At 40.3% G+C, this 57,264-nt stretch carries 62 protein-coding genes and 1 tRNA gene (2 of these 63 only partly in view); 32 read left to right on the plus strand and 31 right to left on the minus strand.

All coding sequences use genetic code 11. From position 1 onward, the window contains the following. Together LDM98_RS02320 and LDM98_RS02325 are read right to left on the minus strand one after the other, a co-directional pair. Positions 1-847 carry the 5' portion of a SulP family inorganic anion transporter gene (locus LDM98_RS02320; RefSeq protein WP_223897727.1) on the minus strand. 737 nt of this gene lie to the left of the window's left edge, so 847 of the gene's 1,584 nt are visible here — the first part of the coding sequence; it begins with the start codon at positions 845-847; its stop codon lies off the left edge, out of view. Between the two features lie 87 nt (positions 848-934). Continuing rightward, the gene (locus tag LDM98_RS02325) at positions 935-2,170 is read right to left on the minus strand and encodes an NAD(P)/FAD-dependent oxidoreductase (protein WP_223897728.1); all 1,236 of its coding nucleotides are present in this window, start codon (positions 2,168-2,170) and stop codon (positions 935-937) included. 126 nt (positions 2,171-2,296) lie between these two features. Between LDM98_RS02325 and LDM98_RS02330 the strand changes: the two genes are divergently transcribed. From LDM98_RS02330 to LDM98_RS02350, 5 genes are all read left to right on the plus strand, one after another. After that, the gene (locus LDM98_RS02330) at positions 2,297-2,947 is read left to right on the plus strand and encodes an EF-hand domain-containing protein (protein ID WP_223897729.1); all 651 of its coding nucleotides are present in this window, start codon (positions 2,297-2,299) and stop codon (positions 2,945-2,947) included. 226 nt (positions 2,948-3,173) lie between these two features. Next, the gene (locus LDM98_RS02335) at positions 3,174-3,467 is read left to right on the plus strand and encodes an EF-hand domain-containing protein (RefSeq protein ID WP_223897730.1); all 294 of its coding nucleotides are present in this window, start codon (positions 3,174-3,176) and stop codon (positions 3,465-3,467) included. Between the two features lie 200 nt (positions 3,468-3,667). Further along, entirely contained in the window at positions 3,668-4,606 is a 939-nt protein-coding gene (locus LDM98_RS02340; RefSeq protein ID WP_223897731.1) for a class I SAM-dependent methyltransferase, read from the plus strand. 38 nt (positions 4,607-4,644) lie between these two features. After that, on the plus strand, positions 4,645-5,217 hold the full coding sequence (locus LDM98_RS02345; RefSeq protein ID WP_223897732.1) for a DUF3365 domain-containing protein: 573 nt from the start codon (positions 4,645-4,647) through the stop codon (positions 5,215-5,217). 558 nt (positions 5,218-5,775) lie between these two features. After that, on the plus strand, positions 5,776-7,290 hold the full coding sequence (locus LDM98_RS02350) for a cache domain-containing protein (protein ID WP_223897733.1): 1,515 nt from the start codon (positions 5,776-5,778) through the stop codon (positions 7,288-7,290). A gap of 166 nt (positions 7,291-7,456) precedes the next feature. On the opposite strand, the gene LDM98_RS02355 is transcribed toward LDM98_RS02350, so the two are convergent. The 3 genes from LDM98_RS02355 to LDM98_RS02365 all read right to left on the minus strand — a co-directional run bounded on the left by LDM98_RS02355 (position 7,457) and on the right by LDM98_RS02365 (position 9,958). Continuing rightward, positions 7,457-8,065: a class I SAM-dependent methyltransferase gene (locus LDM98_RS02355; protein ID WP_223897734.1), complete on the minus strand. Its 609-nt coding sequence runs from the start codon at positions 8,063-8,065 to the stop codon at positions 7,457-7,459. Positions 8,066-8,094: 29 nt separating this feature from the next. Continuing rightward, complete coding sequence (locus LDM98_RS02360; protein WP_223897735.1) at positions 8,095-8,748, minus strand: TetR/AcrR family transcriptional regulator; 654 nt, start codon at positions 8,746-8,748, stop codon at positions 8,095-8,097. Between the two features lie 769 nt (positions 8,749-9,517). Next, positions 9,518-9,958, minus strand: coding sequence for a hypothetical protein (locus LDM98_RS02365; RefSeq protein ID WP_223897736.1), 441 nt, complete (start codon positions 9,956-9,958; stop codon positions 9,518-9,520). 118 nt (positions 9,959-10,076) lie between these two features. On the opposite strand from LDM98_RS02365, the gene LDM98_RS02370 reads away from it, so the two are divergent. Beyond that, positions 10,077-11,216, plus strand: coding sequence for a GGDEF domain-containing protein (locus LDM98_RS02370; protein WP_223897737.1), 1,140 nt, complete (start codon positions 10,077-10,079; stop codon positions 11,214-11,216). A gap of 105 nt (positions 11,217-11,321) precedes the next feature. After that, a complete protein-coding gene (locus LDM98_RS02375; protein WP_223897738.1) occupies positions 11,322-12,347 on the plus strand; it encodes an aldo/keto reductase in 1,026 nt (341 codons plus the stop codon). A 24-nt stretch (positions 12,348-12,371) separates the two neighbouring features. Here the strand turns inward: LDM98_RS02375 and LDM98_RS02380 are convergent, their stop codons facing one another. Next, positions 12,372-12,794, minus strand: coding sequence for a hypothetical protein (locus LDM98_RS02380; RefSeq protein WP_223897739.1), 423 nt, complete (start codon positions 12,792-12,794; stop codon positions 12,372-12,374). Positions 12,795-12,930: 136 nt separating this feature from the next. On the opposite strand from LDM98_RS02380, the gene LDM98_RS02385 reads away from it, so the two are divergent. Both LDM98_RS02385 and LDM98_RS02390 read left to right on the plus strand, forming a co-directional pair. After that, the gene (locus LDM98_RS02385; RefSeq protein WP_223897740.1) at positions 12,931-14,073 is read left to right on the plus strand and encodes a type IV pilus twitching motility protein PilT; all 1,143 of its coding nucleotides are present in this window, start codon (positions 12,931-12,933) and stop codon (positions 14,071-14,073) included. 263 nt (positions 14,074-14,336) lie between these two features. After that, entirely contained in the window at positions 14,337-16,034 is a 1,698-nt protein-coding gene (locus LDM98_RS02390) for a multiheme c-type cytochrome (protein ID WP_223897741.1), read from the plus strand. A gap of 54 nt (positions 16,035-16,088) precedes the next feature. On the opposite strand, the gene LDM98_RS02395 is transcribed toward LDM98_RS02390, so the two are convergent. From LDM98_RS02395 to LDM98_RS02405, 3 genes are read right to left on the minus strand one after another with little or no spacing between them, the layout of a single operon-like run. After that, positions 16,089-16,232: an entericidin EcnAB gene (locus LDM98_RS02395; RefSeq protein ID WP_223897742.1), complete on the minus strand. Its 144-nt coding sequence runs from the start codon at positions 16,230-16,232 to the stop codon at positions 16,089-16,091. A gap of 49 nt (positions 16,233-16,281) precedes the next feature. Then, positions 16,282-16,599 carry a DUF6172 family protein gene (locus tag LDM98_RS02400; protein ID WP_223897743.1) on the minus strand — a complete coding sequence of 106 codons (318 nt, stop codon included), beginning with the start codon at positions 16,597-16,599 and terminating at the stop codon, positions 16,282-16,284. 3 nt (positions 16,600-16,602) lie between these two features. After that, entirely contained in the window at positions 16,603-17,922 is a 1,320-nt protein-coding gene (locus LDM98_RS02405) for a DEAD/DEAH box helicase (protein WP_223897744.1), read from the minus strand. Positions 17,923-18,203: 281 nt separating this feature from the next. On the opposite strand from LDM98_RS02405, the gene LDM98_RS02410 reads away from it, so the two are divergent. From LDM98_RS02410 to LDM98_RS02450, 9 genes are all read left to right on the plus strand, one after another. Next, entirely contained in the window at positions 18,204-18,578 is a 375-nt protein-coding gene (locus tag LDM98_RS02410) for an ankyrin repeat domain-containing protein (protein WP_223897745.1), read from the plus strand. 9 nt (positions 18,579-18,587) lie between these two features. After that, a complete protein-coding gene (locus LDM98_RS02415; RefSeq protein WP_223897746.1) occupies positions 18,588-19,502 on the plus strand; it encodes a cation diffusion facilitator family transporter in 915 nt (304 codons plus the stop codon). Between the two features lie 120 nt (positions 19,503-19,622). Then, a tRNA-Arg gene (locus tag LDM98_RS02420) sits at positions 19,623-19,698 on the plus strand. Between the two features lie 130 nt (positions 19,699-19,828). Continuing rightward, on the plus strand, positions 19,829-20,158 hold the full coding sequence (locus LDM98_RS02425) for a hypothetical protein (protein ID WP_223897747.1): 330 nt from the start codon (positions 19,829-19,831) through the stop codon (positions 20,156-20,158). Between the two features lie 57 nt (positions 20,159-20,215). Continuing rightward, entirely contained in the window at positions 20,216-23,032 is a 2,817-nt protein-coding gene (locus LDM98_RS02430; RefSeq protein ID WP_223897748.1) for a helicase-related protein, read from the plus strand. A 33-nt stretch (positions 23,033-23,065) separates the two neighbouring features. Next, positions 23,066-23,554: a GNAT family N-acetyltransferase gene (locus LDM98_RS02435; protein WP_223897749.1), complete on the plus strand. Its 489-nt coding sequence runs from the start codon at positions 23,066-23,068 to the stop codon at positions 23,552-23,554. Between the two features lie 178 nt (positions 23,555-23,732). Then, complete coding sequence (locus LDM98_RS02440) at positions 23,733-24,584, plus strand: RluA family pseudouridine synthase (protein WP_223897750.1); 852 nt, start codon at positions 23,733-23,735, stop codon at positions 24,582-24,584. A 211-nt stretch (positions 24,585-24,795) separates the two neighbouring features. Continuing rightward, positions 24,796-24,990: a LapA family protein gene (locus tag LDM98_RS02445; RefSeq protein WP_223897751.1), complete on the plus strand. Its 195-nt coding sequence runs from the start codon at positions 24,796-24,798 to the stop codon at positions 24,988-24,990. 97 nt (positions 24,991-25,087) lie between these two features. Continuing rightward, complete coding sequence (locus LDM98_RS02450) at positions 25,088-26,386, plus strand: DEAD/DEAH box helicase (protein ID WP_223897752.1); 1,299 nt, start codon at positions 25,088-25,090, stop codon at positions 26,384-26,386. A 36-nt stretch (positions 26,387-26,422) separates the two neighbouring features. Here LDM98_RS02450 and cls read toward each other — a convergent pair whose 3' ends face one another. Beyond that, entirely contained in the window at positions 26,423-27,829 is a 1,407-nt protein-coding gene (gene cls, locus LDM98_RS02455; RefSeq protein WP_308443045.1) for a cardiolipin synthase, read from the minus strand. Positions 27,830-27,984: 155 nt separating this feature from the next. On the opposite strand from cls, the gene LDM98_RS02460 reads away from it, so the two are divergent. Then, entirely contained in the window at positions 27,985-28,764 is a 780-nt protein-coding gene (locus LDM98_RS02460) for a patatin-like phospholipase family protein (protein WP_223897753.1), read from the plus strand. 4 nt (positions 28,765-28,768) lie between these two features. Here LDM98_RS02460 and LDM98_RS02465 read toward each other — a convergent pair whose 3' ends face one another. After that, positions 28,769-29,419, minus strand: coding sequence for an Hsp20/alpha crystallin family protein (locus tag LDM98_RS02465; RefSeq protein ID WP_223897754.1), 651 nt, complete (start codon positions 29,417-29,419; stop codon positions 28,769-28,771). Positions 29,420-29,584: 165 nt separating this feature from the next. Between LDM98_RS02465 and LDM98_RS02470 the strand changes: the two genes are divergently transcribed. Continuing rightward, positions 29,585-30,748 (plus strand): DUF819 domain-containing protein, encoded by a 1,164-nt coding sequence (locus tag LDM98_RS02470; RefSeq protein WP_223897755.1) that lies wholly within the window; start codon positions 29,585-29,587, stop codon positions 30,746-30,748. 7 nt (positions 30,749-30,755) lie between these two features. Next, complete coding sequence (locus LDM98_RS02475) at positions 30,756-31,847, plus strand: dipeptide epimerase (RefSeq protein WP_223897756.1); 1,092 nt, start codon at positions 30,756-30,758, stop codon at positions 31,845-31,847. 95 nt (positions 31,848-31,942) lie between these two features. Here LDM98_RS02475 and LDM98_RS02480 read toward each other — a convergent pair whose 3' ends face one another. Then, the gene (locus LDM98_RS02480) at positions 31,943-32,434 is read right to left on the minus strand and encodes a hypothetical protein (protein ID WP_223897757.1); all 492 of its coding nucleotides are present in this window, start codon (positions 32,432-32,434) and stop codon (positions 31,943-31,945) included. A gap of 118 nt (positions 32,435-32,552) precedes the next feature. Here LDM98_RS02480 and LDM98_RS02485 point away from each other — a divergent pair, with 118 nt between their 5' ends. From LDM98_RS02485 to LDM98_RS02500, 4 genes are read left to right on the plus strand one after another with little or no spacing between them, the layout of a single operon-like run. After that, a complete protein-coding gene (locus tag LDM98_RS02485) occupies positions 32,553-33,428 on the plus strand; it encodes a metal ABC transporter solute-binding protein, Zn/Mn family (RefSeq protein ID WP_223897758.1) in 876 nt (291 codons plus the stop codon). Between the two features lies 1 nt (position 33,429). After that, positions 33,430-34,218, plus strand: coding sequence for a metal ABC transporter ATP-binding protein (locus LDM98_RS02490; protein ID WP_223897759.1), 789 nt, complete (start codon positions 33,430-33,432; stop codon positions 34,216-34,218). Further along, entirely contained in the window at positions 34,215-35,015 is an 801-nt protein-coding gene (locus tag LDM98_RS02495; RefSeq protein WP_223897760.1) for a metal ABC transporter permease, read from the plus strand. Before LDM98_RS02490 ends, LDM98_RS02495 begins: the two co-directional genes overlap by 4 nt. A 1-nt stretch (position 35,016) precedes the next feature. Then, positions 35,017-35,202, plus strand: a complete 186-nt coding sequence (locus LDM98_RS02500) for a hypothetical protein (RefSeq protein ID WP_223897761.1) — start codon at positions 35,017-35,019, stop codon at positions 35,200-35,202. A gap of 24 nt (positions 35,203-35,226) precedes the next feature. Here the strand turns inward: LDM98_RS02500 and LDM98_RS02505 are convergent, their stop codons facing one another. From LDM98_RS02505 to LDM98_RS02515, 3 genes are all read right to left on the minus strand, one after another. Then, on the minus strand, positions 35,227-37,071 hold the full coding sequence (locus LDM98_RS02505; protein WP_223897762.1) for a bifunctional diguanylate cyclase/phosphodiesterase: 1,845 nt from the start codon (positions 37,069-37,071) through the stop codon (positions 35,227-35,229). A 130-nt stretch (positions 37,072-37,201) separates the two neighbouring features. Beyond that, a complete protein-coding gene (locus LDM98_RS02510; protein WP_223897763.1) occupies positions 37,202-38,092 on the minus strand; it encodes a hypothetical protein in 891 nt (296 codons plus the stop codon). A gap of 84 nt (positions 38,093-38,176) precedes the next feature. Continuing rightward, positions 38,177-39,256, minus strand: coding sequence for an SO_0444 family Cu/Zn efflux transporter (locus LDM98_RS02515; RefSeq protein ID WP_223897764.1), 1,080 nt, complete (start codon positions 39,254-39,256; stop codon positions 38,177-38,179). A 149-nt stretch (positions 39,257-39,405) separates the two neighbouring features. On the opposite strand from LDM98_RS02515, the gene LDM98_RS02520 reads away from it, so the two are divergent. Next, positions 39,406-40,257: a DUF808 domain-containing protein gene (locus tag LDM98_RS02520; RefSeq protein ID WP_223897765.1), complete on the plus strand. Its 852-nt coding sequence runs from the start codon at positions 39,406-39,408 to the stop codon at positions 40,255-40,257. A gap of 224 nt (positions 40,258-40,481) precedes the next feature. Here LDM98_RS02520 and LDM98_RS02525 read toward each other — a convergent pair whose 3' ends face one another. From LDM98_RS02525 to LDM98_RS02565, 9 genes are read right to left on the minus strand one after another with little or no spacing between them, the layout of a single operon-like run. After that, positions 40,482-40,853 carry a thioredoxin family protein gene (locus LDM98_RS02525; protein ID WP_223897766.1) on the minus strand — a complete coding sequence of 124 codons (372 nt, stop codon included), beginning with the start codon at positions 40,851-40,853 and terminating at the stop codon, positions 40,482-40,484. A 9-nt stretch (positions 40,854-40,862) separates the two neighbouring features. Beyond that, positions 40,863-41,570: a cytochrome c biogenesis CcdA family protein gene (locus LDM98_RS02530; protein ID WP_223897767.1), complete on the minus strand. Its 708-nt coding sequence runs from the start codon at positions 41,568-41,570 to the stop codon at positions 40,863-40,865. After that, positions 41,570-42,328 carry a DUF4395 domain-containing protein gene (locus tag LDM98_RS02535; protein ID WP_223897768.1) on the minus strand — a complete coding sequence of 253 codons (759 nt, stop codon included), beginning with the start codon at positions 42,326-42,328 and terminating at the stop codon, positions 41,570-41,572. The genes LDM98_RS02530 and LDM98_RS02535 overlap by 1 nt, the downstream gene beginning before the upstream one ends. After that, positions 42,322-42,570: a thioredoxin family protein gene (locus LDM98_RS02540; protein WP_223897769.1), complete on the minus strand. Its 249-nt coding sequence runs from the start codon at positions 42,568-42,570 to the stop codon at positions 42,322-42,324. The genes LDM98_RS02535 and LDM98_RS02540 overlap by 7 nt, the downstream gene beginning before the upstream one ends. Next, positions 42,567-43,010 carry a rhodanese-like domain-containing protein gene (locus tag LDM98_RS02545; protein WP_223897770.1) on the minus strand — a complete coding sequence of 148 codons (444 nt, stop codon included), beginning with the start codon at positions 43,008-43,010 and terminating at the stop codon, positions 42,567-42,569. Before LDM98_RS02545 ends, LDM98_RS02540 begins: the two co-directional genes overlap by 4 nt. 58 nt (positions 43,011-43,068) lie before the next feature. Next, complete coding sequence (locus tag LDM98_RS02550; RefSeq protein WP_223897771.1) at positions 43,069-44,013, minus strand: permease; 945 nt, start codon at positions 44,011-44,013, stop codon at positions 43,069-43,071. Continuing rightward, a complete protein-coding gene (locus LDM98_RS02555; RefSeq protein WP_223897772.1) occupies positions 44,014-44,418 on the minus strand; it encodes an arsenate reductase ArsC in 405 nt (134 codons plus the stop codon). Next, entirely contained in the window at positions 44,415-44,738 is a 324-nt protein-coding gene (locus LDM98_RS02560) for a metalloregulator ArsR/SmtB family transcription factor (protein WP_223897773.1), read from the minus strand. Before LDM98_RS02560 ends, LDM98_RS02555 begins: the two co-directional genes overlap by 4 nt. Before the next feature lie 3 nt (positions 44,739-44,741). Beyond that, the gene (locus tag LDM98_RS02565; protein ID WP_223897774.1) at positions 44,742-45,197 is read right to left on the minus strand and encodes an ArsI/CadI family heavy metal resistance metalloenzyme; all 456 of its coding nucleotides are present in this window, start codon (positions 45,195-45,197) and stop codon (positions 44,742-44,744) included. Positions 45,198-45,319: 122 nt separating this feature from the next. Between LDM98_RS02565 and LDM98_RS02570 the strand changes: the two genes are divergently transcribed. Beyond that, positions 45,320-46,582 (plus strand): arsenic transporter, encoded by a 1,263-nt coding sequence (locus tag LDM98_RS02570; protein ID WP_223897775.1) that lies wholly within the window; start codon positions 45,320-45,322, stop codon positions 46,580-46,582. Between the two features lie 302 nt (positions 46,583-46,884). Then, positions 46,885-47,799 (plus strand): sensor domain-containing diguanylate cyclase, encoded by a 915-nt coding sequence (locus tag LDM98_RS02575; protein ID WP_223897776.1) that lies wholly within the window; start codon positions 46,885-46,887, stop codon positions 47,797-47,799. Positions 47,800-47,878: 79 nt separating this feature from the next. Here the strand turns inward: LDM98_RS02575 and LDM98_RS02580 are convergent, their stop codons facing one another. Both LDM98_RS02580 and LDM98_RS02585 read right to left on the minus strand, forming a co-directional pair. Then, positions 47,879-48,631 carry a diguanylate cyclase domain-containing protein gene (locus tag LDM98_RS02580; protein WP_223897777.1) on the minus strand — a complete coding sequence of 251 codons (753 nt, stop codon included), beginning with the start codon at positions 48,629-48,631 and terminating at the stop codon, positions 47,879-47,881. Beyond that, complete coding sequence (locus LDM98_RS02585) at positions 48,624-50,183, minus strand: EAL domain-containing protein (protein WP_223897778.1); 1,560 nt, start codon at positions 50,181-50,183, stop codon at positions 48,624-48,626. The genes LDM98_RS02580 and LDM98_RS02585 overlap by 8 nt, the downstream gene beginning before the upstream one ends. Positions 50,184-50,617: 434 nt before the next feature. Between LDM98_RS02585 and LDM98_RS02590 the strand changes: the two genes are divergently transcribed. Next, positions 50,618-50,995, plus strand: a complete 378-nt coding sequence (locus LDM98_RS02590) for a hypothetical protein (protein ID WP_223897779.1) — start codon at positions 50,618-50,620, stop codon at positions 50,993-50,995. 25 nt (positions 50,996-51,020) lie between these two features. Here LDM98_RS02590 and LDM98_RS02595 read toward each other — a convergent pair whose 3' ends face one another. Further along, positions 51,021-51,728 carry an ABC transporter permease gene (locus tag LDM98_RS02595; RefSeq protein ID WP_223897780.1) on the minus strand — a complete coding sequence of 236 codons (708 nt, stop codon included), beginning with the start codon at positions 51,726-51,728 and terminating at the stop codon, positions 51,021-51,023. Between the two features lie 393 nt (positions 51,729-52,121). On the opposite strand from LDM98_RS02595, the gene ntrB reads away from it, so the two are divergent. Both ntrB and LDM98_RS02605 read left to right on the plus strand, forming a co-directional pair. Then, entirely contained in the window at positions 52,122-52,940 is an 819-nt protein-coding gene (gene ntrB, locus LDM98_RS02600; protein ID WP_223897781.1) for a nitrate ABC transporter permease, read from the plus strand. Beyond that, entirely contained in the window at positions 52,937-53,728 is a 792-nt protein-coding gene (locus tag LDM98_RS02605) for an ABC transporter ATP-binding protein (RefSeq protein WP_223897782.1), read from the plus strand. Before ntrB ends, LDM98_RS02605 begins: the two co-directional genes overlap by 4 nt. 13 nt (positions 53,729-53,741) lie before the next feature. Here the strand turns inward: LDM98_RS02605 and LDM98_RS02610 are convergent, their stop codons facing one another. Together LDM98_RS02610 and LDM98_RS02615 are read right to left on the minus strand one after the other, a co-directional pair. Then, on the minus strand, positions 53,742-54,575 hold the full coding sequence (locus LDM98_RS02610; RefSeq protein WP_223897783.1) for a mechanosensitive ion channel family protein: 834 nt from the start codon (positions 54,573-54,575) through the stop codon (positions 53,742-53,744). Between the two features lie 109 nt (positions 54,576-54,684). Further along, a complete protein-coding gene (locus LDM98_RS02615) occupies positions 54,685-55,965 on the minus strand; it encodes an MFS transporter (protein WP_223897784.1) in 1,281 nt (426 codons plus the stop codon). Between the two features lie 160 nt (positions 55,966-56,125). Here LDM98_RS02615 and LDM98_RS02620 point away from each other — a divergent pair, with 160 nt between their 5' ends. Next, a complete protein-coding gene (locus tag LDM98_RS02620; RefSeq protein ID WP_223897785.1) occupies positions 56,126-56,554 on the plus strand; it encodes a rhodanese-like domain-containing protein in 429 nt (142 codons plus the stop codon). A 75-nt stretch (positions 56,555-56,629) separates the two neighbouring features. Here LDM98_RS02620 and LDM98_RS02625 read toward each other — a convergent pair whose 3' ends face one another. Together LDM98_RS02625 and katG are read right to left on the minus strand one after the other, a co-directional pair. Continuing rightward, positions 56,630-56,818 carry a hypothetical protein gene (locus tag LDM98_RS02625; protein ID WP_223897786.1) on the minus strand — a complete coding sequence of 63 codons (189 nt, stop codon included), beginning with the start codon at positions 56,816-56,818 and terminating at the stop codon, positions 56,630-56,632. Positions 56,819-56,925: 107 nt separating this feature from the next. After that, on the minus strand, positions 56,926-57,264 hold the final stretch of the coding sequence (katG, locus tag LDM98_RS02630) for a catalase/peroxidase HPI (protein WP_223897787.1). Its footprint extends 1,839 nt past the window's final position; 339 of the gene's 2,178 nt are visible here — the last part of the coding sequence; the start codon falls outside the window, past its right edge; the stop codon is at positions 56,926-56,928.

A 57,264-nucleotide genomic window follows, 5' to 3' on the forward strand; every position in this document is an offset into this window, starting at 1 on the left:
CGCGCTCTCCTCCCATCTCATCCAGTACTGAGAGGGTCAGTAGTGACTCTATCAGCCCGACCAGTGCAACGATAAGTGCGGTTGGCAGGATCACGGCCATGGATGTCCACGTAAAGAGTTCAGACAAAGGCATCACGAACGAAGGCATAGAAACATTTGAAAGGTCTGCAAGGTCACCGACCACTTTCGTATCGATGTGCATAAAATATGTGATCAGTGTCAGCACTACGATCGCTACAAGTCCTGCAGGAACGGCTTTACTGAACTTTGGTAAAAAATGCATCGTTACCATTGTAATAGCTACAATGAGATACATGATATAGTTTTCAGTTAAACTCGCAGAGATGATCTCCATCCAGCCACTGTATTGGTCCATATTTTTAGGTGCAAGGAAAGGAAGCTGTGCCATGGCTATGACAATAGCCAAACCATTCACAAAACCAAAGAGGGCAGGCTGTGGTACAAGACGAATGAACTTACCCATCTTCAGCACGCCGATCGTTATCTGTATGAGTCCCGCTATAATGGAGGTCAGAAGGATATAGTGCAGTACCATTATGCTCAACGCTTCAGTATCGAGATCCGGATACATGGATTTGACAGAAAGACCAAGCCCTACAAATACCACTGCCACTGAACCTGTAGCACCGGAGATCATTCCGGGTTTACCTCCAAGAAGTGCAGTAATAAGACCGATGATAAAGGCCCCGTAAAGCCCGACCACCGGGGAAACACCGGCAATAAATGAAAATGCTATCGCTTCGGGTACAAGAGCAACAGCGACCAATGCACCGGAGAGAATGTCATTTTTAATGTTTTGTTTCGAATAGTTTTGAATGTTGAACACATCAATTCCTTGCTTTATTTATGGTCGGAATTCTACCATAATAGTTTTACAGACGACTTCTTTCACGACAACGATAAATAGGATGTGTTAATGATGCAATTGTCCTGCCAAATATCCGCTGGCAAATGACCATTGAAGGTTATATCCGCCGCAGGGACCGTCAAGGTTCATGATCTCCCCGCAGAAATAGAGTCCTTTTATTTTCCTGCTTTGCATGGTGTAGGGGTCTATCTCTTTGAGATGAATGCCTCCGCGTGTGATCATAGCCATTTTAAAACCGTCGTGCCCAATGATAGTAAGCGGTGTCCATGCCAGAAGTTTAATGAGCTTGTCTCTTGCAGTTCCTGCCTGTTTGTTCAAAGCCAGTGAAGGGTCAACCTCTGCAAGTTTACAGAGTTCCAAACCTACAGACTCAGGAAGCAGGGTTTGAAGCAGTTGCAGCGTGTTACGGTGGGGATCTTTGGCCAGTTCTAGTTTGAAATGGTCACGGATCTGCTCTTCGTTCATCCCTTTGGTAAAGTTGGCAAGTATCGGCACTTCGTCAAATTTACCCAACAGCGGGGTGATCTCCCTGGAAAAATCCAGGACCACAGGACCGCGTATGCCGTCTTTGGTAAAGATAAGATCTCCTTTGGCAGAGAGTTTTTTATATTTTTTCATATCAACACGCATAGCGACTTTTGCTATGGTATCTGCCCTGCAGTTTTTCACCCAGCTCTCTTTGGTCTTGAGCGGCATCATGGCAGGGTAGAGGTCGGTCACCTTATGTCCTACAGACTCAGCCATAGGATAGCCGTCACCCTCAGCACCCAATACGGGGTAACCCATCCCGCCAGTGGCGATCACAACGTTGTCACCTCTAAATGTATCTGTGGCCGTCTTGACTCCCGTCACTTTCTTGCCATCATGCTCCAATGTCTCAGCTTTTTGTGAGCACAACACTTTGACACCAAGGTGCTGCATCTCCTGTTCCATCGCATGAATGATGGTTGAAGAACTATGCGTGACAGGGAAGACCCTGTAGCCATCGGGAGCATGGCTCTCCACACCGAGCTCTTTGAAAAATGCCATCAGTGCTTTATGATCCAAAGTCTCAAGAGCAGGTGTCATAAAACGTCCGTCACGGCCAAATCGTGCCATAAACTCTTCATTGGAAAGTGTGTTGGTCAGGTTACAGCGTCCTCCGCCTGTCGCTTTGAGTTTTGCGCCTATCTTGGAGAGTTTTTCGAGAAGAAGTACAGATTTGCCTGCACGTGCAGCAGTAATGGCAGCCATCATACCCGCTGCCCCGGAACCCACTACGATAAGATCATACTTTGACACTAAGATTCCTTATAAAAATAATCAACATCATAACAAAAAATTGCATAAACCCCTCATCCATTTCACATAGAATACACATAGAAAAGAGTAGAATAATGACACATTCAACTACAAAGGAACAAATATATGAAAAATGTAATAATGATAGGACTGTTGGCTTCAGCAGCGTGGGCTGCAGATTTTTCTCAAATGAGTACAGAAGAGATGATGAACATGCGTGGAAGTGTACCTGTGGATGACCGTCCTGATTTTCGAGAAGAGATGCAAAAACGTATGCAAAGCATGACTCCCGAAGAACGACAAAAATATATGCAGACAACAGGCATGGGAATGGGTATGGGCAAAAGCGGAAAGGGTAACTATTGTGCCCGTATGCAGCCCACGTTTGAAGAATATGATCTCAACAATGACGGTAAGATTACCCAAAGTGAATTGGAAGAGGCACGGGCAAAACGTATGAGCCAGAAAGCCGAAGAGGGTAAAATGTTGAGAAATGCAGGAAAGGCTCCGGCATTTGCCGATATGGATAAAAACAACGATGGTGCATTGAACAAAGAGGAATTTCAACTACATCAGAAAGAATGGAAGAAGCAAAAATGTGTAGGGAATGGTCCAGCTGCAGGTATGGGACAAGGTCAGGGGATGATGAGAAATGCATCCAGTTTTGCAGAGATCGATACCAATAATGATGGTGTCATAAGCCAAGAGGAATTCAGTGTACACCAAACGCAGAGAATGCAAAATAAAGGAAATTGTCCGTCAGGGAATTGTCCCTAGGTTCTAAACACCGATACCTCTATGAAGTCATACAGCCGGTATTCCTGCACTATAGTAGAATACCGCACAAAAAGTATGACATATAACCAATTAGCACATTGAATTTTTCATTACTCTCCTTTAGCACTTTAGCTTCTGAAATACACATACTTTACACACTTAATTGATAGAGTAGAGTAATTTTCTGATACAGAGAAAATAAATCCAATTTCATAGGAAAAAAACCATGAAAAAGCTAATAATCATAGCACTGTTCGCTTCGGGTGCATGGGCTATAGATCAACCTACGTTTTCCGAATTTGATCTTAACAATGATGGCAAGATCACCCAAAGTGAATTGGATCAAGCTCGTACTATTCGTATGGAGCAGAGGGCCGTTGAAGGCCGAAAGCTAAAAAATGCAGGAGAAGCTCATTCATTTGAAGAGATAGATGCCGATAACGATGGATTTATCAGTGAAAAAGAGTTTCTTTTACATAAAACGATACATCATACTCAAGCCTGTATCACCTTTGGCTAAATAGACGCTAAGGATAATGAACAGTCTAGAGTAGATAACGACAAGATATATACATAAACCTTGTCCAACCCATTCCACTTTTGTGGAAATGGGTCATAAACTACAAACCCACCTTTTAAACATCTATGATAAAATACTTCACAATAAAAAGATCACGGTATAATACTAAATAATATCATATAGAAACAGGGAGTCCTTTTTTGACATTTACTATCCAATCCATGCAGGAGATCATCACAACACTTAGTATGAAGGCAAAAGTGTGTGAAGCAGGCAAAATCTTCTGTTTTGAAATAGTTGATCCTGATCTTGGAGAAGGCTATGCAGGTGAAGTATTGGAGATAAAAGGAGAAAGCTATATTTACCGGGGCTACAAAGCATGGACAGACCTGGCAGAACTTTTAATGTGCAAAATGATGACTCCACAAAAAAGTACCTATCCTCGGATTAGACTTACTTTTAAAAAGCTGGAGAGACAAAGCTCTTTTCATACAGCAGGACCCTCAAGTTCGAAAGAAGAAAAATACGGTGTGGACTCCCATTTTTCGCAAATTCACAAAATGGAAGAACCTGCATTTCTTTACTATTACACACAAGCCCTGCAAAATGCCAAGTTAAACCAAAGAAGATCGATCTTGAACCTCGGCATCAATACAGGAGATGAGTTCAGTGTCATCAAAAACAGTTTAGACATACACACCTATGAAAAAATGAAGCTAGTAGGAGTGGACCACTCAAAATCTGCCATCAACTATGCTGAAAGCTGTTTTCCCGAAGAGAATGTGACACTGTATGCACATGACATCAATGATCTAGAGCGTTTAGACCTGGGACGGTTCGATCTACTTGTAAGCATAGGCACACTGCAAAGTCCAAGTATCAACTTCAAGCCTTTTTTTATGTCATTGGTGCAAAACCATCTTGAAAAAGATGCTGCTGTCATCTTGGGTTTTCCGAACAGTCGATGGATAGGGGGAGAGATGATCTATGGGGCCAAAGCACCCAATTATGCCATGAGTGAAATGTCACTGCTCTTTAATGATGTCATTTTTTGTAAAAAATATTTGCAGCAGAAGAAGTTCAGGGTCACACTTACAGGAAAGCAGTACATTTTTTTAACTGCCACAAAGATAATTTGAGTAGAATTTAAAAATATCCCAAAACAAAAGGTATCTCTATGAAATTACAACTATTTATGGCATCTTTGCTCTGTACGGCTGGTATTCATGCGTCACAGTCCCATGGTACGAAAACGCTCAGTGAATCACAAGAGGGAATCAAATATATCAAAATGCTTGGCGGTACACTGAAAAGTCAATTGAAAGCACAACTCCAAGCAGATCCAAGTGGTTTGGGTGCTATTGGTTTCTGTACTGCGCAAGCACAGCCTATTACAGACGAGGTCAATGCACAGCTTCCGGACTATGCCAATGTAAGAAGAACTTCTCTTAGAACAAGAAACAGTATGAACAAGCCTGATGAAAAAGATATTGAGGTGATGAAAGAGATCGAGGATTCGATCAAGCATAAAAGAGCTGCAGCCATGATGATAAGAAAAGTGAACACCAAAGAGGCCACACGTTACTACAAACCATTGGTAATAGAAGCAGCATGTCTAAAGTGTCACGGTGAGAACATCTCTCCTGAGATACAAGCAGTGATCCAGGAATCATATCCTGATGAGAATGCCAGTCATTACACTTTAGGTGCATTTAGAGGAGTCATTGTCTCTGAGATCAAAAAACGTTAAATGATCTCTGACTGAGGATTTTTTCTCTCCCCGGGTTTTCTTCTTGATGTGACATAAAGGTTACATCAAAATGTTATATTTTTGATGAAGAGCCGGGGAAGGGCAAACAATGAAAAAAGCACTATTAAGCATAATGAATATCAGGCATTGGAAAAAACAGGAAAGATCGTTTGTATATCTATGATGTTAATGGGTATCTTCAATTTTCTTTTGTGAGTTTTATGATATATGACCACTAATTGATAAGAGTATTACTTGATGTAGCAAATTAATCTGCATTATCTTTTTTCAGCCATAGTGATCAGCTGTCTCTCCTGTAATCAGAAAGAAAGTAAGATCATTCATTCTTTCAAATAACGCATATCCCACTTCGCCTTATATAACAAAAAAGGCTTCTGTATTTTCTTCTAGATCATATATTGTTTCACACCAGACATCCAAAAATATGATAGAATAAATAGGTATATAATTAAATTGTTCATGACTGTTTCTATCGAATAAGGCGAACGCCGAAAAAGTTGTGTAATTGGAAAATTAAATGTGAATGAAGGGGAAAAAATGAAAAAGATCATTTCAGCACTGTTTATTTTCATCCTGGCAAGCTCAGCGTGGACAGAAGAAGCTGTCCGAAACCAGCAGACGGCAGTTCCCAAGACCACACTCAATGCAGCATCGAACTATCTTGATTCTGTGTTGATGAATACGCTTAGGTCTCTTGAACTGATTGCCTCTACTCCGGAGGCCAAAAACGGTGACTGGAAAGGGATCAAGCACTACCTGAAACAGCTGAAAGAGGTTACGCCAGGGGTCTATTTCTATGTTATGCCCGATGGAAACTACTACTCCGTGACACTCGATTACACCAATCTAAATCTTAGCAACCGGGATTATTTCAAGTCGCTCTTTGCCGGAAATCCAGTGATGGGTTTTCCTATCTACAGCAGATCCTCCGGGAAGAAGTCAGCTCTGATGGCTGCACCCATCATAACAACGGATGGCAAAGCGACCGGTGCACTCGGTGCCTCGGTCTTCCTGGATGAGCTGCATGATAAACTCAACCGCGAATTTTCCCTGCCAGATGCGTACACGTGGTTTGTACTGAACTCCGAGGGGATGATGATGCTTGACAACGACAGTGATTTCATTTTCATGAATGCTCTCAAACAGGGGAGTGAATCACTGCATGATGCCGTTTCAGAAGCCCTAAAAATGCAAAGCGGTCCCGTACAGTATCAGCTCGACAGCCTCCGTCATGGATATTACCAGAAACTGCCAAATATGGATTGGTGGATGTTCCTTGCTAAGATTGAGGGATCAAAGGCGGCGCCCCCGCCACAGCTGAAACTTTCGCTTGATCGCTTTGTACCCGATCTGCAAAGCCGCTTGAACACTATTGACGCATCACTGGCAGCATTGATCGAAAAAAGCAGGGTGGATGTCAAAAAAGAGAGTGAGATCAGGAGACTTCTCAATACACTCCTTGATGAGACCGCCGATATTGTAGAAGCCTCTTTTGTCGATGCGAAGGGGGTCATGCGTTACGTAGAACCACGCGAATACAAGAACTTCGAGAATACGGATATTAACTCCCAGGAGCATGTAAAGGCCATGCTGCAACAACCTGCACCTATGCTCAGCAGGGGATTTACGGCAGTCGAACATTTTACGGCAGTGGTCATATCCCGTCCGCTTTATGACAGTACAAAAACATTCTCAGGTTCCATCAACCTGCTGATCCGACCCGAACTTCTGGTCGACTCCCTGCTTAAAAACATGACCATTCCCGATGACTATGAACTCTGGATCATGCAGCCTGACGGCATGATCATCTACGACCAGGATAAAGGAGAGATCGGCAGGATGCTCTTCAGCGATCCTATCTATAGTGGCTACGGAAATCTGCTAAAACTGAGCAAGAAGATCGTCTCTGCTCCCACCGGTGAAGGAAGCTACATCTATCTTTCACCCGAGTCCAACGAAAAGGCCATAAAAAACGCTATCTGGCAGAGTGTCAGACTCCATAACCGAGAATGGCGGGTCGTTCTGGCCTATCGTCCTTATGAAGAGAAATAGCCACTACAAGAGTTCCGATGGTATGGGTAGTATGCCCATGACTCAAGAATTCGGGCTCTCTTCCAATAAGTTTAGCTGTTTATCATGGATCTTTGAAAGCATCATCAGTGCCGCAACAGGAGTAAAGATGCATAAACAAAGATATTTCATTTGATATTCTCTAATATTATTTTTTCGCTGTCATTAAAAAAACGGTAAATTCTGCATGTGGTTTAGCTATTTTGTTGGCTAAACTGAAGGTCACATCTTTGAATCCTGCTTCCTGGGCATACTCGGCAAGTAAATGTCGATCAAAACCATAATGGAAGACACCTTCATTGTCACTGTGGAAAGTACCATCTTCACTGTCCAGATCAGCAATTGCAATAAATCCATGCTCATCAAGCATGCTATAGAACTTTGCAAAGAGGGCAGGAATATCTTCTAAATGGTGGATCGTCATAGATGAAATGATGCCATCGAACTTTCGTTCAAGTGTATCAGTACTCAGATCTTTCTCTATCACTTCAGTATTACATGAAAATTGACCACACTTATTTTGAAATTCCCGTAGCATAGAAGGTGAGTTGTCTACCGCTACTATTTTCTCTACATACGGTGCAACAAAGTAGCTTAAAAGCCCTGTACCTGCACCGAAATCCATAAGTTCCATGGATTTATCCAACTTTATATTATTTACTATTAATTCCGCTATACCTTGTGCATTCTGTACACGTTTACTGTTCATGTCCCATGTTTTTGATTTATCTGCAAAATGATCAACTTTTGTTTCCATCATAATCCTTAATATTATTTAGTATGTCCCTAAAACAGTGTCTCTTGTTTTTCCAGTTTTATATTATCCCAGAAGAAATCTACATGTTTTTCAAACATAGAAACGACTGCAGAGGTCGATTTTTTATCTAATTTTAGCAAAGAAACCTGCATTTGATAGAAAAATAGGGGAGAAAAGAACTCATTTGCCAGTAAAAGTGGGTCTGAGGACTTGATCATCTCATCCTGCATCATCATAAAGAAGAGGCTTGAGAGCTTTTTAACGTTCTCCTGGTAGAAATACTCATTATAGATCTCTCTGATCCGTTCATTTCTGTAGATCTCCTGCATCAATAGCTTTAAAAGCGCCTCATTTTGCCCATCAAAGCCTATAAGCTTAAAAGTAGTGGCAATAGACATTAAGAGAGACTTTCCTTGTCTATAAAGCTCTGAGGCCTCTTTATCGCTAAATATAGTGACTATTGCAGAAGAGGTAAGTTCACTTACCAATGTTTCAAGGATCTCATCCTTGTTCTTAAAGTGGTTATAAAGCGCGCTTTGTTTCATATCCATAGCCCCAGCGATATCTCTAACCGTTGTTGCCTTATATCCTTTAGTTGAAAAGAGTTTCAGGGATATTTTGAGTATTTTATCTTTGGTTTTACTTCCTTTAGTAGGGGAAGAACTAACGCTCTGCTCGTTCATTGTGGCTCCTTTAGTGACATTATAGTGAACAAGTGTTCATTTGTCAAGTGGGGAATTTTAAATCAAAAGAACATTTGTTCATTTATATTTTCTATGATAGATTTAAATATGAACATCTGTTCTTTTATTTATCATAACTATATTTCACCAATGAACAAGTGTTCATTAAAAACCCATCATCTGCCCTGTATACCGTACTTTTCGAGATGTCAAATAAATAACAGTTGTCTTTTGGAAATTAAATGGAAAGATGCTTCTGTCTAATACTAATAAATATTAGAATCACATGTAAATTTGTCTATATCATCTGGTGCAAGATAACTTTTCATGTGTGGGTGTAACTATATGATAGTTGTATTTTTACTGAAGAGGGTTTTCGTATTTTAACTATTTTGTTTTGGATTATTTTTTCATTGGTTAAAAAAATGAGGTTTAGTTAAATTGTCATCAGATCAGAAATTATATTTTATCTTTTTGTTAAAAAAATCCGATCAGACATATTTAACATATAGGTAAAATTTTTATACACATCAAAATCTATGTTTGATCATTTTTTTAATTTTTCATACAACGCAATGTAAAAGTTCTGACATGAGATATTATATATATAGAGATCAAATAAGTGTTTTTTACAAAAAACTTTTTTTCAAAAACCATTTAACCCTTACACTGATCCAGGAAAGAGAAGAGAGTTTCTTTTTTGATAGAATTTATATTATGTTAACCAAAGTGTTATTATTGATCTTTTTTATATATTATTTGTGTATCTCTACACAAATAACTGTTTATTGTTTTGGACGATCTTATGAAGTTGTTTTAACATCTTACCATCCAAGGATCTTTGTTTGATCTTTGAAACCATACCTACAAGATGATCATAGGAATGAAAATCCAAATTTTCTTTATGCAGAGCCTTTGTACTCAAATACTCCAAAACTTCTCTTCTACTGACAATATTTGCTCCTTCAAGATCTTCTATGAGTCCTTTCAGGTAATCGTCATCTTCTTCACTAACCAATTTTGCAGAAATTTCATCTGCGGCATCTTGCTCTAGTCCCCTGCTGTATAATAAAGAAGCAATACTCGATGAGACAGAATCATTGATATTTTGATGATATGAAACGGTAGTGAACACAGCATTTGCCATCACTGGATTCAGGGCCAAACCTGAAATGATAAGTGTCAGAGTGAGAAAGTTTTGTTTGTGCATTAAGAATCCTTTTACAAATCATAGTCTAATAAGGTTAATGAATCTTTTTTTGATACATACTACAGTAGATAATTCTTATGGAAATATGCTATTATTTGATAAGGGAAGAAACGAATATATGAATATAAACAATTTTTTACATAGTGGTTTTAAGTTTACCGGTGATGAAAACCTTCAGCAGTTTAAATTTAAAATGCTGAATTCTATTTTGATCATTGTCGTTTTTTTTTCTCTTCTTTTTGCTTTGCTGAGTGACTTAGGTATGAATGACATAGGTCCTATTCATACCAAAGTGAATTATGTGTATAGTTTTCTGACACTGATGCTTATTTATTTTCTCCGACTTTCCAAACAAAATGATACAGCTGCATCACACGCTCTACTTATGATCTCATTGATCACATTTACATCAGCACTTATTTTTGTACCACAGGATGAGTTTAGGATCATATGGTTCTACCTGTTGATTTTTGTTGCGTATATAATCAATGGAAAAATAAGCGGTCTGCTCTATACATTGGCATCAATAACGATTATACTGATCGCCAATTTCACTATCGATCTGCATCTATCGAATGTGGCTATTCATTCAGCTATTTTGGGGCTGATCATAGGTAGCTTTTTATCTGATGTGTATACCAGTAAAATCAACAATTATGAAAGCAGTTTAAAACAGCAAAACAGCAGTTTAAGTATATTGGCTTCTACAGATTATCTGACAGGCGTTATGAATAGACGTATGTTCAATCAGATCTCCGAACACTATTTTGATACAGCACAGCAGGGTCATTTGAGTTTGACACTTTTGTTACTCGACCTGGATCACTTTAAAAAGATCAATGATACATACGGTCATCAAACCGGAGATCAACTATTGATATCTTTTGTTCAAACTGTCAAAAACCTTTTAAGAAAAAGTGACATATTCTCCCGTATAGGCGGTGAAGAATTTGCAATACTTCTTTCTCAAATAGATAAACAAGATGCTTATCTTTTGGCTGAAAAAATTCGTAAAGCAGTTGAAAATATCACGGTTCACTATGAAGGTCATAATGTGTATGTGAGAACCTCTATCGGTATCGCCCAGAACAGTGCAACAGACAGTTCATTTGATGATATTTTTTCTCGTTCTGACATGGCACTCTATAAAGCCAAAAAAGAGGGACGAAACCGTACATGTTGTGCAGCATTTTCAGAGCATGATATCAATTGTCCACAACCATTAGAACAGGCTGAAAGGTTGGATTTTTCTATCTAAAAAGTTTCAACGTCTGCTACATATTAGTCCTGTATATAGAGGGTTTTTTTTAAATTATAATGAATTAGGCTATGATATGATATTTGATATTTAAAGGAAGCCAATATGCAATATAGATACATAGGAAAAACCGGACTTCGTGTCTCACCTATCTGTATGGGGACCATGACCTTTGGGACACAGTGTGACAAAAAAGAAGCGTTTGCCATCATGGATAAAGCCTATGATCATGGGGTGAACTTCTATGACACCGCTGAACTCTACCCTGTTCCACCCGATGCAAAACTTGCGGGTATTACGGAAGAGTGGGTAGGTGAATGGATGAAAACAAAAGAACGTGATTCTATCATCCTGGCTACCAAAGTAGCCGGTGCTGCAAGTGGCTGGTTCGTTCCTCCTATCCGTCATGGCATGACGGCCATGGACAGATTTCATATAGAACGTGCGATAGAAGGAAGTCTGAAACGACTCAAAACAGATTACATTGACCTTTACCAGATGCATTGGCCAGATACTGTTGTTCCTATCGAGGAGTCACTAGAAGCATTTGACAGACTGGTAAAAGCGGGAAAGGTCCGTTATATAGGAACCTCCAATGACACAGCTTATGGTACAAGCAAAGCCCTGATGACCTCGCAGTACAAAAGCTACGCACGCTTTGAGTCCATACAGAACAACTTTTCGCTGTTAAACCGAAGATTTTTGGATGAGCTATCCACCCTTGCTCAAAAGGAACAGGTGTCACTGCTACCCTACTCACCGCTAGCAGGAGGGGTGCTTTCAGGAAAATACAACCAGGGACTAAGACCAGAAGATGCCAAAGGAAGATTTGCAACCTACCTGAAGTCCCCTAACCAAAGACAACGCATCATGGCTCAGCGTTTTATGAATGACAAAACACTGGCATCCACGCAAAAATACTTAAAAATAGCAGCAGATGCAGGACTGCACCCGGTCACACTTGCGACAGCCTGGTCCAAACAGTTCGATTTCGTGGCTTCCACCATCATAGGGGCAACCCATGCCGATCAGCTTGATGCTTCGCTTGCAGCGATAAATCTCACGCTCAGTGATGAAGTGTTAAATGCCTGCGACAAAGTACATGAAGAGATACTCTACCCTATGGGGTAAAATATCTCTATAGAGCCTCTCCTTTTATTTAGTTGCTTTACCCTCTTTGATAATAAACGTATCCTGCATTAATTCTAAAGATCCGGCATGGTTTTTTGCTCTATATCGGCAAACTGTCGTCCACCCTCTTTCATCTGAACGGATCGGACCACACCTTTCTTCTTGCAGGGAATCGGGATATTGAAGTGTTTTATTCCAGTATTCATAGACTTCAGAGGGAACACCCGTACTGTACCTCCCGTACGGTTTTGGACCGAATTTTGTTTCTAACTCATTTAATTTTGCAGCTTCAGAGGCAAGTTGTATAGCTCTTTGATGGTTTTGTTCTGATATCTGTGTATCTATAGGTGAGCTGGATGTGTCAGTATGTTTTTTCATCCATAAAGGTTCTGTGATCCATAACGCCAACAAAAGCAGTGCAAAGAGTATATACTTCATTATTTTCATCATCTTGTCCTTATGTTTTCAAAAAATAGTGTATTTTACCATCTATATTCTGATTTATCTTTTTTTCATATTTCTCTATAATATAAGCAAATAAGCAGTAGTATAATATAAATAGATGAAAAAGTGGAGGGAAACTATGCCTTTAACACAAAATATAAAAGAGAGATTGGATTCTTGGCTGCATATGCTGATCGAGGCGAATGGTGCTGACCTCCATATTAAATCGGGTAGCCAGATACATGCGCGTGTAAAAAGTGACATTGTGCTTTTATCTAACGAAAAACTAGATACAAAGAGCATTGAAGAACTTGTGAAAATGTTGACAGGTGATGCGTATGACGAGTTCCTGAAAACAAAAGAATTTGATGGTGCCTATGGACTTGATGAAAATTACCGTTTCCGTATCAATATTTTTATGCATCTCACTGGTTTTGCACTGGCCTTCCGTCTTATACCTTCCTATATCAAAACCATAGAAGAGCTGAACCTCCCTGCTGCCTTACATAAACTCACTCATCTTAGACGTGGTCTTGTTCTGGTCACAGGAACAACCGGAAGCGGAAAGTCCACAACCCTTTCTAGTGTTATAGAAGAGATCAATAAAATATATCCACGTCACATCATCACTGTTGAAGATCCTATAGAGTATGTACATAATGATATACAATCTATCGTAGAGCAACGAGAACTGGGATTGCATACGACCAGTTTTTCTCGTGCATTACGTGCAGCAATGCGTGAGGACCCTGATATTATTGTGGTTGGTGAAATGCGTGATATCGCAACAGCTGAAAGTATTTTACAAGCTGTCAATACTGGGCATCTTGTCTTTTCAACTGTCCATACGTTGGATGCTAGAGAAACTGTTGACCGCATCATCGCTATTTTCCCAAATGAGGAACAGAACCGTGTACGTGAAACCCTTGCAGCAACCTTGGAGGCTGTGATTTCTCAACGTCTCATAAGAAGTACATCCGGAGAGATGATACCTGCTGTAGAAATGATGTTTAAAAGTCCTCAAATCCAGGAACTGATTCGAAAGAAACGTGATCATGAAATCCCGGATGCACTTGAAAAAGAGCATACCAGCTATGGTTCCATTAGCTTTAATCATGCACTTTTTGATCTTGCATTGGCAGAGAAGATCACAGAAGAACAGGCATACCAGTATGCAAGCAGTCCTGCTGACCTTAAATTGATGTTCACCGTCAGTACCGAGTATGAAGAAAAATTCCACCCGGAGTCCAAAGGTGATGCGCCTTTACTGAAAGAGGAATGATCATGAAAAAGAAATGGAGTTTTGACTCCACTTCTTTTTGCTTTATCCTCACATTTCTGACACTTTCTTTTTTATTATCAGTAAACAAACTCATACATAATTCGTACATAAAGTTATAATATAATAATAGTAGTACCAAATTTTTTCTAAACCAAAGATGTAAGAAGCATAGGTATTGAATCATAATTAGTTTACTATCTAAAGTTACTCTTTTAAAAAGATCTTTTGAGTTTTAAGAAAAATCTTGAATAAAGGAGTGGCCAATGTACACAAGAAAAATAGTTTATTTTCTTATAGTTTTCAGTAGCCTAGTGCTTATAGGGTGTGGTGGTGGATCCAGTGACACTAGTACGGATACACCCACAGATATCAATACTTTTCCCGATGTAGTCTTACATGATCCTACCTTTGAATCACTTCATTTCAGTGGCTCACAAAACTGTGCACAGTGTCATGATGGTATTGAAGATGCTAATGGTACAGATGTATCTATCGTCAAAGCATGGCAAGGTACGATGATGGCCAATGCCGCGACAGATCCGTTCTGGAAAGCAAAAGTAGCTACTGAAGTCAAAGAACATCCTGAGTTTAAAGAAACTATCGAAGGTAAGTGCAGCCGATGCCACACCCCTATGGCAAATGTAGAAGCGGCATACAATGGTGATACCGTTCTACTTTCAGGTGATGGGTTTCTCAACCATGAAAACCTGTATTACGATGCTGCTATGCAAGGGGTCAGCTGTACACTCTGTCATCAAATAGAAAATACACCTGAACTGGGTACGACTGAAGGCTTTACCGGTGGCTTTGTTATAGATACGAATAACACCGGTACAGACCGTACAATCTATGGCCCATATACGAATCCAAGAACGCAACCAATGATAAATAGTGTTCAATTTACACCAGCGTATAGTCCACATATGAACGAATCCAAACTCTGTGCCAGCTGTCATAGCCTTGAGACTCCCGTCATCGCTACAGATGGAACTCTCACCGATTTTACTTTTCCAGAGCAAGCTGCGTACACCGAATGGGAGTACAGTGACTTCAATGGAACACAAAGCTGCCAAGACTGTCACATGCCAAAAGCAGAAGGTAGTGTGATTATCTCTACTAAACCAACTAATAATTTGCCAAGTCCTAGATCGCCATTCTTTCAACATAAATTCCTCGGTGCCAACACCTATATGCTTGAGATCCTCAAGAACAACCGTAAAAAATTAGGGGTTTTGGCAGATGAAGCAAGGTTTAATGAGAGTATAACGGATACCAGAGAGTTTCTTAAAGCCGCAGCTGATGTCAATATTACACAAGTGAGTATTGAGAATGGTCTGCTCAACTTTGATGTGAATCTTACTAACCATAGTGGTCACAAGTTCCCGACAGGTTTTCCTTCACGCCGTGCCTGGCTTCATGTGACAGTAAAAAATACAGCCAACCAGATTGTTTTTGACTCAGGTGCTCTTAACAGTGAAGGCCAGATCATCGGTGTGGATGACACGCTGGCAGCCAATGAGTATGAACCACACCATGATAAGATCGATAATGATAAAGATGTACAGATTTATGAAACGATCTTGTCCGATACAGACAATAAAATGACCTACATACTTTTGCATGCACTGCATTACCTTAAAGACAACCGAATCTTGCCAAGGGGACTTGATAAAGATGATGTAAATCTACCTGAGACTATCAATGCGCATGGCAACGCGGAAAATGACAATGACTTTATTGGGGGAAGCGATACCGTAGAGTACGAGATAAAAGATCTACCGGCAGGTGATTATACTATCACTGCCACATTACACTACCAATCACTCTCTTTTGGTTTCGCTCAAGATCTGTACAAAAATACCGAGTTACCTGAAGTTGCCCTGATGAAAGCGCTTGATGAGAGTACGACAAATCGCTATGAGACTATCTCAACAGACATCGCATCTGTTAAGATCCCATAAAAAGATCAAGGTACTACGTAGAAATACATAGTGCCTAGATACATAGAGATAATTCTACGCAGTTGCCTTGTGTACTGCCTTTTTAGAAGCATCCCAGGCTTCGCCTGTATCCTGCTTAATACCGTTCCACGTTTTTGAGCATCCGGACATCATCATACCTAAAGTCATTAAGAGTGCTATGATAGTGATTTTTTTCATAATCTGATCCTTTTTTTCAAAATTATATCCAACTTTATATTATATAGTATTACTCAGCGGAATCTTCTCCTGAATCAGCCTCGTTTGTTGGTTTGTCGACCACTTTGGCGAGTATCTCAACATAACATTCTGCTGCACCTGTCGCTTTGAGTGCATCAAGTTCCTTGATCAGTGCATCAAACTCAACTACTTTTGCTGACTCTGAAGTAGCCCCTATTTTGCAGTCAAAATCCCAATACATTGTTTTTGCATCCGGCAGTTTCTTTTTCTTTTCACGCTTGACATATTTGCGAATCTCATGTTTTACCGCTTCAAGCACGCGGTCTTCATGTTTTTTCTCATCTGTGAGTTTAAATATTTTTTTCATCTTTTATCCTTCTGATTTATTTCTATTACGGTTTCTATTTCTGTTATTGCTTCTAGCGCCATCACGGCTGCCACCGTTGTTCGCATGTGCACTATTGCCGCGAGGCTTATTGCGTGAATTTCCTCCGCCATTGCCACGGCCTTTTCCTCCGCCTCTACCATTTTGAATAGGCTCCGCCTTGATGTTCGGATCGGGTCTAAATGCTTCAATATCGACTTTTTTGATCTCTGACTTGATGAATTTTTCTATATTTTTAAGCAATTCATGTTCATCTACACAAACAAGTGAAACCGCCTCACCACTCTGCCCTGCACGTCCTGTTCTACCTATACGGTGTACATAGTCTTCGGGTACATTCGGCAGTTCATAGTTCACCACATGCGGAAGCTGGTCTATGTCTATCCCTCTTGCAGCGATGTCTGTGGCCACGAGAACACGGATCTCATTGGCTTTGAAAGATGCCAAAGCTTTGGTTCTGGCTCCCTGGCTTTTGTTCCCGTGTATGGCCGATGCAGAAATGCCATACTCTTCAAGCTCTTTGGTCAGCTTGTTTGCCCCATGTTTTGTACGTGTAAAGACTAAGACCTGTCTCCAGTCTTTTATCTTGATAAGCTGGGAAAGCAGTTCTCTCTTGCGCCTTTTATCTACGAAGTGTACCACTTGGGATATCTGGTCCGCCGTTGTATTTTGACGTGCCACTTCTACAAGTACAGGGTTCTTTAAAAGTCCCGATGCCAACGTTTTGATCTCCGGTGAGAATGTGGCTGAAAAAAGCAGTGTTTGTCTCTTTTGCGGCATCAGTTTCATCAGTTTTTTGATGTCATGAATGAATCCCATATCCAGCATACGATCCGCTTCATCGAGTATGAGACACTCAAGGGCAGAAAAATCAATACCTTTTTGACCCGCGATATCAAGCAGTCTTCCCGGTGTGGCGATGACGATATCCACACCTTTACGAATCGTTGCCAGCTGAGGGTTGATACCCACACCACCGAAAATAACCGCAGATGTGTAAGGCATATGTTTACCATATGTCTTGATGCTCTCAGCCACTTGTGCCGCGAGTTCTCGTGTAGGGGTAAGTACCAAAGCACGGATCTGTTTTTTTTGCATTCTTGGTTGTGTTTTGGAAAGCTTTTCAAGTAACGGAAGTGTAAATCCTGCGGTTTTTCCTGTACCGGTTTGTGCTGCGGCCAAGACATCTTTTCCTTCTATCACGACAGGAATGGCTTTTTGTTGTATGGGAGTGGGCGTATCATAGCCCTGCTCTTTGATCGCTTTTAAAAGAGGTTCAGATAACCCCAGATTTGTAAATGACATGTATGTATACCTTATGAACGAGCCTACCATCTGATGTGAGAGGTCGGTCCTAGGCTAAGTTAGTTGTTTAATTTTATTGTAGTGCCCCAAGGGCATTATTCCCTATAGTCAGGGTAAATAGAAGTCGTTGACCGATGTACGCTTAAATTGTTTGACATTATAGCGTAATTTTATAGTCATTATATTTTATATGTAAGGATGATCAACATTTGGATATCCATCTCCTCATTATTAGTTTATTTAAATACAATATAATATAATCAGACAATGAGGAGATGACTATGGCAGATGAAGATTTTATGAGACTTGAAAAAATTGTCTATGACAATGACTTAGAGGCATTTAAGAAAGAATTTGAGAACGGCATGGATATTGACATTCAAAATATATACGGATGGACCCCGCTTCACATAGCTATCAGACGGGACAGAAGAGATATGGTTGAGTATCTTTGGGGACAAGGAGCCGATATCGATAAAGTAGATGGTGTTGGATGGACACCTCTCATGGAAGCTGTGATGGATGACATGCCGGAAATTTGTGCCTATCTTATAGAAAAAGGTGCTGACGTTACCATCGCCAATCATAGAGGTGCAACCGCAGCTATGATTGCTCAAAAATTTGGACGTGACTCCATGGCAAAGTATTTTAAGTAGTCCCCATTCATGTCAGATTCACACAGCCATCATCACCATGAAATAAATAACTATAACCGTTCTTTTGCCATAGGCATTACACTCAATGTCATTTTTGTGATCATTGAAGTAAGTTATGGACTTGTTGCTGACTCTTTGGCACTTATAGCAGATGCCGGGCATAACTTCAGTGATGTTCTGAGCCTTATGCTTGCATGGGGTGCAAGCTATCTGGCAACGAAACACCCAACGCACAAAAGAACCTATGGCTTACGTAAAGTCACCATTATGGCTTCTTTGGTTTCGGCTGTATTACTTCTGGTGGCACTGGGCGGTATCGCGTGGGAATCCGTAGAACGCCTCTCTTCCCCTGAACCTGTGAATGGGATGATCATTATTGTGGTTGCTGCGATCGGTGTGGTCATCAATACCGCAACAGCACTGCTTTTTGTCAAAGGTCAAAAACATGATCTTAACATCCGGGCAGCATACCTGCATATGGCGGCTGATGCAGCCATCTCTTTGGGTGTTGTAGTCGCCGGTATCGCCATCATGATCACAGGCTGGCTTTGGCTAGATCCTCTTATCAGTCTTTTTATTGTGTTAGTTATCCTGATCGGAACATGGAGTCTACTCAGAGATTCTATAGATCTCTCCATCGATGCAGTACCACAGGGGATAGATGTTTACCATATCAAAAACTATCTCACAGGTCTAAAAAATGTAACCGAGATACATGACCTGCACATTTGGGCCATTAGTACCACGGAGATAGCCCTGACCGTGCATCTTGTAACGACCCATGAGCTGATCGACAATTGTTTCTTGGAACAGATACAAGCACATCTTCATCATCACTGTGGCATTAGCCATGCCACTATTCAGATCGAAAATGAAGCGGACGATTACAGCTGTGTATTAAATCGTGATGAATGTAAATTTTAAACCTTGATACTCCATGCAAAGCAGGAGTTCATCACTTTGATGAGCCCCGGAAGCTCACTGCTGCATTTTGTAGTTTTATAGATATCACGGTACACTTCTATTTCCAAAAGAAAAAAACATGTCCTCATCGCTTAACTGGATAAAGCAGGGCCCTCCTAAGGCCTAGCTCGAGGTTCGAGTCCTCGTGGGGACACCACCATCTACCTCTTAACATACTTGATATCACAACTTTATGCACAATGTTATGTAAAAAAATGACAATATGACATTTTTTCAGCAACTCTCTCTATAATAGACTATGATACACCTACACAACAAAGGAGTCAATGGTGGAAGGTATGATAAAAGTGATGTATACAGTGATGTGCAAGAATGATGTCAATGAAACAGTGAGCCTGGCTGAGATACTGGCAAATGAAAAGGTTCAGAAGGCCATCAAGAGCGAATTTGCTCCGGGGCTGAGGAACCTTGCACTCTCTTGCAAAGAGGATACAGAGGTTTATTTGAAAACAGACAAGGTCGTGTATGAAATGACCGTCAGCAAAAACGACTTTGCGGACCTTGTGGTGCTGGCTGAAGAGGATGCCCGAAAACATAAACGTCTCAAAAAAGAGTGTGATGGAGTGGAATTGGTTGATATTTTAACCATTGAGTAGACACAAGGATCACTTTTTCATGTTATACTTAGTCAAAATAAAGAATGATAGAAGACTATGGCAAAGAAAAAGAAAAAATACTTTATAAAACTGAATAATAAAATACGGAACTATTTTAATGGTCTGCCTTTTGATGAAGGGGTGGATACGCTGGATGAAGACAAGCTCATAGAGCTTATCATGCTGCTGGAACTCACCCTTCCCTCACATACCAAAGAAGAGATGGTACGTGCACTCAGACGTGTCTGGAGTGAAGGTGATGCAGTCTCCAGAGAAAAGATAGTCTCTTACCTTACAAAGCGTTACAAAGCGGTTCCCTACTCCGGAGAGCGTAAGCGTCCTCAAGACAAAGTAGAGAAGATCCTCCAGCTCTTAGGTGACACTGACTACACCAAACATGAAGAAAACCTGATCCTTGAGGCATTTATCGATGTGAAAAGCAGTAAGATCACTGAAGAAAAAGTACGCAATAAGCTCAACTATTTACGAATGAGAAACCGACTTCATACACTTGAAAAATCTTTGGAAGTCGTGTTCAATTCCATGAATGAAATGGAGTTTTACCATAGCTTCACTTTTTCACTGCAGAACTTTGACTTTAATAAACTGCTTCTGTGTACAACTGCAACGCTGAATGTAGATGAACTCTGGAATTTGGACGATGAAGAGATCATCACTAAACTCGAAGCGCTAAAAGAAGAGACTATTAACAAAAAAACTGTAGAGATAGAAGCGTTTCTGAAACATGTACAGGATACTAAACATGCTTACCTGACAGAACAAGAGATCAGTACTGCACTCAAAAGTATGCCTCCGGAAGTATCACTTTATCATGCGCCTCTGGCATTTGAAACTGTTGAAAAAATATTGAGAGAGATCAGCGATAAATATGAAGTGTTTGAAAGCACGGATCATATCATTATAGAGAAAGAGAAAAACGATGACCTGTTTGGTACCACACTCTTTTACAATACCTCTGTTTCCTATGAAAAACCGTTTATTTACAACCTCATTTGGAGAGGCAAAGAACTGCCTGTTAAAGAAGATATCAACCGGGTCAATGATGATCTCCTTGCACACTTCAGAGTTGCAATAGATGACGTGATCTCCGATATGAGAGAAGAGAGCGACAAACTGGATATAGAAGATGAAAAACTGCATGAGTTCATCGTACGTTTTGTAGAACCGCAGATACGATCCTCCAACGTGCTCAAGTTCAAAGAGAAAAGTAAAAGACGCATACTCTTTCACTTCGGAGAATATATCAGGCCTCTGCTTGAGAAACAAAAACGTGAAGAGTTGCTGGCTAAAACGATCCGTGACTTTAAAAACCTCTTCCCTCTTGCGCGTGAACTGAAAAGAAAGATCATCTTTCATGTAGGACCGACAAACTCCGGGAAAACCTATGCATCACTTAAAGAGCTGGAGGCGGCAGAGACAGGCTACTACCTTGCACCTCTGCGGCTTCTTGCACTCGAAGGGTATGAAAATCTCAAAAAAGAAGGTGTCGCGGTCTCGCTCATCACGGGTGAAGAAGAGATCATCGACGAAGAATCCACCCATATCTCTTCGACGATAGAGATGATGAATGCCTCAGTAGATGTGGATGTTTGTGTCATCGATGAGATCCAGATGATCGCAGACCGTGACAGAGGATGGGCTTGGGCAAATGCGCTTATAGGCGTACCTGCCAGAAAAGTCATACTTACAGGGTCCAGTAATGCGCTTCATGCGGTAAAGGAACTCTGTACCTACCTGGGTGAAGAGTTGGAAGTGGTCCACTTTGAACGAAAAAATGAACTGTCCATGCTGCCTAAACCTACCTCCATGAAGCATATAGAGCCCCAGACCGCGGTCGTTGCCTTTTCCCGACGTGATGTCCTTTCACTCAAACAGCAACTCAGTGAAAGGTATTCGGTCTCTGTCGTATACGGTAATCTTTCTCCTGAAGTCAGACGTGAAGAAGCCAGACGTTTCAGAGAAGGTGAAAGCCAAATACTCGTTGCCACAGATGCTATAGCCATGGGACTGAATCTTCCCATCAAGACCCTGCTCTTTTCCAAAGACAACAAGTTTGACGGTCTAAGAAGACGCGAACTTCTTCCTACAGAAGTACTCCAGATCTCCGGACGGGCAGGACGTTACGGTTTTGAGGAAAAAGGATATGTGGGTGCATTGGATGAGACGGCACTGGCCACCATCACTTCAGCCTTTCATATGCCGCTTCCGGACCTTAAATTGCCTGTTTCTGTCATGGCCAGTTTGGAACATGTCATGCTCATAGGTGAGATACTCGAAACCGATAACATATTGGATATTCTTGCATTTTTTGCGGAAAATATGGAGTTTGAAGGTCCTTTTGTAGCCGCTAACATCGACTCTATGCTCGAAATAGCCGCCATCGTCAGTGAATATGATCTGGACCTGAAAACTCGTTTTTATCTCTCCTGTGCACCTGCAAGTATCTCATCGCCCTATATAGAATCGGTCTTCCACCGTTATATCCGTCAGATCGAAGCAGGAGGGAAAGTACTCTATATCCCGCCACGAGACCTCCCTGCGTTTGCACAGACCAATGATATGCTGCTCAATGCAGAGGACAGGGTAAGAGAGATCTCACTCTATCTGTGGCTCTCCTTCAAATTCCCCGATATTTTTCAGGATACGGACAAAGCTGTGGCCGCCAGAGTACGATTGAACAACTTCATTGAAAATTCTCTTAGACAGGGACACTTCACCAAACAGTGTCGTAAGTGTGGGAAGGTACTTGACTTCTCTTACAGATTTTCCATTTGTGATGAGTGCCACAGTAAAAATAAAAGAGGCGCAGGATCTTCGGGCTATACTGGCTATCGCGGCCGAAAACGACGGTAAACAAGACTCTGGTTGAATTGAATAGAGACTTGCATGCAGATAAACAAAGTATCAAATAATGAGCAGCTAAGCACCATTGAAACGCTTGCAAATGAAATATGGTATGAACACTACACCCCAATCATAGGCAAGCATCAAGTGGCGTATATGCTGGAGAAGTTTCAATCCGTTGAAACGATGATGGAACAGATCAAAAACGGTTTCCAATACTTTTTAATTCTAGATGACAATGTACCCGTAGGATATATGAGTGTGGAACTTCTCTCAGATAGCGTGTTCCTAAGTAAATTTTATATGACAAAGAGTGCACGGGGTAAAGGATATGGACGAAGAATGATAGCCTACCTGGAAACGTTGGCCAAAGAAAAAGATCTTCACACTATTTCACTCACAGTCAACAGGTATAATACGGGAAGCATTACCATGTATGAAAAAGTTGGTTTTGTTGTTTCCGGCACAGTGGTGAAAGATATCGGTGAAGGGTTTATCATGGATGACTATCAGATGGAAAAGAGACTCTAAACTTCCTGATTTCATCTCAGTAGGATATAATAAGAGAAAAACAATTCAAATGAACAGAAAGAGTATCTGCAAGATACTCAGGAAAACAAACAGTTTATATTCAATGGATCATAAGCTATGAACAAGCATTTAACAGTGCCCAAGTATAAAAATATTGAACCGATAAAAGGCACTGACGATGACAGAAAAATTCATAGTAAAAGAAAGATCCAAACTTTTAGATTTTCTTTTTATCCATCTTACAGGCTGGTCCAAAAAGACCATCAAACAGCGTTTACAGGGGTCAAGTATTGCTGTGAATGGTGAAATTAATACCAAACATGATTTTCCTCTACATGTCAATGATGTGGTAGAAGTGGGTGTAGTCAAAAAAGCTTCGACACAGACGCTACACAAATTAGAGATCCTCTATCAGGATAAAGAGATCATCGCTATCAATAAACCTGCGGGACTTTTGTCCGTTGGTAATACGACAGAAAGCAAACAGCATGCCCTTGCCATACTGAGGGATCAACTCTCACATGGTAAAAAACAGGTGAAGCTCTGGCCTGTACATAGATTGGATCGGGATACCTCGGGCATACTGCTCTTTGCAACCTCCAAAGAGATGAGAGAAGCGGTGATGGACAAATGGGGTATATCTGAGAAGGTCTATCTGGCTATCGTTGAGGGGTGTCCAAAAGAAAAAAAAGGGACCATAGATCAACCCTTAAGAGCCGATGAAAAAGTGTACCGCATGCATGTAGGGAAACATCCCGATGCCAAACCTGCCATTACCCACTATGCCGTGAAACAAACCGTCTCCGAACGATCTTTGCTGGAGGTCAGAATAGAAACAGGAAGACAGCACCAGATACGGGCACATTTGGCTTGGCTGGGGCACAGTATCATCGGTGATGAACGTTATGGAACCAAAGGTGAAAGAATGGGACTTCATGCAAAAAAACTGACAATTATCCATCCTGTAAAGAAAAAACCTATCTCTTTTGAGGTAGATGCTCCAAGGGATTTTTATGCACTTTTGCGTTGAACAGGGAAGATTGTTCTTCTGACAAAAAAAGATAAATTGATGTAAGCCACATCAGTAAAACTTCTCTTGATCTCTGCAGATAGCAGCCTCAACTTTTTACACACTTCTTTAAATTGTGGTATACTTTTCATATGTTCATGGGCAAGAATGTACAAAATCTTGATCTCAGCCATACAGTTTAAACTGTTCCATCAACCAAAGAGGATGTTTTATGAATGTTAAAATTATTTCCATCATTGCATTGATCGTTCTTGTTGTTTTGTTTGTTGTGCAAAATATTTCTGTCGTAGAAATTACATTTTTATTTTGGTCTCTTCAAATGTCTCGTGCCTTACTTATTTTTTTCCTGCTTGCGATCGGTATCGCTATAGGTTGGCTTTTACATGCGCACTTTAAAGGTGAATGATATATCATACAAAGAACTCGTATGGATCTGATGTACATCTCATTTTTGCTATAATGCCAACAAATATATGTAATTTTCATATAAACACTCTATAGATTTGAAAGGAAAAATCATCAAATCATTTGAAAAACTCAATTTACATCCTGATATTCTAAAAGCCATAGCATCTGTCAAATACGAACAAACAACGGCGATACAGAACAAAGTCATACCTCCTGCACTCAAAGGTGCAGACATATTGGGTGCATCAAAGTCCGGTACCGGGAAAACAGCCGCCTATGTACTCCCACTGCTCAATAAACTGCAGAAAATTGTAAAACATGACCAGAAAGTAGTGAGAGCACTGATCATCGTTCCTACGATAGAGCTAGTGGACCAGGTTTCTCGTACGATCAATGACTTTAGCAAATATCTTGATATCAAGAATGTAAAGGTTCAAGGGGGGATACCCAAAAGTGCTCAACTCGAAAGGCTCTCTCAAGGTGCTGATATTATTGTCGCCACACCGGGAAGACTGCAAAGCTTCATAGAAGATAAAAAGATCAATCTCTCCTACATTAATACTGTGATCCTGGATGAGGCAGATACCATGCTGGACCTGGGATTTCTTGGTGAGATACAAGGGATTCTCAAGCACTGTGCTCAGCCAAGACAAACAATGATGTTTTCTGCGACCATTTCACAAAATATTAAAAAACTTGCAAAAGAGTTTTTACGTGACCCTGTTATCGTTGAAGTAAGCCAGAGAAGAGATGTCGTTGATTTCATTGCGCACAGAGCCTACAAGGTAGACAAAGCCCGGAAAGCAGAATTGACCGCTAAGCTCATCCAGGATATGCATTTGGATCAAGTTTTACTTTTTGCCAGTACCAAAGAGTCTGCCAACAAGATATATGAATACCTGAGAAGTCAAAATATACGTACTTCCATCATACATGGGGATCTTACAAGAGGTGCCAGAGCAAAATCGTTAGCCCTTTTGAAAAGTGGGAAAACCCAGGTATTGGTAGCCACTGACATTGCGGCAAGAGGTATAGACATCAAAGAGCTCTCTATGGTCATTAACTATGATATGCCTGAGGGTACGGATGACTTTACGCATCGCGTAGGAAGAACCGGTAGAGCAAACCATAAAGGCTCAGTCATCTCTATTTTAACGACAAGAGATTATGATGTCTTCTCTAAAATGGAAAGAAACTTGCGCCTGAATATCAAAAGAGAGATCTATACCGGTTTTGAACTGACAGACAAACAGCCAAGACAAAAACAACCGAAGAAAAAATCACTGATCGAGCGAAAAGGCGGATTTGACTTTCATAAACAAAAAATGCAAAAGAAAAATGCACAAAAAAAGATCGGTCAAACAAAGAAGAAGCCAACAGGACGAAAAAAATAAAAGATCCGTACCTTGACTTGAGAGAAGGTATACACCTTAGAGTAATGGTGCAAACACTTTCATCACATTTTCAAAGGCTTCACGCAATTTGGATGGTTTTTCCATGCCCCGACTTGAATGGTCTATCAATCCCTTCATCCAATTTTCTATACTCTCTATAAATTCAGGAGAGTAGACAAAGGTGACCACTTCATAGTTGAGAAAAAGACTGCGGTTGTCGAAATTGACCGACCCTACCATACCACCCACATCATCAAAGAGTATGGCTTTTGCATGCAGCATTTCCCCTTCATACAAGACCACGTCGGCACCTATCTCATCCAGCTCACGCATATAAGCGCTTCTTCCCATATCGGCCAGGAGATGGTCAGAGTTTTTAGGTGTGATCAATTTGATATCAACCCCTTTGTGGTGGGCTATCACCAATGCCTGTATCATATTTTCATCCGGCACAAAGTAAGGAGTGACGATCCAGATACGTTCTTTCGCATTATAGATGGCATTCAACAGTGCCTCATAAAGTGCATCGGTTGGAATATCCGGGCCGGAGGGAACCACTTGCACCCTACTCTCTCCCCCGCATGAATCTTCTACCTTCAGTTCTGTAGTTTTTTCTTCTTTTGTCGCATAGATCCAGTCATTCTCAAAAATATGGTAAAAATGGTAGACTGAAGGTCCGTTCAAACAGTAAAGAAGATCTTCCCAGCGTTTAGTGCCATCTGCTTCTCCCATATATTCATTACTCAGGTTCATACCACCGCTGAGCAGGGTCGTTTGATCAAAGAGATAAATTTTGCGATGGTTGCGAAGATTAATATAGTTTTGAAACGGTCTTTTCAAGATCGGGATAAAAAATGCCACCTCTCCACCTGCTTTTTTTAATGCTTTAAACCCCTTTTGATTGAAGCTTGCCCCTAAAGAGCCCACCAGGTCCATAAGCAGTCGTACCTTTACTCCCTCTTTGGCCTTTTGGGTCAATGCGTCCAACACTGTCCGGGTCATTCTATCAAACTGAAAAATATAGGTACAGATATCGATACTCTGTTTTGCCTGACCGATCTCTTTGAGCAGTCTATCATAGGCTTCTGTATTATTGGTGATCAGCTCAAAGCTATTGCCTCTTGTTGCAGGAGGCATACCGTTCTTGTGCAGAAGGTTCTGAAACGTATGATGCGAATCATCTGATTCATGAATGGGATGTTCACATGTATGATCAAACTTCACATACTCTTTTTTATGTTTCCCTTCACGCTTCCGTATACCGATAAGAAAATAGAGCGGTACAACAATGTAGGGTAAAAAGAAAATAGACAACATCCATGAGATCATACTGGTAGGAGAGCGTTTTTGATACAGAATATGACTGAGTGCAGAGAAAACAAAAAAACCGGCAATGATAACAAGAAAATAAGTACCGATAAACTGTAAAGGTGTAACGTCGATGGGTAACTCCTCTCTAGTAAGACATCTCTAAAAGACTAAGTACTTTTATAGGTTGATTATAACATAAAGAGAAGTCTAGGACACAAAGTTTTATAAAGTGTAAAATCAGAACTGTCATACGTATCACAAACAATGACTTACGCTATAATATCTTCATGATAAAAAAACTACAGAACAATGACTTCACTCTGGTACTTTCTGGTGGCGGAGCTTTGGGTATCGCACATTTGGGAATATTGCATGATATGGAAAAACAGCATGTAGTGCCGAATGAAATAGTCGGTACCAGCATGGGAGGCATTGTGGGTGCATGCTTGTCTGTCGGTATGAAAGAAAAAGACATCTATGAACACATTCAAAGTTTTGCCGACATCTTTAACTGGATCAAGTTCTCTTTTTCCGGTAATGCCATTGTACACAATGACAAACTGGCTCAGATCTTTGAGCAAATTTTTAAAGACAAGAAGATGAAAGATACCGCTATACCTCTCAAACTCATTGCAACGGATCTACTGAAGGGCGACAAAAAAGTATTTGATGCTTCTGATGATGTATATATCAAAGATGCCGTGCTTTGTACAATGGCTATACCGGGTGTGTTTGACGAGCATACCATAGAGGGAAAAACATATGGTGATGGTTTTCTCTGCGAAAACCTGGGAATCAGCGAAGCTTCTTTTGATACTGTGCTTGCAGTAGATGTTCTTGGGAAAAACGCTTTTGAGGAGACTATGCCTGACAACTTTTTAAAAACAGCTAATGTTTTAGAAATGTTTGAAAGGTCGATCAGACTTCTTATCTACAACCAAAGTAAAACACAATTAGAACATTCAAACAAACATATCTACCTCATAGAACCCAAAACACGAGGGTACAAAACATATCAATTCCACAAACATCAAGCGATACGAGCCTTAGGATTGAATCTCTTATGATTCTTTAGACATGTGAACTTGTATGCGGCACTTTAACCTTTAGTGTATTGTTTTCAATTTTCTCTTTGACTTTTTCTGTTTTGGATGTCTCTTTAGGCTTTTTCTCCTCTTTAGCTTTTTCTGCCGGCTGGGTAAGGCCCTTTTTTTTCTGTAGCGTTAAAACAAGCAAACCATTTTTATATTCACTCTTCAAACTTCTGGCATCAGCATCTTGGGGCAATGTTTCACTGCGTTGTATCATACTCACATAATGCTGTTGCATGTTCATATTGGGTTCGTTACTCTTCTTTACCGTATCTATCTTTGCTTTTAAATGCAAAACACCATCATGGATAGAGATGTCTATCTGATTGTTTTGATTTTCGGGTATTTGTGTATGGTACTCATAATGGGTACCTTTGTCTTCCAATAAACTTGCAGTTCTTATGCGATTGCCTGGAGTGAATGTTTGTCTTGTAGGGTAATTCCAGAGTTTTGTACGTTGGTTCATACGTTCATGCATGCGCTCAAAGATCTTATCCATCTCTTTTTGCATCTGATACATCTCTTTAAAAATATCATCTCCAAATGGATCATCGAGAACAGGATCATTGGCCTGTAGTGAGACCATGGTCATCAAAGGCAGAACAAAAAATGAAATTTTTTTACTGAACATGTGGTGCTCCTTATGTATAAACTAGTGATAATAAAAGTATAAAAAAGGTAGGTTAATCGTTATTTAATACCCATTCCAAAAGCAAAGCATTCGAATCGTATCTATTCTCTTCAATGCATACGCTATAATACAGGTCGAATGATAACGTGTTTGTAGAGGGTATAGATGGTCGAAAATGGATTTACTTACGTAGTTTTGCTGGTACTGATCGGCTCTGCCATCGTCTATACGGAGAAGAGAAGCCGGCATAAACTCTTTGGGTATCTCCCTTCCATCGTCATACTTTACTTTGTGGTCATGCTCTTTTCCACCTTTGGACTCTGGCAAAGATCCGAGTCTGTAACAGAGACCTATACATTTCTGAAATCCAACCTGCTTCCGGCAATGATCTTTTTGATGTTGCTCTCTGCAGATATGAGAGAGATCTTTAAACTGGGGAAGAAGATGCTCCTTACTTTCTTTTTAGCCTCCGTAAGCATTGCCATCGGCTTTATAGGGACTTTTTCTCTGTTCCATGGCTACTTTGAGCCTGGTTCATGGAAAGCCTTTGCTGCACTTTCAGGATCCTGGATGGGAGGAACGGGAAATATGGTAGCCATACAGGGTGCCCTGGACCTGCCTGATTCTGCCATGGGATATACCCTGCTCATCGATTCCATTGATTATGCCATATGGGTGATGATACTGCTTGCACTGGTACCATTTGCCAAAAAGTTCGATCTCTGGAGTAAAGCCGATACTTCGGTCATAGATGAAGTGGGAGAAAAACTGGCGCTCAAAAATGCGCATCAAAAACCTCTCACCTTCTCTTCTCTTTCCCTCTTACTGGTCAGCGCCCTGTTCGTATCTGTATTTGCACAGTATGGAGCATCACTCTTTCCTACGACTTCATTTCTTACTACAACGACATGGGTGGTCATCATAGCCACATTGACAGGTATCCTGTTTGCCATGACACCGTTGGCAAAGCTATCAGGGGGTTCAACTCTGGCAAACATGATGCTTTATCTTATCGTGGCACTCATCGCTTCACGGGCCGATTTCTCAGAACTGACCGAAGCACCTCTGTATATCATTGCAGGATTTGTCATCATCGCTATACATGGCAGTATCATGATACTCTTTGCCAAACTCTTCAAACTTGATCTTTTCTCTTTGGGTGTGGCTTCTTTGGCCAATATAGGCGGTGTGGCATCTGCTCCCATCTTGGCATCGGCCTATTCAAAAGCACTCATACCTATAGGTGTGCTTATGGCAATGATGGGATATATCATAGGGACATTTGGAGGACTCATGGTGGGAAAGATCTTAAAGATGATAGCAGGATAAAGAGAAAATGAAGATAAAAGATATACATATACGCACACTCAAGGCCCCGCTAAAGAAGCCTTTTATTACCTCGTTACGCCGTGTGGAAGCGCTTGAAGATATTGTGGTCATCATCGAATGTGATGATGGTACCGTGGGTTATGGTGAAGGGGCTCCTACGCCTGTTATTACAGGAGAGACCATGGGCTCCATGGTCGCTGCTATCGAGTATATCAAGCCTTTTATTCTAGGACTTGATATAGAAGAGTTTGATGTTATATTAAACAATATACACTCCTCTATACTTAAAAACACGACTGCCAAATCTACCCTCGAGATAGCACTGTACGACCTGAAATCCAAGTCGGTCAAACAACCTCTCTATCAAATGCTTGGAGGTACAAAGACCGCCTTCAAAACCGACATTACCATTAGCATGGGAGAGATCGACAAAATGATATCAGACAGTCTTGATGCTGTAAATCTGGGCTATGATACACTGAAGATAAAAATAGGAGACCATCCCAAAAAAGATGTGGAACGCGTCATCGCCATATATGAAGCATTAGGTAAGAATATCACCCTGAGACTTGATGCGAACCAGGGCTGGACAGCGCAAGAGAGTGTGGCACTTTTACTTGCTTTGGAAAAACAGGACATTCTGGCTGAGTTCATAGAGCAGCCCGTAGCAGCAGATGATATAGACGGACTTCGTTACATCAAAGAGAGAGTCCAGACTCCCCTTCTGGCAGATGAGTCCATATTTTCCGTGAAAGATGCAAAAAGACTGCTTGAAATGGAAGCGATAGACTATGTGAATATCAAACTGGCCAAGACAGGAGGTATCACACAGGCTTTAGCATTGGCAGATCTCTCTAAAGCATTTGGTGTCAAATGTATGATAGGATGCATGCTTGAGGGCCCCATCTCCGTCGCTGCGGGGGTACATGTAGCTTCTGCCAAGGCAGATACCATTACAATGCTTGATCTGGATGCTGTGAGTCTCTTGGCTTCTCATCCCGTAAAAACATCTATCGTATTTAATGAGAGTGAGATCAGACTTTCTGAAGATATGGGTTTAGGTGTATGGTATGAGACAGGATCTATCATTTCATCATGAAGTACATATTCAGGCTGAGAATTACTTGACGCATGCTCTTAGACATCAATGGTACCCTTTACACGATACCTTTAAAACACGGATAGTCACTCATGCTACAAGTATTCGATCTTTCCAAGTCTGGTAAAGAATACTTTATTGAACTCTTTCTCCTGTCTGATGTCAATGTATTTTTCTACCATGGTAAAAATGATCTCCTGAATCGTGTATAGTGTCGTTTTGATCTCTGCTTCCACACAGTAGCTCGATTTCCCACCGTGCAAACGCACGTTGGACATAAGGATCTCCGCGAACTTTTCTCCGCCATCCATATCGGTAGACTGGCAAAGCAATACATAGATATTGTTTACTTTATCGATCTCATATAAAATATCCGTTTGACGTTTCCACTTTTCAATGAGGTTTTCCAGTTTCAGGTCATCCGATGAAAATAAGATCATTGTAAAGGATAATTCCTCTTTACGTTCCATAAGATAATAAAGAAATTCCAGTGTACTTCTTAATCTATCCATCATTTTCTGTGCTAATTTAATTTCATCTTCATGAAATGACAGGTCATTTTTATTTCTTCTTTCAAATGTAAGCATATTATACCTTTCACATTAAGATAATAAAACTGCATTATTTTCAATTATAACGAATTTATATAAAATTTCAACTATACAATACGCTAAGATATCATCACTCTTACGCTATAATATCTGCATGAAAAAGATCACTCTAATATTTTTAGTATCAACCACCTATATATTTTCTAATATAAACGCTGTGGTCAGCATCCTGCCTGAACAGACATTTGTCAAGGCCATAGGTGGAGACAAGGTCAATATATCACTTATGGTACAGCCGGGGAACTCACCACATACGTATGAGCCCAAGCCTTCACAGATGGTGGAGATCGCAAAAGCACAACTTTACTTTGCCATTGATGTCGAGTTCGAACAGGTCTGGCTCTCTAAATTTAAAAGCCTGAACCCTGAAATGCAGATCATAGATCTTGCAGAGGGCATTACCAAAATAGAGATGACAGAAGCACATGAAGAGAATGGTCATGAAGAAGAGAGTGATACAGATCACAGTGAACACAAACATGAAGGTAAAGACCCACATATCTGGACAGCACCTGCCAATGTCAAGATCATCGCGAAAAACATCTACAATGCTTTAAAAAAAGAAGATCCTGAGAACAGTGATTACTACAAAAAAAACCTTGATATTTTTTTGACGGAGATTGATAAAATAGACAGAGAGATCATCGACATCCTTTCTTCTTTGAAAGATGGCAAAAAGTTTATGGTATTTCACCCTTCCTGGGGCTACTTTGCCCAAGCCTATCATCTGGAGCAAATAGCTGTAGAGGTAGAGGGTAAAGAGCCTAAGCCCAAAGAACTGATACACCTGCTTGAAGAGGCAAAAGAAGAGAAGGTCAAAGCGATCTTTACACAGCCCGAATTTTCAGATACCGTTGCTAAGATCATTGCCAAAGAGTTACAGATACCTGTAGTGAAAGTAAGTCCATTGGCTGCAAACTGGTCTGAAAATCTCATCAATATCGCCAAAGCGATCGCAGGCAAACACTAAGATGTCGGTCATCGATATAAAAAATGTTTCATTTGCTTATGACAGGCAGATGATCCTGGAAAATATTAACCTGACTGTAGAAGAGAGAGATTTCCTTGCTATCATTGGTCCAAACGGTGGAGGTAAGTCTACCCTGCTCAAACTCATTTTGGGTCTCCTTAAACCCCAAAAAGGTTCTATCTCCGTCTTGGACAAAACACCTTCAAAGAGTCTTACACAGATCGGCTATGTGCCGCAAAATACCAATGTGAATACCGACTTTCCCATCAAGGTCATTGAAGTGGTCATGATGGGGCATGTGGGAAGTAAAAGACCTCTCTTTGGTTACGGCAAAGATGAAGTCCTCTGTGCGATGGGTGTCCTGGCCCAAGTCGGTATGGAAAACTTTGCGCAAACCAAGATAGGTGCCCTCTCTGGTGGACAGCGCCAAAGAGTGATGATCGCGCGTGCCCTCTGTGCCCATCCAAAGATCCTTATACTCGATGAACCAACATCAAGTATCGATCTTACAGGACAAAAAGAGATCTATGAGTTGATCAAGCAATTAAACCAAAACATTACGGTCATTGTAGTCAGTCATGACATTTCAGTGATCTTGGAGTATGCAAATAAAGCAGCGCACGTCAATAAAGGCCTCTCCTATCACGATATTTCAGACAAAACACAGATGTTCCATACCCATGGTGATGAGGATCATTTCTGTGAAGTTGAGCTGCTGCAAATGCTGGGCAGTGAGAACTGCGATACATGTGAACCCGAACCTGCACCAAAGTGGAGAACAGAAAAATGATAGAAGCACTCCAGTTTGAATTTATGCAGCATGCTCTTTTGGCAGGCTTGCTGGTCAGTTTTGCTGCGGGTATCATCGGATCACTCATTGTAGTGAACCGTATGGTATTTTTGGCAGGGGGCATTGCGCATACCTCTTATGGAGGTATCGGTCTTGCTGTCTATTTCGGATTGCCTATTTTTCTGGGTGCATCCTTCTTTGCAGTAGGTGCTGCGCTGCTTATAGCGGGACTTACACTGAAAAAACGTCATCGTATGGATACCTTTATCGGGCTTATCTGGGCGGTCGGTATGGCGATCGGTGTGATATTTGTTGATCTTACACCCGGGTATAATGTAGATCTCATGAGCTATCTTTTTGGTTCCATACTGGCAGTCAGTTCTGAGGACCTCTATTTTATGGGTATTTTATTGGGGGTTATACTTTTCATTGTAACACTCTGGTACAGAGATATCTTAGCCGTTTCCTATGACAGTGAATATGCAGGTTTACGCGATGTCAATGTCACGTTTTTCTATACACTCATACTGATACTCTCAGCGCTTACGGTGGTCATCGCCATTAAAGTGGTGGGTCTGATCCTGGTCATAGCGATGCTTACTATCCCTGTATATATTGCAGAAAAACTCTCAAGCTCTCTGTTTTCTATGATGTTCCTCTCTGGAACCGTTGCTACACTCTTCACACTTTCGGGGTTGTGGTTCTCTTATACCTATAACCTGACCTCTGGTGCCTCTATTATTATCGTATCCGCTGTTTCTCTGGGTGCTTTTTTACTGTTTTATAAAGGAAAATAAGATGCCCAGAGTGGTAAATCTGGCTTTGTTACTGCTTCTGAGTTTAACTGCATGCACGCCCCATGCAGGTGTTGGCGTAGGAGGAGTCGTAGCTTCGTCTAACGGCATCGCTGCGACAGAAGTAGTTGCAGAGACTCAAAACGGTGTCCATGGGAATGTCTTCATGGGTACAGAGTTGGGGCTTTAAAGTTTTATCCCCCCTGACCATGCATCATACAATACTTTTCTTTTTATCAGACTCTCTAGACCGATAATAGGATTCAAATGCTTTACCATCCAAAGCTTTTGAATAATAATATCCTTGTATCATATCACATCCTATTTCTTTAAGATACTCTACCTGATATGCCTCTTCTACTCCTTCTGCGATAGTAGTCACATCTATGGCATGAGAAAGGTTTATGATCGCATTCAATAAATGCACGGGTTTTTTATCCGGTGTGATCCCATCAATAAAACTTTTGTCTATCTTTATTGAAGAAATGGGAGTATCTTTCAAATACGTTAATGAAGAATACCCTGTTCCAAAATCATCCAAACGGAAAGTCATACCATCAAGCTGCATTTTATTCAACATTGCCATCGTGGTTTCTCTATACTGCATTAATGTATATTCTGTGATCTCTAAACTTATTTTTTTTATATCTATATCATATTTTTTTATAATGGCATTCATCACATCGTAAAAATTGGTTGCATGCATATGCTTGACAGAAAGATTAACAGACATATTAACATCGATCCCTTTCTCCAACCATTCTTTTTGCTGTTTGCATGCTCTATCAAATACCCATATCCCTATTTCTTTCACACAACATCCTTTTTCAACAAAAGGAATAAATTCACTTGGATAAATTGTCCCTTTGACTGGATGTTCCCAGCGTATAAGTGCTTCCACAGCTACTACTTTTCCACTGTTAATGTCAATAATAGGCTGATATTTTAAACGGAATTCATTATGTTCAAAAGCATATCTAATCTCTTTTTCAAGTTCTATCTCTGATTCAATTTTCTTTCCAAGCTCTTTTGAGAAGAAAACGACCCTGTTACGTCCTTCATGTTTCGCCTGATACATTGCTATATCTACATTTTTAAGCAAAGTTATCACATCATTACCATCTTCAGGACACATCACGCCGCCAATGCTCATACCAATAGTAATATCATATCCTTCTATATGGAACGGTGCTTTAAATTTTGCAATTAGTTTCTGAAGTTTCAGAGAAACATCCACAGTATTGATATAATCAATAATGATCAGAAACTCATCACCACCCAATCTTCCAATATTATCTGCCATGCGTATCTCAGATTGTAATATTTCTGCTATCTCTTTTAACAGTTGATCACCTACATGGTGGCCATAACTGTCATTGACCTTTTTAAAATGGTCAAGATCGATCATTGCTACAGCAAAGGGATGTTTATTTTTTTTTGTTTCAATGATCTTTTTTTCTAAGATCTCTTCAATGGCCTTTCGATTATATACCCCGGTTAAAGTATCAAAATAGGCAAGTTCTTTTAACTCTTTGAGGTTGTTCTGTAAATTTTGTGAAAGGTGATTAAACTCCAGTATGTAAAATTTTGGAATTCTCTGGACCATACCACGTAAAAAATCGTCAACGATCATGATCGGTTTCATGATCAGTTTTTTAATATAGAGCAAATAAAATATGACTACTCCGATAAAAAAGAGCAATGGATAAATGATCTGTAATCCAATACGCTGCTGCACACTGTTAGTTATATATTTGTTGTCCATCTTTACATACATACTATAAGGAACTATCTTATCATGATCGATCACTTTAATATCTGAACGTAACAGATCTATCTTCGATATATTGTCTGTATTTAGTTGACGTAAAGAGATAGTATTTTCCTCTTTGAAAGTATTCTTCTCATAGAGATAATCCGATGTACGTAAAAGCGTGCCATCATCTTTCACTACATAGATCTCTTTGATCATACGAGATCCTGCTTTTTGTCGATCAAGATACGCTTTTAGGTTGATCGTATCTTGATTATTGAGTATCGCTTTAATATCAAACTTCATATCCGACACTGATTCTCGTAAATTGTCGATCATAATGGTATGGATATGTTTTACGGTGTGGTTATAATGTAAAATCATCGTTAGAATAAAAAAGCCAACAAACAATACCATGAATGTCAAATTTAATTTTTTAAAACTCATCTACCGGTTCCAATATAGTGTGGGTTGGAATGTGGTGTAACTCCAGCTGTTCCAGGAGAGGTAATGAACGGTCATTATAGATCCACTGTATAGAAGTAAGTGCCTGCATAAACGCATTTTTATCTTTATAATTAAAGTAGATCTGAACTGTGGAAAAATACTCTTCCGGATCTTTTTTTAAATGATCCAATGCCTTAGCGATCAATTGGTTCAGTACTGCCAGTTCTTCTGCATATTTTTCTCTTGTCTTCAGATCGGTATAGAGTGCATCCATCATAAAAAAAGAGACATTTTTTGTCGTATCCACTACTTTATATCCATTTTTTTTCAACAGCATGTCATAAGGGGTATAGGTAATGATAAGTGTAGGTTCATCTGCCATTTCAAGCATAGAACTATTATCTGAATCTTTGTTGATCAAGTGTAACACTGATGGGTTAATGCCATATAACTCTGTAAAACTATCAAGCAATACTTTATTGACACTGTCTATCTCTAAATAGACATTTATTTTTTGAGCCTTTTTCAATGTGTGTATATCACGGTTTCCCATGATAACATCTCCGCCAAGAGAACGATCAAGTAGTATCATAGGCTCTAAATCTGGCGTTTTTTTCTTCATTTGTTCAAATTCATATTGTGTGCCGGTAAATGCATTGACAAAACCTGATTCATACATTTGCATATTTTCAGAGAGTGAAACCACATTAACGATTTCTATGTTGTGATCTTTCAGCCACCCTTTTTGCTGCATATAAAAAAATGGAGAATAGCCGATCCATAAATTTGTAGAGATACGTAATGGCTGAGAAATAGATATGGTACAACCGATTACTATAGAAAATATAACAAAAGCAAACACTATAAAGTTATTTTTCAATATTTTCAACCTTTTGAACGAAAGGATTATTGTATATAATAAAATATAATATTTACTATTGTATCTATTTTCTCTTTAATCTATCTAGGCTTTTCGTCTAAGAAGAAGATATCCTACAAGCCCCCATAGTATCACAGAACTCACTACTGCAACTACTCCTGATTCTTCTTCCATATGAACCAGGGAAGCGGGATTGATCTCTGATGCAGAAAAAATATAGTCCAATCCCAGTCCAAACAGGAGGCTTCCCACAACGATACTTCCCAAATAGATAACAAGTGAGCGTGTTCCAAGCATTTTTTTCACGACCCCTATGGTCACCGTATTGGTCGCAGGACCTGCAGAGAGGAAGACAAAAGCTGCCCCTGCACTCACACCGGAAAGCATCAGCCCCGCAGCGATAGGCAAAGATGCTGTTGCACAGACATACATGGGTACAGCAATTGCAATCACTATCAGATAAGACAACCACGAGTACTCTATAAGCATATCACTGATACTTTGAGGGATCGCTACGGTGATCAGTGCACCCAGGAGCAGACCCCATATAAGCGGCTTGGCAATGTCACCCAAAAGTGTGATAAACGCATAGCGTAACGCACCGGCAAGCCAAAAACTTTTTGCTTCTGTCGCACAACACGAGGCATCCGTACTGCAGCAGCTTGCCTCTTCTTTTTTCTGCAGTGAAAAGGACGGAGCGAAAGTATTGGGGGTCTTCACGGCTGAAAATGCGGGTTTCTCGGCTGTCACTTCTTTATCAAAAAGATTGGCCAAAATACCTGACACTATGGCTATGATCATAGAAGTGATCACGCGATAGATGGTAAAGATCCAACCAAATATCCCATAGGTCGCCAGAATAGAGTCTACCCCTGTGATCGGTGTTGATATAAGAAATGAAAGTGTCGACCCTTTGCTTGCACCACTCTTTTTAATACTGGTTGCCAAAGGGATCACCCCACAGGAGCATACAGGCAGAGGAATACCGAACAGTGTGGCTTTGATCACAGAGAAGATATTGCCTTTTCCCAAATGTTTGGTCACAAGGGTATCGGGGACAAACTCATGCAAAATACCGGCAAAAAGCAGACCAAAAAGTATGTAGGGAGCCATTGCATTACTAAGCTCCATCAGTGCAGTGAAAAATTCAGTGATGTATTCCATGGGTGTCCTTGAATATTTATACATATATAACCATATTTCTATAAATCGAAACTTAAGAGAATCATATATTTTGTTACAATCAAAATATTACGCTACACTTGTAATACTTTAAAGTCTAATTGCTAAAATAGTATCAAAAAAGGACACTGATGGCAGTAGGAATTTTAGCTCTTTTGGATGATATATCTATACTTATGGATGATGTAGCCACCATGTCCAAGGTAGCTACCAAAAAGACCGCAGGAATACTTGGAGATGACCTTGCAGTAAATGCAGAAAAGGCTTCAGGCTTTGCCTCTTCTCGTGAACTTCCAGTACTTTGGGCCATTATAAAAGGCTCTTTTATTAACAAAACCATCATTTTACCTTTTGCTTTTTTACTCAGTGCCTTTGCACCATGGCTCATAGTCCCTATACTTATGTTTGGTGGGGTGTACCTGGCGTATGAAGGTGTAGAGAAGATCTATGCATACTTCTTCCCTCATGAAGAGAAAAAACATATCAAATCTCTTGAGAAAAAAAGTAAAGACGATATCCTCGCTGAGGAGAAAGAGAAAATAAAATCTGCCGTCATTACAGATTTTATTCTCTCCATAGAGATCATCATTATCGCACTGAGTGCTGTAGCAGATCAAACCATAAAAGTACAAATAGCTGCCGTAACTTTTGTAGCTTTTTTAGCAACTGTAGGTGTGTACGGTCTAGTTGCCCTGCTAGTTCGTATGGATGACTTTGGATACAAGATCATCGCCGTTAACGGAGGAGAGAGTAAAGTGGGTGAATTCTTCGTACTTGCCCTCCCTAAGGTCATTAAAGCCCTCACGGTTATCGGTACGATCGCTATGCTTCTAGTAGCCGGGGGCATTTTTATACATAACTCACACTTCGTACATGACCTTGTCGATGGAATTCCTTTTATCGTGGGTGATCTACTTATAGGCTTTATCGTGGGCAGTGTAGCTATAACTATAATGCTAGGGATCGAGAGGGTGAGGAAATAAGAAAACAGCTTCTCACTTTTTAACCTCTCTTCGCTTTAACTTCTCTGTTCATGGAAAAGAAAAAACGGTTTTTTTGTCGTCTCAAGCACTTATATTCATTTTTTTTCAATAATTTGAAGTATTTTACCATTTAAAAATGAGATCTATGTTTTTAACGTGTTAGGGTGGTTAAGCATCTAATGGAAACGGTATTGCCTGTATCACAAGAGGCGTACACGTTTGCATCAGATGCCATGTTTGGAGAGAAACGCTTCAAGCTCTTCTGCACTCATTCCGCCGATATGACGCTCTACCTCTTTCCCTTGCGCATCATAAAAGATCTGTGTAGGTATCATCTGGATCTTGAGCGCTTTGGCCGCCTCACGCTCTTTGCCGACATCCACAAAAAAGATCCTACTCTCAGGCTTTTTCTGCATACGGTTGTAGAGCAGTTTGCCCATCTCCTGACAGGCATAGCAACTGGTCGACCCTACTTCTATCATCATGGGTTTTCCTTTGGCGATCTCTTTGGTTACAAGGGCGTAAGGGGTTGATTCCAATTCGTTTGAGAAAAGAAACGAAACGCTGAGTCCGGCTAAAAGTAAAAGTTTGAACATGGTTATCCTTTATAGTTGTTGATAGGCCAAGATGAAAAAGTAGAGTCCGATCCCCAAAAGAGCCATCGCAAATCCTTTTGTCATCCATCCTGTGAGCATCGCTAATTTTTTGCTTGACGCAACGCTTTGGGCAAATCCGACCGATACGCCTGCCGCAAGAAGCAGCAGCGAATGCCCCAGTGCAAAAGTAAGCACGAGTATATAGGCGTACCAGTCAGGGGCATTCGTAGCAGCGGTAATGATGGCCACCAGCGGTGCAGAAGCACAGGGGGTGGAAACCAGACCGAACATCATTCCGATCATAAATGCTCCCAAAAAACGCAAACGGACCAGTTTTGCCACCCAGCGACCCTTGTCTATGACTTCAGGCAAGACTCCCAGTGAGTAGAATCCGATCAGAATAGAGAGAACTCCTGCCGCAATGTAGGCTTCCAGCGGCGCGATGGAGAAGAAAAATCCCATTTTTGCGACCATATAGGCAAGTATCGAAAAGCTTACCGCCACTCCGAATGCAAACAAGAACGAAAAGAGATAGGTAAAGCGTACCCGTTCTCGTGCTGAGAGATGCGAACTCATCCCTAGCGCACTTCCGACCAGCAGCGGTACCGAGATGATCGAACAGGGAGCCAAAGAGGTCAACGCCCCGATCCCGAAAGCTCCGGCAAAAACGAGAACACCGTGCGATTCAAGTAAGGCTAAGATACTCTCCTGCAACATTAGAACCCCTCATCGTCACTAAAAAATGCTTCCTCTTCGGCTTTCTCTTTTGCTGCTTGTATCGCATCGAGTTCCGCTTGTGTCATCATTAACACTTTCATCTTCTGAACAAAAATGGTTTTGTCAGGAAGCTTGGTAAAATATGCATACACACCATATGCCATCACTGCAAAAGTGGCGATAAGGATGATCTTCTGCTCTGGTGAAAATCTTTGGATCGGCTCTTTGATATTCATTTCACACACGCCACCGGGACAATATTTTGGATCTTTTCTTTTCACCCATTCAAAGATCTTACACCCTAAACAGATCGAAAAAGCCGCTTCAAAAAAGAGCAAGGCCATACAGAGCAAACAGACAAGCACTTTGAGCGGATTTGGCTGAAAATCGATCACGAGATAATAAAACATAGGCCACGCCAATACAAATCCAAGTATCCACGCAAAACGCTTTTGGGCCGCTCCCACATACTCCGGCCTTTGATTCTGGACAAAGAAACGCCCCAGCATCAGACTCGGTGCATATCTGGGTTGTATGATACGAATCGTAAAATCGATCGCAAAAAATGTCACAAAATATTTGGAAAAAATTGCCGTATGGAGCATGACACCATTGGTGAGCCCGAGAAAAGCTCCCACAAAGAGTATCGCTGCGGCTGCTCGTGCCTCTCTTTCGTTGAGCACTCTTACTTCGTACCCGGGTACACTCTCACCATAGGCAAAAAAATCATTTAAATTTGTTCTATTTTTGATTAACATTCTTCACTACCACCATGCATTAATGCAACCACTTCATCTACGCTCAATAATTTTCCTGTACTTACGACTTTACCGTCTATCACAAGTCCGGGTGTACTTACCACCTGATACTCCATGATCTTCATGATATCATCGACTTTTTCTATTTGGGCGAACTTACCGCTTTTGGCAACAGCTTCTTTCACAACCTTTTCCAAGGCGACACACTTGGCACATCCCGTACCTAACACTTCGATCTTCATTTTGCATTATCCTTTTTGTATTCTTCTATAAATTCTTGAGCATTGCTGCCTTTCAGGTAGTCTGTCGTTGACAAAAGTCCGTCACTCAAATACCTTACTCTATAACCTTTAAACATTAAAAACATTCTAGCAATATTTGCCCTGTCATTATGTGGGCAAGCTGTAATAATAAGTTTGTTCTTATCAAGCTCGTTTAGACGATCTGGAAGTTCATTGATAGGTATGTTTTTAGCAAAACCAATATGCCAGGCCTCGTATTCTTCAGGAAATCTTATATCTATGACCTGGGCTGTACCGTCCTCTACCATATTAAGCATTTCAACGGTTCTTATTTTCATCTCTTTTATTGCATTGTAGTCAAAATTTTTTAAATAATCATCAAAACCATCCGAATACAATAAGCTGCAAAGCAGCACCATTCCTATTAATAGCTTTTTCATAATATCTCCTTTTCGTTTAATTAACGGCTACAGTGGGCAGCAGCATCTTTTTATTATTCTACAAAATCAAGTTAAAAAGATACCCTATTGCAATAATTCCTCCACCTACTATAGCAAAAAAGATGCCGATAAGCTTGAGTGAAATAATTTTTTTCAGTATCAAGGCTTCCGGTAAACTTAGCGCTGTGACTGCCATCATAAAGCTTAGCGCAGTTCCTAAAAGCATCCCTTTACTTGTAAGTACTTCTACCAGAGGCATCACACCAGCTGCATTAGAGTACATCGGAATACCCATGATTACAGCGATGATCACAGCGAACGGATTGCCCTCACCTGTATATCGAGCGATAAAATCAGTCGGGATATATCCATGTATCCATGCGCCTACCCCTACACCAAGCAATACATACAAATAAATTTTCTTGAAAATATCCAATGTATAGTCCCATGCTTCTTTCGCTCTATCTTTAAACGTCAGTTTCACGAGTTGGGCTTCCAGTTCAGAATCTGTGGGTTTAACCTCCAACAATATCTCATTCTCAGCACCCATTTTTCCGATAAAATAACCGCCGATAATAGCAACTATTAGTCCAAAAGCAATATAGATAGATGTGACTTTCCAGCCAAAAAGTCCGAAAAGCATCGCTATGGCAATCTCATTGTTCATTGGTGCAGAGATAAGATAACTAAAGGTAACTCCTACCGGGATCCTTGCTTGAATAAAACCTAAAAAAAGAGGTATCGCTGAGCAAGAACAAAACGGTGTAATGATCCCGAACAGTGAGGCTCCTACATGTCCGTAGAGTGCTGACTTTCCTTGAAGATGTGCTCTTACATACTCGGTATTGACCCATGTTCTCAAAAAGGAGACGGCAAAAATGATAGTCAGCAGTAAAAACCATATCTTTATCGTATCATAGATAAAAAAATGTGCAGCATCGGCCAGCTTTCCCTCTAAACCTATAAAGCTATAGATAAATTCTTTTGAAAGTTCATACCACATTTAGCAAAGCTCCTCTTTGATAATAGGAAGGAGTTCTTTTTCAATAAGATCGAGTGTTTTTTCATACTCTTCTACTGCTTTACCGCTTGGATCTTCAAAGCCTACATGTATCGTCTTCACTGCTTTGGGAAACATCGGACAGGTCTCATTGGCATGGTCGCATACCGTTACTACCAGATCAAAAGGCGTATCCAGAACGGTTTCGATCACTTTTGAGTGATAGTCATCTCTCCAGTATCCTTTTGACTTCAAAAGTGCCTGAGCATGCGGGTTTACCTTACCGCTTGCTTTGACACCGGAACTTTGCGCAGAAACGTAATCACCAAGTTTGGCATTGATGAGTGCCTCTGCCATTATGGAGCGGCAGCTGTTCCCCGTACATAAGATCAATACATTTTTTTTCACAGGCTACATCCTTGTGTTTGTGAAATTTTCTTTAACTCCGGAAGATCCATATGCAAATAACGTATCTCTTCCAATGCTTCACTGCGAAAGCGGTCCAATGGTTTTCGAATGGAGTAGTAGGCCCAGGTACCTTTACGTTCGACTCGTAGAAATCCTGCATCTTTCAAAATTTTGAGGTGGCGTGACAGGCGCGATTGGATCATATTAAAAGATGCCTGCATGTCACATACACAGGTTTCCCCGTATTCATCAAGAAAGCGCAGGATCATAACCCTGGTCTCGTCATTCAGCGCAGCGACACTTTTTAAGAAAACTTCCATGCTTTAACAGCTTCCCTTGGCTGACCACTGCCCGTTTGCACTAAAAGAAGGTTGGCAACATCCGACCCCACCTGTAAAACTGTCTCCTCCAAAAACCTCTACCTGCTCCATAGTATGGTAATTTTCCCAGATAATCCCCTCAGGATCCTGCACCCAGTACTTGTTGGATCTTGCATAACAACATACTGCCTCTTTTTGTTTTTCTCCTGAAACACCGGCAGTTTGAAGTCTCTCTTCAAGCTCCTGTACTGCTTCATCACTGTCAACCTGCAGACCTAAATGGTTCAGACCTTTTTTATCTCTGCCAGAAGAGATCGCCATATTTACGGCAGGGTCATCTACCAGCCATTGCGCATAATCCTCTTTGAGTTTTGTAGGTTCCATACCGAAAAGTGCCGTATAGAACTTTACACTTTTTTCCAGATCCTCTACCGATATATGTATATGTAATCTCTTCATTATGATCTCCATCTATTTAAAATTAAGAAAATTGTAGCAGATTATGATCATTAAATCAAGATATCTTGATATATTTATCTTATTTTCGCTATAGTTACCATATTCATTCATAGGGAGTCTATATGTTTCTGGCAATTTCGGTCTTTTTTATCACTTTGATCTTTGTGATCTGGCAGCCAAAAGGACTTCAGATAGGTACAACAGCCGTTATAGGTGCAATTGTTGCATTGCTCGTTGGTGTAGTGAGCTATACAGATGTTTTTACCGTGATTGATATCGTCTGGGATGCAACCTTGGCTTTCATAGGTATCATCATTCTATCCATGGTACTGGATCAGATAGGTTTTTTTGAATGGGCAGCGATAAAAATGGCGAAACTGAGCCGTGGCAGCGGGAACAGAATGTTTGTCTATATTCTACTCCTGGGTGCGCTTGTTGCAGCCTTCTTTGCCAATGACGGTGCAGCACTTATCCTCACCCCTATTCTGCTTGCTAAGATGAAGTACTTAAAAATGAATCCTTTGGCAATATTTGCATTTTTGATGGCGGGTGGGTTCATAGGCGACAGTGCATCTAATCCGCTGGTGATCTCCAACCTTACCAACATCGTTACGGTCGGATATTTTGATATAGGTTTCGTGGAATATGCAAAAAATATGTTTTTACCTAACCTTTTGTCGATCTTTGCTTCCATCGCAGTGCTATGGATCTATTTCCGTAAAGATATTCCTTTAAAAGTGGATGTCACTACGCTGCCTGAAGCCGCTTCGGTCATTAAGAACCAAACCATGTTCAAACTCTCCTGGTTCTTTTTGGCACTTTTGATGATAGGCTACTTTGTCGGTGATCTTTATCACCTTCCGGTGTCCCTTTTTGCATTAGGCGGGGCACTGATCTTTTTAGCCATTGCAACCCATTACAAAGCAACAAAACCCATCATGACCATCAAAGCTGCACCATGGCAGGTGGTGTGGTTCAGTATCGGGCTCTATGTGGTAGTCTACGGACTGAAAAATGCGGGTCTGACTGAAGTGATCGCCTCGTGGATCACAGGTCTGAATACACAGGGAACGGCTGTGGCAGTCGTAGGAACCGGGTTTTTATCCGCATTGATCAGCTCGGTGATGAACAATATGCCAACGATCATGATCATGGATATCGCTATTGATCATGTGGGTTATACGGGAAATGAAGCACTGGTCTATGCCAATATCTTAGGCTCGAACCTTGGACCTAAAATGACACCGATCGGTTCGCTGGCTACCCTGCTCTGGCTGCATGTACTTGCACAAAAAGGGGTAAAAATAGGCTGGGGAGAATATATGAAAGTAGGACTGGTTATTACGCCTCCTGTCTTGTTCATAGCCCTGTTAGGTTTAATTTAGCCTCTTTTTCTTTCATTTCAGATCCTCACTATACAACGATCAAAAAAGTTCGTGCTTATATCTGTGGTGCAGGATTTCAAGAAATATATTTATTTGGAAATGGGTTTGTTTTTTCAATCAACTTTATTAAACGAAGGGAAAAACATGACTACCCCCACCTTTTTCTTCTAAATCATCTTAGACTTCTTAAATGCTGTTGTACACTATAACATTAGTAAAATACCGCTATAATAATTGAAGTTACACCATATATCCATCCACAAACAATGAACTACAGAGATAGTCCTTGAAGGTTATTTTAAATGAACGATTCACCTAATTTCCTACACTCTATTCTTAACACGCTTACAACGAATATAGCTGTTATTGATAAACTGGGTTATATTCAATATGTCAATCTAAGCTGGGAGAAATTTTCCCAACACAATGATCATATACTCAATAGTAGTTGGGACAATATCAATTATTTGGAAACTTGCGATAAAGCTGCATTAATGGGTGATGAATTAGCGAAACAAGCAGCAGATGGTATCAGAAAAGTGATCAATAATGAACAAGAATTGTTCTACCTTGAATACCCCTGTCATAGTCCCAATGAGGCAAGGTGGTTCATGATGAGAGTTACGAAATTTCAATTGGAAGAGAAGACCTATTTCGTATTATCGCATTATAATATTACAGAGAGAAAACTTGCTGAAGAAAAAGTATTAAAGCTATCTCAAATTGATGGGCTTACCAACATAGCGAATCGTAGACATTTTGAAAATTTTCTTAATGATGAATGGAATCGGTGTCTACGTTTAAATATGCCTATAACGCTTGCAATCATTGATATCGATAACTTCAAGACATTGAATGATACATACGGGCATCAAACTGGAGATGACTGCCTAAAGAGAATTGCTGCTATACTTAAGAACTTTGCTAAAAGACCAAGTGATGTTTGTGCAAGATATGGTGGAGATGAATTTGTCCTGTTATGGGGTAATACAGGTTATGAGACATCCAAAGTGATAGTAGACAAACTATTTAATGCTATACATGAGCTAAAAATACCGAACATAAATGCTCCAAGTATACCAATTATGACTTCAAGCATTGGAGTGTCAACACTGTATCCTGACAAAAAGACAACTAAAGAAGACCTAATTAAAGCTGCAGATATTCTACTTTATAGAGCAAAAGAACTTGGTAGAAATCAAGTTTGCTATAAATAAGTCGATGAGATCATATATTAGACACGTATTTCGCTAATAGATCTGAGAACACTGCAGTAAGAAATTTAATGCTTTCTACCTACATTTTATTATGAAAAAGTTTTTCATCCAGTTGATCTAATACGGATGAAAAAGATTCATTTTTGATGTATTGTATCTCAGCGGCATTAAATGTCAGGCTAAATACCCTGTTACGGTGTTTGAAGCTATAGTTTGACATCTCATGTTGCATATTGCTGATATGTTCCTCTACTTCGTTTTCATTCATGTCATGCATAAAAATGAGAAAGTTGTCTTTCAAATAACGAACGATCTCATAATGACAATGTTTCTGATCCAGATAACCGATCATATAATCACTTACCTGTTTTATGAGTGTATTACCTATATTTGAATCATACTCTCTAACGATCTTGTCATAATCTACGATCTTGATACTTATCAAAAATCCATAATCCTTAAATGTTTCATTCTTATTGAGTTTATCTTTAAATATCCATAATCGATTTTTGGTCTCCGAAATATCATCTGAAAAAAGTTGTGTACGCAGAGTATCCACAGCAGATCTAAGGACATTCAGCTCCCTCACATAGTCTCTGCCTGAATCAAACCAATACTGCTCCATTTTTTTAAGCGATTGCATAGTGTTCATGATCTCATCTTCATCCGCAGAAACTCTATGAAGACTTTCTTCTTTATGTTGATTGTCGATTTTTTCCATCTCTTCAGTAAAGATCTCTAGATACTTAGAAGGCATGACGATCTCATTCTTTAACGCTCTAAGCATAGCTTTTTCCGTTATGTGTACCAGTTTTTCATTATCGTTATACAATGTTATCTCCTTTCGAGCCAAATGTCGCTGTTACATTGTCCCAATGTTCCGGCTTATGCAAATGATACCCTTGCAGATAATCTACACCGATACTTTTTGCCAGTCTCATAATATGCGCATCACTGATATATTCAGCAATGGTTTTGATCCCGAGATCATGACAGATCTTCACCATATTCTCCAGGATGATCCTGTATTTTATATCATCGATCTTCGATACCAGTGAACCATCCAGTTTGACACAATCGATATCAAGATGCACGATATTGTCAAAATTGGAGAATCCACTGCCGAAATCATCTATAGCGATAAGTACCCCCTGTTTTTTCAGTGCAAAGATAAATTCATTGACCTGTTCAATATCTTCGATCTGCTCACTCTCTACGATTTCAACCGTTAAACGCTCTCCTATATTTCTCTGTTTGATCTGTTGTATCAAGGTGTTACAAAGTTCAGAGTTGTTGATATCCAGATAAGAGAGGTTCAGGGTCATGGCAACCTCACAGTGATCCATGACATCAAACACTTTTTCTATCATTTGGGACATCAGCTGTGTATATAAACGGTATTCCTTTGATTTGTCCATAAATACTGCCGGTGATAAGACATGCCCGTCATCGTCCATCAATCTCATAAGACTTTCAAATTTACAGGGAACACTATTATTATCAGCATCAAAGATACCCTGAAAATATGGGGTGACCGTCTCTTGTTTGATATTATGAAGCAGTGTCTCATAGACCTTATTAACGATATGTTCATTCTTCTGGATCGAATAACTGTCATAAAAGACATAATTCTTGCGTGATCTTTTTGCTTCCTGCAATGCTTTTTCCGCATAAAGCAAACTGACAGAACTGTCTGCTTTTGTGGCACCAAAGGTCGTATTGAGATGAATATGGCTATCCTCAGATACAAAGAACTTATGGTTTGCGATGCTATCAGAGAGTTGTTTCACCACAAATTCAAGCAGGCGATGATGTAAACCATGTTTGATGAATAAACAGAGTTTGTCTGCATAGACATGATAGAGTTCATAGGAAAACACTTCCAAACCCTGTTTTTTAAATACACCTGTGGTCTCCATCTCTTTCAGGGTATTTTCTATCAGCGTTTGCATCTCATTCACCATACGTGTACCGGTTTCATAGCCATAGAGGATATTGATATCATCAAATGCAACGATGTCGATCAGTGAAACGATAGCAATATCATTGTACGAAGAGATCATTTTCTGGTGATCCTGCATGGTTCTACCTGATGATATAACAGAAAATGGCCTCTTTGTGTTCTCATCGGCCAATATTTTTTTATCCGGTTGAGGAAGAGTCGCACCCATATTCGTTCCTTTTTTATCTAAGTCAACTTGATGTTTGATCTCCATCAGTTTAAGTAAGGCTTCATCTCTTGTCTGAGCATCTACTCTTTTTTTGATCGGTTTGCCGTCAGCATCTCTGTAGGTAACGTAGTAACCTGTGACCTTGCCATCAGATTTACGATAGAGTTCACTGACACCTTTATAGTGCTTGTCAGTGATAGTTCTGATTGGCATTTTTTCCTCCGATCTCCATTAAACTTTTTTTCTTAAAGATATTTTCAAACTGAAAATATCTAAACCATATTTTACTATTGTAGTCAAAAGTTACTACATATGTCAAGTTAATGTAGTAACTTTTAAATATAACCAAATAAACATGCTATAAAAGGCGATAGAGGGAACCAAATAGCATATTATATATTTATTAATATAGCATGACTCTAAAAGTTACTACAATTTCATTCCTACTTTATATTAATAAATATTTATCATGGGATCACGAGAAAGAAAAACGATTTTCATTCTTCCCTACTCCATTAGGATGGTTTCTGTTATACTTATAAAAGACTAGTTAAAACAAGGTATCCAATGGGCAGTGAAATAACCCACCACCCCCCCCCGTCAATCAACTTGGCATAGACAAAGCCGTCGCCCTGATAGATGATCTGATGCATATGGACCATTTCCCCGAGAAAGCCCTTCCCTCCCATGACCTGCAACTGGTACAGAACAGTGCAGTCCTGAAAATAGCTGAAGGTGTGCACTTCGGGTTTGAGGATGAGGAAGAACGTTTTGATCTCACGCTGGTAGAGAACTTTGACCGTCACAATTTCACGCAACTTAAGATCTCAGAAGTCTTTGCCCATACTACCCTGGAGAGACCTCTCATCGCCACAGCGGAAGATGGTACGGATCTAACGGATGAGTTGATATCCAATCAAAACGGTGCGATCTCTCTCAAAAAACCTCTCATGCCGGCAATGATCACCCTGGACAAAAAGATCATTATGCAAGATTGTCTCTGTTATCTCTTGGAAGACTATTAAGATTTAAATTTTTCATCCTTTATGTTTAAACATAGTTTTTTTTCAAAAATATCAAATAGATCGCTACAGAAATGCCCGCAGAACCCAGGATCATCAGCATGACCATGATCTGATACCGTACAGCGATCAAAGGATCAACCCCTGAAAGTATCTGACCTGTCATCATTCCCGGTAAAGATACCAATCCCACAGCAAAGAGTGCATTGATTATGGGGATAAGTGCTGCTTTATAGGATGTTGCTCTGGCATCACTATAATTATTTCCTCTTTCTAATTCACTCTCAAACCTCTCAGCAGAGATACTCACAGCATTCATAGAGTTTGCAAATATCATACCCGCTATAGGTATAAGAAATCTAGGCTCATACCAAGGGTGCAAGTCCAATACACCAAACACTACCATCAGCAAAGTAAATACTCCACCAAAGAAAATAGCGATAAAAGCATGAAGGTAGAGTGAGTTTTGTCGTTTTTGAACCGGACGCAGTGCGATGACACTTGCAGCGATGAGCATTACACAGAGTATTATGATCACAAAATAAGGGGAGTTTGCATCAAAGATGTATGTAAGTACATATCCGATCAAGATCAATTGTATCAACATTCTGAACAGTGCATAAAAAAGTGTCGTCTTGTCTTGTGTCCAACGCATATAGATCACGATCACTATAGCAACGGGAATCATGACCCACAAAAGGTTTAAAAATGAGATATCGTATATAGATGTATTCATAGATATATTATAGCAAATTCCCCTCTGCTCCACTCAAACTTGATCTCCACTTGTCAAAATCATTTATCCAGCATCATTTTAACACGCTTGATTAAAATTTAATCAAGCGACTATACATAAATTGCTCCATTATTGTTATACTTGAAACACAAATATTGGAAAGTAATTTAAGAGGTCTAAATACAAAGTGTCATGCTTTGTATTTACAAGTGCCTGAAGTGAATTAAAACCTCCTTTTTGAATACGATGTAATCTCTCCTTATCTCACTTCAGGTACCTGTAAATACAAAAATTTCAACTCTTAAAAATTTCAATATGGCATAGGTATACCCCCCCCATGTAGAGGCTATACCTATGTCAAAAAACGTATAAGTTTTTTTAAAAGGAGGTAAGATGAAATATGTACTTTTAAAAAAGATCATATTCCCGCTGTTCATAGTGATCGCCCTATTGACTATATGGAGCGTCATCGCAAGTGTGGTGGACGGGTTCCCGACTTCTGCCGATACCTATGTAGCAGCTTTTGGAGGAGAAGATGCAGAAGGAGATGAAGTCGATGGTGTTTTCTCTGATCCTTTTTTTATAGATGCTGAAGATGATAAAGGGATCTTTTGGCATCTATTGGAATCACTGAAAAGCGTTTTTGGCGGATTTGCACTTTCACTGATCATAGGAATTCCTTTGGGGATACATATAGGCATGAGCAAAAATCTGCAATATGCCTTTGATCCTTTTATTCAGATATTGAAGTCTATATCGCCATTGGCATGGTTGCCCCTGTTACTTTTTATCTTCAAAGATATAAAAATGACAATGATCTCAACCATCTTTCTTACTTCTATCTGGCCGGTCATGATCAACACGGTTGCAGGTGTACGCAGTGTCAGTGAGGATTATATAAATGTGGCCAGGATCTTAAGATTTACAGCACTTGAAAAAGTAGTACAGATCATTCTCCCCGTTGCTGTACCGCACATCTTTACCGGGATGAGACTCTCAGTGGGACTTTCCTGGTTGGTGATCATCGGTGCTGAGATGCTGGCCGGGGGTATGGGTATAGGAGCGTGGATCTGGAATGCATACGATGACCTTGCTTATGCTCATGTGATTATTGGCATTATCCTGGTCGGATTGATCGGGTTTATGTTGGATCTGATGATGAGAAAGGTAGCCGATTTCTTTGATTACACAAAAAAAGGTAGAGCGTCATGAGTGAATTTCTAAATTTGAAAAATATTGAAAAAAAGTTCCCTGTTTCTGGAAAAGAAGCGTATATTGCACTGACCAATGTAAATCTGGAAATTAAAAAAAATGAGATCATTTCTATCATCGGACACAAAGGATGTGGCAAATCAACGCTACTGAATATCATCTTGGGTCTCGAAAAACAGACCAAAGGGGATATTACCCTGAATGGAAATAAAGTGACTGAACCTGGACCGGACAGAGCAGTCGTATTTCAGCATGGCTCTTTGCTTCCATGGCTGAGCGTATATGAGAACATAGAGATGGCCATTAGAAAAATCATGCCTGAACTTGATGCACGCGCCTTACGTGAACGTGTAGAAAAATTTGTCTCCATCGTAAATCTGGATGCAGCAAAAGACAAACTTCCGTGTGACATCTCCGGAGGTATGAAACAGCGTGCCGATATCGCAAGGGCCCTTTCTATCAAACCGGATGTCTTACTGCTGGATGAACCTTTTGCCGCGATAGACTCTTTAACAAGAAGTACGCTGCAGGAACTTTTAATGGATATACAGCAGAGTGTGAACACTACCATGATCATTATGACACATGACATAGATGAAGCCGTACTGCTCAGTGATCGAGTGGTCATGATGACCAACGGACCTGAAGCAACCATTGGTGAGATACTCGAAGTAAATCTGGAACGTCCGAGAAACAGAGTGGAGCTTCAACATGATCCTGAGTATATCAGATGCAGAGAAGCCATTGTGGCTTTTTTTTATAAAAAATTTGCCAAAGAAGACGAATAAGATCATGCACTTTTTAAGCTTTTGCCGGATCTAAATGCACATCCATTTGCGGGTAAGGAATGGAGATACCTTTTTCATCAAATGTAAGTTTTACTTTTTCAATGGTATCAAAATGTACATCCCAGTAATCTGCAGCTTTGACCCATACACGTACCGTAAAATTCACAGAACTGTCTCCAAGTTCACCGACACCTATAAAACTTGCAGGATCTTTCAATATACGTGTATCCGCATCAATGATCTCTTGAAGGGTTGCCTTTGCCAGTTTCAGATCATCATCATACCCTATACCAAATACAAAATCGACACGGCGTTCTTCTTTTTTAGAGAAATTCGTGATATTACCCGAAGCAACCGCACTGTTTGGAATTAAAATGACCTTATTGTCCGGTGTCAAAAGGGTTGTGTTGAAAAGTGTGATCGCTTCCACTGTACCGCTTTCCCCTGCTACAGTAACGAAGTTCCCTACTTCAAAAGGACGGAAAAGTATCAAGATCACACCCGCACCGATGTTTCCAAATGTACCCTGGAGTGCCAAACCTATAGCCAAACCGGCAGCACCCAATATCGCTATGAACGAGGTTGTATCGACTCCTAAATTGTTGATCGCGGCTAAGACCACTACGACCATTAGAAGTATATCGATTATACTGGCTATAAATGCACTGAGTGTTGTATCGATCTCTCCGCGTTCCATGAGTTTTTTAATGAAGGAAGAAATTTTATGTGCCACCCATTTACCAATGACAAAAATAGCGATAGCACCGATCACCTTTATCCCATATTCAGTACCGTACTGTATGGCCATATCTACATATTTATTGACCTCTGTGTTTGTTACTTCCATTGTATCCCTTTATTTTTTTAACATTTTTTTCTAATGTATGACTCAACATTAGAAATGTTGTATTATAGTATGATATTTTGATAACATTCATAGTGTGAAGCAGTGAACGTCATATGATCCCTCCTGATTTGACACCCCATGTGGTTCTCCATCTGCTCTTTACCAAACTAAGTCCTGCGATAGCGATCAGGGCATTTGCAGCGATAAACATGAATCCTATCGTATAATCCCCGAACATCAGTGTAGATGCCCCGAGTATCATTAAAATACCTACACCTCCAAGAGCACCTGCTGCACCGATGATACCTGTCATAATACCTATATCTTTGGAAAATCTTTGCGGTACAAGTTGAAACAGAGCCCCGTTCGCCATACCGAGATTGGCCATAATAAGTAACATAATAAAAATGGCAAATTCAAATGACAATCCAATAAAAGCATTTATGAAGATAAGCACTGCAACACTTGTAAAGAAAATATAAAGTGATTTGATCCCTCCTATTCTATCGGCAATAGCTCCGCCTACAGGTCGAAGCAGCGCACCAGCCATAATACAGAATGCTGCAAAGTACCCCGCAACCACATGAATGTTCCCTTCTCCCAATACTTCAACTCCAAATACCGCCATCTCAGCAGCATACATTGCCATAAGGTAGACTTTCATATACATAGCAAATCCTACAAAAGCGCCAAAGCTTACGGCATAAAAAAGGTTGAACCACCATGTATCCCTGTCCTTTAAGAGTCTTACATAGTCAGAGAGATTTTTTGGTCTTGGGACATACACCTCTTTGGGTGCATCTTTGGCCATGAGAACATAAACAATAAAAACGAGTAAAGATAAAACCGCCGCCACAAAAAATACCGATTTCCATCCCCAGATCTCAGCGATCTTGGGGGCAAAAAGAAAACCAACTACCACACCCAGATTTCCTATACCCGCGATACCAAGTACGACCCCCTGTAATCTTGGTGGATACCATTGCCCTGCCTGCGGTAAAGCCACGGCAAAGGATGCCCCTGCAAAACCGAGTCCGACACCCACGAACAACAACTCATCATAAGAGATATGCTCACCAAATGATGTCACATAAAATAAGGTCAATATAACTATAGCCTGTGCTCCCAAAGCGGTCTTTTTAGCACCGATCTTACCCACAAAAAAACCGAGTACGACACGTAATAATGATCCTACGAGTATGGGCACTGAAAGGAGTGTCGCTGTCTCGGAGGATGTCATCAAAAATCCATAATTGGCCAAACTGTCCGTGATCTCTGTTGCAAGTGGCGCGAGTATCGTCCATACCATAAAACTAAAATCAAAATACAAAAATGCTGCAAACAAAGTAGAGGGGCTCCCCTCCCCCTTTAAACGTTTAATACCTATCATGTATACTCCTTGAGGACAAGTTAAACAGTATAGTAAAGTATACATAAAAATGATACGAAGAACCGGGATGGTGTGATTAAATATTATACATGCTTATGTTAATACGACATACCCATATTGGATATACTTTAAGAGGAAGTTTTAGAGGAAAGGAGCCCATATGCGAATCACACGACTTATCATTTTTTTCATTTCTACGATGATACTTTACTGGATCGCAATGGCAGGCTTATTTATCTCTTTTGCATACTCTAAAGGCTGGATACTCGCAGACTTTGAGTTTATCGATGCCAAACAGGCTATCGTACGTTTAACTGAAGACAGTAACATCACACTGCTAGATGTAAGAACTGTAAAAGAATATGAAGAGAAACACCTCAAAAATGCTATCAACATACCGGTTCAAAAACTTGACAGCAGTCTAAACAGACTGGAAAAAGTGAAATCCAAACCTATACTGGTCTATTGCCGGTCAGGAAGCAGAAGTATCAAAGCATCGCGTATTCTAGACAAATATGGGTTTACCCCTCTGAATGTAGAAGGCGGCATCATCGAGTTAATGCGTAATGATGCAGAGATAGTAAGATGATCTATATCTCATAATTTGGATGATATAGGGGAAAATACACTCACTTCTTATATAAAAAAGCGGTGTGAGTACTGATCAAGACTTATTTTGACCATCCTCATCCTCGTAGATACTGAAGATCGGTGCAAATCCCATGAGTTGTAGTTTTTTATCAAGCGCCTTTGCATCAAATCCGCTTATTTTTACAGATGACAACAATTTGACCTGTTGTTCTCTACTCAATCCTGCCAGCTCCAACTCAAACTCAATCTCTTCTAACGTCATCATATCTCCTTATGCAAACTGCTACTGCATTATCTATATTTTTAAGGATTGTAGCATGCAATGCTTAGAGTTGAAATATTTTGATAACTCCATCCTTTATATCGTGACTACGAGTCAAGATCGAATCGGTCCAGATTCATTACTTTGTTCCACGCAGCTACAAAATCATGTATGAAACGTTCCTGCGCATCCAAACTGGCGTAGACTTCAGCCAGGGCACGCAGCTGGGAATTTGAACCAAATATCAGATCGACGCGTGTAGCAGTCCACTTTGGCGCACCTGTCACACGGTCACACCCCTCAAAAATATCTTTATCCTCAGAAACTGCTTTCCATACCGTACCCATATCAAGCAGATGGATGAAAAAGTCGTTCGTAAGCAACCCTGGACGCTGAGTAAAGACACCATGCTGCACATGATCAACATTAGTATTTAAAACACGCAT

The sequence above is a fragment of the Sulfurovum sp. TSL1 genome (assembly GCF_019972135.1).
In the GTDB taxonomy this organism is placed as follows: Bacteria; Campylobacterota; Campylobacteria; order Campylobacterales; family Sulfurovaceae; genus Sulfurovum.

What these genes read in the sequence shown, in the direction of transcription:
- LDM98_RS02525 (WP_223897766.1), bottom strand. Translation starts at nt 40,853, where the DNA reads ATGTTCAAACTTTTACTTTTAGCCGGACTCAGCGTTTCGTTTCTTTTC.
- LDM98_RS02370 (WP_223897737.1), top strand. Translation starts at nt 10,077, where the DNA reads ATGAATATAAACAATTTTTTACATAGTGGTTTTAAGTTTACCGGTGAT.
- LDM98_RS02570 (WP_223897775.1), top strand. Translation starts at nt 45,320, where the DNA reads ATGTTTCTGGCAATTTCGGTCTTTTTTATCACTTTGATCTTTGTGATC.
- LDM98_RS02530 (WP_223897767.1), bottom strand. Translation starts at nt 41,570, where the DNA reads ATGTTGCAGGAGAGTATCTTAGCCTTACTTGAATCGCACGGTGTTCTC.
- LDM98_RS02345 (WP_223897732.1), top strand. Translation starts at nt 4,645, where the DNA reads ATGAAATTACAACTATTTATGGCATCTTTGCTCTGTACGGCTGGTATT.
- LDM98_RS02605 (WP_223897782.1), top strand. Translation starts at nt 52,937, where the DNA reads ATGAGTGAATTTCTAAATTTGAAAAATATTGAAAAAAAGTTCCCTGTT.
- LDM98_RS02400 (WP_223897743.1), bottom strand. Translation starts at nt 16,599, where the DNA reads ATGAAAAAAATATTTAAACTCACAGATGAGAAAAAACATGAAGACCGC.
- LDM98_RS02610 (WP_223897783.1), bottom strand. Translation starts at nt 54,575, where the DNA reads ATGGAAGTAACAAACACAGAGGTCAATAAATATGTAGATATGGCCATA.
- LDM98_RS02365 (WP_223897736.1), bottom strand. Translation starts at nt 9,958, where the DNA reads ATGCACAAACAAAACTTTCTCACTCTGACACTTATCATTTCAGGTTTG.
- LDM98_RS02335 (WP_223897730.1), top strand. Translation starts at nt 3,174, where the DNA reads ATGAAAAAGCTAATAATCATAGCACTGTTCGCTTCGGGTGCATGGGCT.
- LDM98_RS02520 (WP_223897765.1), top strand. Translation starts at nt 39,406, where the DNA reads ATGGCAGTAGGAATTTTAGCTCTTTTGGATGATATATCTATACTTATG.
- LDM98_RS02390 (WP_223897741.1), top strand. Translation starts at nt 14,337, where the DNA reads ATGTACACAAGAAAAATAGTTTATTTTCTTATAGTTTTCAGTAGCCTA.
- LDM98_RS02480 (WP_223897757.1), bottom strand. Translation starts at nt 32,434, where the DNA reads ATGCTTACATTTGAAAGAAGAAATAAAAATGACCTGTCATTTCATGAA.
- LDM98_RS02380 (WP_223897739.1), bottom strand. Translation starts at nt 12,794, where the DNA reads ATGAAAATAATGAAGTATATACTCTTTGCACTGCTTTTGTTGGCGTTA.
- LDM98_RS02410 (WP_223897745.1), top strand. Translation starts at nt 18,204, where the DNA reads ATGGCAGATGAAGATTTTATGAGACTTGAAAAAATTGTCTATGACAAT.
- LDM98_RS02405 (WP_223897744.1), bottom strand. Translation starts at nt 17,922, where the DNA reads ATGTCATTTACAAATCTGGGGTTATCTGAACCTCTTTTAAAAGCGATC.
- LDM98_RS02445 (WP_223897751.1), top strand. Translation starts at nt 24,796, where the DNA reads ATGAATGTTAAAATTATTTCCATCATTGCATTGATCGTTCTTGTTGTT.
- LDM98_RS02360 (WP_223897735.1), bottom strand. Translation starts at nt 8,748, where the DNA reads ATGAACGAGCAGAGCGTTAGTTCTTCCCCTACTAAAGGAAGTAAAACC.
- LDM98_RS02415 (WP_223897746.1), top strand. Translation starts at nt 18,588, where the DNA reads ATGTCAGATTCACACAGCCATCATCACCATGAAATAAATAACTATAAC.
- LDM98_RS02545 (WP_223897770.1), bottom strand. Translation starts at nt 43,010, where the DNA reads ATGAAAAAGCTATTAATAGGAATGGTGCTGCTTTGCAGCTTATTGTAT.
- LDM98_RS02395 (WP_223897742.1), bottom strand. Translation starts at nt 16,232, where the DNA reads ATGAAAAAAATCACTATCATAGCACTCTTAATGACTTTAGGTATGATG.
- LDM98_RS02490 (WP_223897759.1), top strand. Translation starts at nt 33,430, where the DNA reads ATGTCGGTCATCGATATAAAAAATGTTTCATTTGCTTATGACAGGCAG.
- LDM98_RS02465 (WP_223897754.1), bottom strand. Translation starts at nt 29,419, where the DNA reads ATGTTCAGTAAAAAAATTTCATTTTTTGTTCTGCCTTTGATGACCATG.
- LDM98_RS02485 (WP_223897758.1), top strand. Translation starts at nt 32,553, where the DNA reads ATGAAAAAGATCACTCTAATATTTTTAGTATCAACCACCTATATATTT.
- LDM98_RS02350 (WP_223897733.1), top strand. Translation starts at nt 5,776, where the DNA reads ATGAAAAAGATCATTTCAGCACTGTTTATTTTCATCCTGGCAAGCTCA.
- LDM98_RS02385 (WP_223897740.1), top strand. Translation starts at nt 12,931, where the DNA reads ATGCCTTTAACACAAAATATAAAAGAGAGATTGGATTCTTGGCTGCAT.
- LDM98_RS02585 (WP_223897778.1), bottom strand. Translation starts at nt 50,183, where the DNA reads ATGCCAATCAGAACTATCACTGACAAGCACTATAAAGGTGTCAGTGAA.
- LDM98_RS02615 (WP_223897784.1), bottom strand. Translation starts at nt 55,965, where the DNA reads ATGATAGGTATTAAACGTTTAAAGGGGGAGGGGAGCCCCTCTACTTTG.
- LDM98_RS02595 (WP_223897780.1), bottom strand. Translation starts at nt 51,728, where the DNA reads ATGAATACATCTATATACGATATCTCATTTTTAAACCTTTTGTGGGTC.
- LDM98_RS02375 (WP_223897738.1), top strand. Translation starts at nt 11,322, where the DNA reads ATGCAATATAGATACATAGGAAAAACCGGACTTCGTGTCTCACCTATC.
- LDM98_RS02540 (WP_223897769.1), bottom strand. Translation starts at nt 42,570, where the DNA reads ATGAAGATCGAAGTGTTAGGTACGGGATGTGCCAAGTGTGTCGCCTTG.
- LDM98_RS02435 (WP_223897749.1), top strand. Translation starts at nt 23,066, where the DNA reads ATGCAGATAAACAAAGTATCAAATAATGAGCAGCTAAGCACCATTGAA.
- ntrB (WP_223897781.1), top strand. Translation starts at nt 52,122, where the DNA reads ATGAAATATGTACTTTTAAAAAAGATCATATTCCCGCTGTTCATAGTG.
- LDM98_RS02550 (WP_223897771.1), bottom strand. Translation starts at nt 44,013, where the DNA reads ATGTGGTATGAACTTTCAAAAGAATTTATCTATAGCTTTATAGGTTTA.
- LDM98_RS02425 (WP_223897747.1), top strand. Translation starts at nt 19,829, where the DNA reads ATGGTGGAAGGTATGATAAAAGTGATGTATACAGTGATGTGCAAGAAT.
- LDM98_RS02330 (WP_223897729.1), top strand. Translation starts at nt 2,297, where the DNA reads ATGAAAAATGTAATAATGATAGGACTGTTGGCTTCAGCAGCGTGGGCT.
- LDM98_RS02560 (WP_223897773.1), bottom strand. Translation starts at nt 44,738, where the DNA reads ATGGAAGTTTTCTTAAAAAGTGTCGCTGCGCTGAATGACGAGACCAGG.
- LDM98_RS02460 (WP_223897753.1), top strand. Translation starts at nt 27,985, where the DNA reads ATGATAAAAAAACTACAGAACAATGACTTCACTCTGGTACTTTCTGGT.
- LDM98_RS02590 (WP_223897779.1), top strand. Translation starts at nt 50,618, where the DNA reads ATGCATATGGACCATTTCCCCGAGAAAGCCCTTCCCTCCCATGACCTG.
- LDM98_RS02495 (WP_223897760.1), top strand. Translation starts at nt 34,215, where the DNA reads ATGATAGAAGCACTCCAGTTTGAATTTATGCAGCATGCTCTTTTGGCA.
- LDM98_RS02565 (WP_223897774.1), bottom strand. Translation starts at nt 45,197, where the DNA reads ATGAAGAGATTACATATACATATATCGGTAGAGGATCTGGAAAAAAGT.
- LDM98_RS02355 (WP_223897734.1), bottom strand. Translation starts at nt 8,065, where the DNA reads ATGGAAACAAAAGTTGATCATTTTGCAGATAAATCAAAAACATGGGAC.
- LDM98_RS02575 (WP_223897776.1), top strand. Translation starts at nt 46,885, where the DNA reads ATGAACGATTCACCTAATTTCCTACACTCTATTCTTAACACGCTTACA.
- LDM98_RS02440 (WP_223897750.1), top strand. Translation starts at nt 23,733, where the DNA reads ATGACAGAAAAATTCATAGTAAAAGAAAGATCCAAACTTTTAGATTTT.
- LDM98_RS02430 (WP_223897748.1), top strand. Translation starts at nt 20,216, where the DNA reads ATGGCAAAGAAAAAGAAAAAATACTTTATAAAACTGAATAATAAAATA.
- LDM98_RS02535 (WP_223897768.1), bottom strand. Translation starts at nt 42,328, where the DNA reads ATGTTAATCAAAAATAGAACAAATTTAAATGATTTTTTTGCCTATGGT.
- LDM98_RS02625 (WP_223897786.1), bottom strand. Translation starts at nt 56,818, where the DNA reads ATGACGTTAGAAGAGATTGAGTTTGAGTTGGAGCTGGCAGGATTGAGT.
- LDM98_RS02505 (WP_223897762.1), bottom strand. Translation starts at nt 37,071, where the DNA reads ATGAAGTTTGATATTAAAGCGATACTCAATAATCAAGATACGATCAAC.
- LDM98_RS02475 (WP_223897756.1), top strand. Translation starts at nt 30,756, where the DNA reads ATGAAGATAAAAGATATACATATACGCACACTCAAGGCCCCGCTAAAG.
- LDM98_RS02620 (WP_223897785.1), top strand. Translation starts at nt 56,126, where the DNA reads ATGCGAATCACACGACTTATCATTTTTTTCATTTCTACGATGATACTT.
- LDM98_RS02515 (WP_223897764.1), bottom strand. Translation starts at nt 39,256, where the DNA reads ATGGAATACATCACTGAATTTTTCACTGCACTGATGGAGCTTAGTAAT.
- LDM98_RS02470 (WP_223897755.1), top strand. Translation starts at nt 29,585, where the DNA reads ATGGTCGAAAATGGATTTACTTACGTAGTTTTGCTGGTACTGATCGGC.
- LDM98_RS02500 (WP_223897761.1), top strand. Translation starts at nt 35,017, where the DNA reads ATGCCCAGAGTGGTAAATCTGGCTTTGTTACTGCTTCTGAGTTTAACT.